This is a genomic window from Kitasatospora sp. NPDC127035 (genome assembly GCF_042726075.1).
In the GTDB taxonomy this organism is placed as follows: domain Bacteria; phylum Actinomycetota; class Actinomycetes; order Streptomycetales; family Streptomycetaceae; genus Kitasatospora.
This window is the reverse complement of the sequence record NZ_JBHXDN010000063.1, coordinates 1-56,456: the sequence shown is the minus strand read 5'-3', so window position 1 is coordinate 56,456 and position 56,456 is coordinate 1. Positions and strand designations below refer to the sequence as shown.

Below are 56,456 nucleotides of genomic sequence, written 5' to 3'. Positions count from 1 at the left end.
GCGTTGCCGGGTGGTGGGGCGATGGTGGCGTTGGAGGCGTCGGAGGAGGAGGTGCGGGCTGTTCTGGTCGCGGGTGTGGATGTTGCGGCGGTGAATGGTCCGTTGTCGGTGGTGGTGTCGGGTGACGAGGTGGGGGTGGAGGAGGTTCGGGGTCGTTTCGTGGGTCGTCGGTCGCGGCGGTTGCGGGTGAGTCATGCGTTTCATTCGGGGCATCTGGACGGGATGTTGGAGGAGTTCCGGGTGGTGGCGGAGGGGTTGGAGTTCCGTGCGCCGTTGATTCCGGTGGTGTCGAATGTGACGGGGCGGGTTGCTTCGGGTGGGGAGTTGGCGGATCCGGGGTATTGGGTGCGTCAGGTTCGTGAGGCGGTGCGTTTCGCGGATGTGGTGGGGTCGTTGTCGGCGGAGGGTGTGTCGACGTTCGTGGAGTTGGGTCCGGACGGGACTCTTGCGTCGTTGGTGGAGGGGGTTCTTGAGGGGCCGGTGACGGCTGCGGTGTTGCGGCGGGATCGTGGGGAGTCGCGGACGGCGGTGGCGGCGTTGGCGCGGATTCATGTGCAGGGTCATCGGGTGGATTGGGCGGCGTTGTTCGGTGGTGGGCGGCGTCCGCGGGTGGATCTGCCGACGTATCCGTTCCAGCGGCGTCGTTACTGGTTGGAGCCCGCGACCCGTACCGGTGACGCCGGCGGCCTCGGCCTGGCCCCGATAGGCCACCCGCTGCTCCGGGCGGCCGTCGGCCTGCCGGACGGCGAGGGCGCCGTGCTGACCGGCAGCCTGTCTCTGGCCACCCACCCGTGGCTCGCCGACCACGCGGTGCAGGGCACGGTGATCCTTCCCGGCACCGCACTGCTGGAGCTGGCGATCCGCGCGGGCGACGAGGTGGGGGCGAGTGCGCTCGACGAACTGGTCGTCGAGGCCCCGCTCCTCGTCCCGGACCGCGGCGCCGTCCACGTCCGGGTGAGCGTCGGTGACCCGGACGAGGCGGGCCTGCGGTCCGTCACCGTCCACTCGCGCCCCGCCCCGCCGGCCGGACCGGGCGACCCGGTGGAGCGGTTGACGGATTCGGCCGAGTGGACCCGGCACGCCGCCGGCACCCTGCTGAGCGGCCCGGCCGCGCCGGCCGAGGGTCTGCACGCCTGGCCGCCGCCGGGTGCGACGGCGCTGGACACCGAGGGGATCTACCAGGACCTGGCCGCCGCCGGGCTGGACTACGGGCCCGGGTTCCAGGGCCTGCGCGCCGCCTGGCGGGACGGCGACACCTTCTACGCCGAGGTCGCGCTGCCCGACGCGCTCGCCGGTGAGGCCGAACGGTACGGCCTCCACCCCGCCCTGCTGGACGCCGCCGTCCACATCACCGTCCACCACCGGCTGGTCGACAGCCCGCCCGGAGTGAGCCGGCTGCCGTTCGCCTACACCGGTGTCCGGCTGCACGCGACGGGGGCGAGCGCCCTGCGCGTCCGGCTCCGCTACACCGAGCCGGAGGTGCTCGCGATCGAGCTCGCGGACGGGACCGGCGCGCCGGTGGCCTCGGTGGAGGCACTCCGGGCCCGCCTGGTCTCCGCCGAGCAGCTCGCCCCGACGGGCGGCGCCGACCGCGACGCGCTGTTCCGGCTGGACTGGCCGGAGGTGACGGCGGGTGCCTCCGACGAGTCCGCTTGGGAGGTGCTGCGGGCGGAGGGGGACCTGGCCGTGACGCTGGCGGCCGTTCAGGGGTGGTTCGCGGACGAGTCCCGTGAGGGTGTCCGTCTGGTGGTCCTGACGCGTCAGGCGGTGGCCGTGGACGAGGGGGAGACGCCCGACCTGGCGACGGCCCCGGTCTGGGGTCTGCTCCGCTCGGCGCAGAACGAGTTTCCGGGCCGGATCGTGCTCGTGGACACCGACGGCGCCGCGGCCTCCGAGGCTGCCCTGGCCGCCGCGGTCGCCACCGGCGAGCCCCAACTCGCCCTGCGGGACGGGCGCCTGCACACGCCGCGGCTGGTGCGGGCGGCCGTTCCCGAGGTCGAGTCGGCCCGCCCGTGGGACGAGGACGGCACGGTTCTGATCACGGGTGGTACGGGGACGCTGGGGGCGATCCTGGCGCGGCACCTGGTGGCCGAGCGGGGGGTGCGGCATCTGGTGCTGCTCTCCCGGCGGGGTGAGCGGGCGCCGGGTGCGGCCGAGTTGCGGGAGGAGCTCGTCGCGGCGGGTGCCTCGGTGACGATCGCCGCCGCCGACGCGGCCGACCGTGAGGCGCTGGCCGCCGCGATCCGGGAGGTTCCGGCGGGGCATCCGCTGACTGCGGTGGTCCACACGGCGGGTGTCGTGGACGACGGGATCCTGACCGCGCTGACGCCCGAGCGGCTGGCCGCGGTGTGGGCGCCGAAGGCGGACGGGGCCCGGCACCTGCACGAGCTGACCCGGGGCCACGACCTGGCCGCGTTCGTCCTGTACTCCTCCGTCGCCGCCGTCCTGGGCGGTCCGGGGCAGAGCAGCTACGCCGCGGCGAACACCTATCTGGACGCGCTCGCCGCCCACCGCCGGTCGATCGGCCTGCCCGCCCAGTCCCTGGCCTGGGGCCAGTGGGAGGAGGCCAGCGGCATCACCGGCCACCTGACCGACGCGGACCTCCGCCGCTCCGCCCGCGCCGGGCTGCGCACGATCTCCGGCGAGCGCGGCGCCCGCCTGTTCGAGGCGGCCGCCCGTGTGGACGCCGGCTACCTGGTGGCCGCACCGCTGGACCTGGCCGCCGTCCGGGCGCAGCAGCCCGTCCCGGCGGTGCTGCGGACCCTCGCTCCGGCGCCGCGCCGGGCCGCCAGGGCGGCGACCGGCGACGGCGGGGCACCGGCGCTGCTGTCCCGGTTGGCGGTGCTGGCCGAGGCCGAGCGGCCGGCCGCCGTGCTGGAGCTGGTCCGCGCCGAGGTGGCGGGCGTGCTCGGGAGCGACCCCGGCGGCGTTCCGGCCGCCCGGCCCTTCAACGAACTGGGTCTGGACTCCCTGAGCGCGGTCGAGTTGCGCAACCGGATCACAGCGGTCACCGGTCTGCGGCTCGCCCCGACCATCACCTTCGACCACCCGGACCCGACGCAACTGGCCGACCACCTGGCCGTGTTGATCACGGAGCTGCTGGCCTCCGGCGGTGCGGCGCCGGCCGGCACCGCCCCGGCAGGGGCGGCGGCCGGAACGGCGGCCGGGAGCGTGGCGGCCGCGCACGGGAGCGGTGGCGGTGCGCCGGTGGACGACCCGCGCCACCCGCTCTCCACGCTCTACCGCCGGCTGGCCGCCCAGGGCAGCTTCCCCGAGGCGTCCGCGCTGATCGGTGTCGCCTCCCACCTGCGGTCCAGGTTCGGCGCCGAGGAGCGCGACCGGCACGTCCTCAAGCCGATCCGGCTGGCCTCCGGCAGCGGCGAACTCGCCGTCGTCGCGTTCCCCGCGCTGAGCGCGATCTCCGGGCCGCACGAGTACGCCCGGCTGGGCCACTCCTTCCAGGGCGAGCGGGACGTCTTCGTCGTGCCGTCCCCGGGCTGGGACCCGTCGGACCTCCTGCCCGACCACCTCGACACCTACCTCGACATGCACACCGAGACCGTGCTCGAACTGCTGGGCGACGAGCGGCCGTTCGTCATCGTCGGGCGCTCGATGGGCGGTTGCGTCGCGCAGGCCGTCGCCGAGCGGCTGGAGGCGCGCGGCCGGGCGGTCGCCGGGCTGGTCCTGGTCGACTCGTACCCGATGGACAGCGCCGCCCGCGAGGGCATGGGCGAGTGGTGGCTGCACGCGATGCTCGGCGGCATGATCGACCGGATCGAGCAGTACGACATGATCTGGAGCGACTCCAGCCTCACCTCGATGGGCGGGTACAACAACGTCTTCGCCGGCTGGGAGCCCAGCCCGGTCGCGGCGCCGATCCTCGCCCTGCGCGCCGACACGCCGCTGCGCGGCATGGTCGTCGACACGGCGGAGCGCGAGGACTGGCGGGCCTACTGGCCGGTGCCGCACGAGGTGCTGGACATCCCCGGCGACCACTTCACCGTGCTGGAGCAGCACACCCCGACCACGGCCGAGGCCGTCCGCGGGTGGATCGACCGCATCGAGCGCACCCGGCAGGGCTGACGACGGGCCTGCCGGCCCCGGGCGGGACCGTACGACCTGGCGGGACCGCCCACGAGGAACACGGCCGACCCCGCCGCCCGTGCCGGGTACGACAACCCGGGCGAGCGGCGCGGCAGCCGCAACGAGAGGAAGGAAACAGGAATGACGGATCCGGTAGTGCTGGTCACCGGAGCGGCGTCGGGCATCGGCGAGGCGACGGTCCGGCTGTTCGCGGAGCGCGGCCACCGCGTGGTCGCCGTGGACGTCGACAAGGCGGGACTGGAGGCGCTGGCCGAGCTGGACGGCGTGGCGACCCTGGTGGGCGACGTGTCGTCCGAGGAGACCAACGTCGCCGCGGTCGCCCTCGCGCAGGAGCGGTGGGGCCGGCTGGACGCCGCGGTGCTCAACGCCGGTACCGGCGGCGGCGGTCCGCTGGAGGCCCCGGGCGCGATCGAGCGGTTCGACCGCCTCTTCGCCGTCAACGTGCGCAGCGTGGTGCTGGGGATCCGGGCCGCGGTGCCGGCGCTCCGCGAGGCCGGGGGAGGGGCGATCGTCGCCACCTCCTCGGTCTCCGGGCTGCGCGGCGACCCGGGCACCTGGGCGTACAACGCGACCAAGGCGGCCGTGATCAACCTGGTCCGGGGCACGGCCATCGACTACGCCGCCGAGGGGATCCGGATCAACGCGATCGCGCCCGGCGGCACCGTCACCGGGCTGACCGCCGGACAGGTCGCCGACCCGGAGTTCTCGGCGTTCATCACCCGCCGGATCCCCGCCCAGCGCTGGGCCGAGGCGCGGGAACAGGCCGAGGTGGTCTGGTTCCTGACCTCCCCGGCGGCCTCCTACGTCACCGGGGTCACCGTCCCCGTCGACGGAGGCCTGAGCGCCAACGGCGGCATCCTGCTGCCGCCGCCGGCCCGGGGCCGCTGACCCCGGTACGGCGGCCCGCCGCCGTACCGCACCGACCGAAGTACCCCCGATTTATCCCAACTGACGAGGAGAGCAACACCGATGAGCATCGAGGCGAACAAGGCCCTGGTCGAGCGGTACTACCACGAGCTGGTCACCGGGCAGCGGGTCGAACTGCTGGAGGAGCTGGTCGCGGAGGACGCCGCCGACGAGACCAGGGTCGGCCCCGGTGGCAGCGGGACCCGGGAGGACTTCCGCGAGCACCTGCGCTGGCTCTGGGAGAACGTCCGCGACGTCAAGGCCACGGTCGAGGACCTGGTGGCCGAGGGCGACCGGGTGATCGCCTTCTGGCGGATCGAGGGCGTGCACGTCGGCCCGGTCTTCGGCGTCCCCGCCACCGGCCGTTCCTTCGTCGGGCACAGCATCAGCTGGCTGACCGTCCGTGACAACAAGGTGGTCCGCTACAACGTGCTGCCCGACCGCCTGGGCATCGTCCAGCAGCTGGCCCCGGCCACCGTCTGACCCTGCGTCACCGGGGCGCACCGCCGCCCCCTCCGGCCCCCGGGGCCCGGCCGGCGCCGCCGTCGGCCGGGCCCCGGGGCGCTCGGCCGAACCCGACCCCGGAACCGATCCGCCAGGAGGAATCCCCATGACCGCCGCCGACCTGAGCCCGGCCGACGCCGAACAGCTGCGCCAGCTGCTCGCCCGCTTCTCCCACGCCTTCGACAACGCGGACGCGGAGGCGCTGGCCGGGGTGTTCGCCGAGGACGGTGTGATCGAACTCGCCCGCACCGGAGCCGTGTTCAGCGGCCTGGAGAAGATCCGGGTGTTCGCCCGTGACCTGGGACAGGACCACCCGGACCACCAGACCCTCGACTCCGTCCTCACCGTGGACGAGGACGGTACCGTCCGGGGCCGCAGCCGCTACCTGGCGATCCTGCCCGACGGCTCGGTCCACAACGGCGACTACTTCGACGTCTACACCCGCACGGCGGACGGCTGGCGGATCGCCCACCGCCGCTCCGTGCCGCGCTACCCGCGCCGCCACCACCACGCCTGACCGGCGGGCCGCCGGGTGCGGCCGAGCGGCCTGTCCGACGGCCCGGGCGTCCTGCGCCCGGGCCGCGTCGTGCCGCGGCCCGTCCGGGGCCCCGGGCACCCCGAGGCCGGCCGCCGAACGGGCCGCCGAGCCGGTCGCGGTGCAGGTCAGGGCAGTGGCCGGGGTGCCGGGACGGGCTTCGGTCCGGGTGTCGCTCAGGGCCCGTCCTAAGGGTGGGTTAGGGGTCCGGTAGGGGTCCGCGGGGGTGCGCCCGCCGATAGCTTCTCGGCATTCCCCAGCTCGTCCCCTCCCACCAAGACGGAGTCATCAGCATGCCCATCACCGGGCCCCGGCCCTTCCCGCTGCTCGCCGCCCTCACCGCAGGGATGCTGCTCCTGGCCGGCTGCAGCTCAGGCTCCGGAGCCGGCTCCGGCGGACCGGGGGCGGCCCAGGACGGTTCGGCCGACAAGCCGGTCCAGGGCGGGGCACTCACCTACGCCACCGACGTCGAGCCGATCTCCTTCGACATCCACGTCAGCCAGCAGGACATCACCGGCGCGATCCAGCGCAACGTCTTCGACTCCCTCGTCCACCAGGACGCGAGCGGCGAGTTCCAGCCCTGGCTGGCGGCCTCGTGGGAGATCACGCCGGACCTCAAGACCTACACCTTCCACCTGCGCGACGGCGTCAAGTTCACCGACGGCACGCCCTTCGACGCGGAGGCGGTCAAGGCCAACTTCGACCGGATCGTGGCCAAGGAGACCAAGTCCCAGTACGCGGCGAGCCTGCTCGGCCCGTACACCGGGACCGAGGTGGTCGACACCCGCACCGTCAAGGTCTCCTTCAGCGAGCCGTTCGCGCCGTTCCTCCAGGCGGCCAGCACCGCCTACCTCGGCTTCTACTCGCCGAAGACGATCAAGGAGAACGGTCCCAAGCTGGGCGCCGGCGGCGCGGCCGACGTCGGCACCGGCCCGTTCGTGTTCAGCAGCTACACCAAGGGCCAGAGCGCCGTCTTCACCCGCAACCCCGACTACAACTGGGCGCCGTCGAGCGCCAACCACCAGGGGCCCGCGTACCTGGAGAAGCTCACCATCCGCTTCCTCACCGAGGACTCGGTCCGGGTCGGCGCGCTGAACAGCGGCCAGGTCCAGGTGGCCGAGCCGATCCCGCCGACCGACGTCAAGACCGTCCAGGGCGACCCGAAGCTGCGCACCGTCACCACCGACGCGCCCGGCGCCAACTACGCGCTCGTCCTCAACACCACCAAGGCCCCGCTGGACGATCCGCAGGTCCGCAAGGCCGTGCAGCGCGGCATCGACCTCGACACCGACATCCAGTCCGTCTACTTCGGCGTCTTCAAGCGCGCCTGGAGCCCGGTCTCGCCCACCACCCCGTACTACAACAAGGCGCTGGAGAAGTCCTGGCCGTACGACCAGGCGGCCTCCAACAAGGCCCTGGACGAGGCCGGCTGGACCGCCCGCGACAGCGAGGGCTACCGCACCAAGGACGGCAAGCGACTCACCCTGTCGTGGCCGCTGCCGCCCGCCGAGTTCGTCCGCGAGCAGCGTGAGACGCTCGGCCAGGCCATCCAGGCCGACCTCAAGAAGATCGGCGTCGAGATCACCCGGCCCCGCCTGGACATCGGCACCTACATCGGGAACGTCTACGGCGGCAAGGAGCACATCGCCGACTACAGCTGGGCCCGGTTCGACCCGGACGTCCTGCGGCTGTACTTCCACAGCGCCAGCAAGCCGTCCACCGGCGGCCAGAACGCGACCTTCTACCAGGACGCCCAGCTCGACGAGTGGACCACGACGGGCAAGGGGACGTTCGACAAGACCGTCCGCCAGGACGTCTACGGCAAGACCCAGCAGCGCGCCGTCGACCTCGGCCTGATCGTCCCGCTGTACGTGCGCACCGCCGTGGTCGGCACCTCGGCCAAGGTGCGCGGCCTCAAGGCCGACCCCAACACCTGGCTCGCCTTCCACGGCGCCTGGCTCGCCCAGTGAGCACCGGCACGGGCCGGTCGGACACCCGAAGCCGAAACCGAAGCCGAAGCCGGGCCCGGAGCCGACACACGGACTCCCGGACCCACCGCCCGAACTCCTGGAACTGAGGGATGACCACCACCCGACCGACGGCCGCCGCCACCCCGGCGGCCGTCCGCCAGCCCGCCGCCGTCCGCGTCCTGCGCGCCGTGCTGCGCCGCCTGCTCGGGGCGTTCGCCGTCCTGCTCGGCGCCGCCACCGTGGCCTTCGCCGCACTCCAGCTGATCCCCGGTGACCCGGTCACCGTCATGCTCGGGCCGGGCACCGCCGCCACCCCCGAGGTCAAGGCCGCGATCCGGGAGCAGTACGGACTCGACCGGTCCGTGCCGGTCCAGTACGTCACCTACCTCGGCCACCTGCTGACCGGCGACCTCGGCGAGTCCTTCCAGCTCCAGCGGCCGGTCGCCGAGCTGATCGGCGATCAGCTCGGTCCGACCGTCCGGCTCGGCCTGGCCGCCCTGGCGCTGGCCGTCCTGCTGGCGGTCGGTGCGGCCGTGGTCACGGCCGGCCGGCGGCCCGCCCTGCGGGCGCTCAGCTCGCTCGCCGAACTGCTCGCCGTCTCCAGCCCGTCCTACTGGATCGGCATCCTGCTGCTCACCGCCTTCTCGTTCCAGCTACGGATCTTCCCGGTCGCCGGCGACGACGGGTTCGCCGCCCTGGTGCTGCCCGCCGTCACGCTCGCGCTGCCGGTGGCCGGGATGCTCGCCCAGGTGCTGCGCGAGGGACTGGAGGCCGCCCTCGGGAGGCCGTTCGCGCTCACCGCCCGCTCACGGGGGCTCGGGTCGGCGGCCGTGGTGCTCCGGCACGCGCTGCGCCACGCCGCCGTCCCGGTGGTCACCCTGACCGGTTGGCTCACCGGGTCGCTGCTGGGCGGCGCGGTGCTCGTCGAGTCGGTCTTCGGGCGGCCGGGGATCGGGGCGCTCACCCTCCAGGCGACCACCAACAAGGACCTGCCACTGGTGATCGGGCTGGTCCTGCTCTCGGCGCTGGTCTTCGTGGTCATCTCGACCCTCGTCGACCTGCTCTACCTCGTCATCGACCCACGGTTGAGGAACGGCTGAACTCCCATGGCCCACAACACCGTTGCCACCGCCGATCCGGCCGAGCAGGGCGACCCGGCCGGACCGGGAGGTCCGGAAGGTCCCGGAGGTCCGGACGGCCGGCCCGGCCCGGGGAAGCCGGGCGGCCGGACCGCCCGCACCTCCCCGTCGGCCGGCTCCGCCGCGTCGCTCGTCCGCCGGACCGGGTTCGCCCTCGCCGTCGCCGTGCTCGCCCTGCTGGTCCTCGCCGCCCTCGCCCCCGGGCTGCTCACCTCCGTCTCGCCGGTGGAGACCCATCCGGTCGAGGCGCTCACCCCTCCGGGCGCCGAGCACTGGTTCGGCACGGACCAGCTCGGCCGCGACCTGTTCGCCCGGGTCCTGCACGGCGCCCGGCCGTCCCTGCTCCTGGGCCTCGGCGCCTCCGTCTTCGCCGTCATCGGGGGCACCGCGCTGGGCCTCGCCGCCGCGCTCGGCGGACGCTGGGCCGACCAGGTGCTGATGCGGCTGGCGGACGTCCTGCTCGCCCTCCCGCCGATCCTGCTCGCGCTGCTGGCCGTCACCGTCCTGGGCACCGGCTCGCTCAACGTGATGCTCGCCATCGCGATCGCCTTCGTCCCCGGGTACGCACGGATCGTCCGGGCCGAGACGCTGGTCGTCCGCCGCTCGGGGTACGTCGAGGCGGCGGTCGGACTCGGCCTGCCGCGCCCGCTGCTGATCGTCCGGCACGTCCTGCCGAACGCCGTCGGGCCGATGCTGGTCCTCGCCACCGTGGGCTTCGGCACGGCGCTCATCGCGGCGTCCGGGCTCAGCTTCCTCGGCCTCGGCCCGCAGCCGCCCAGCCCCGAGTGGGGCGCGATGCTCTCCCAGGGGCGGCGCTTCCTGGCCACCGCCTGGTGGATCGGCGTCTTCCCGGGAGCGGCGATCACCGCGGCCGCCCTCGTCGTCAACGTCCTCGGCCGTCGCGCCCAGGCCCGCTTCACCCGGAGGACCGAGGCATGACGTCCGCGCAGGCCCCGAAGCAGACCGCGGCACCGGCCACCGCACCGGCCACCGCCCCGGCCCCGGCCACCGCGAAGGTCGCCGCACCCACCTCGAAGCAGGCCACCGACCGGGCCCGGACCGACGCGCCGGCCCCGTCGGCCGCCGGGCCGGCGCCCCTGCTGACCGTCGACGGGCTCGACGTGCGGTTCGGCGCGGTGCACGCCGTCCGGGACGTCTCGTTCACCCTCGACCGGGGGGAGTGCCTGGCCGTGGTCGGCGAGTCCGGCTCCGGCAAGAGCGTCACCGCCCGCACCCTGGTCGGCCTCACCGACGCCGCCGCCGGTCCCGGTACCCGTGCGCCCGCCGGCGTCACCGCCCGCCGGCTCGTCTTCGACGACCGCGACCTCACGGCCCTCACCGAGGCCGAGTGGCGCGGCGTGCGCGGACGCCGGATCGGCCTCGTGCTCCAGGACGCCCTGGTCTCGCTCGACCCGCTGCGCACCGTCGGCGCCGAGGTCGCCGAGCCGCTGCGGGTCCACCGCCTGGCCGGCCGCGACGAGATCCCCGACCGGGTCCGCGGGCTCCTCGAACGCGCCGGTGTCCCCGAGCCCGGACGGCGCGCGGCCCAGTACGCCCACCAGCTCTCCGGCGGCCTGCGCCAGCGCGCCCTGATCGCCTCCGCCCTCGCCGCCGAACCCGACCTGCTGATCGCCGACGAACCCACCACCGCCCTCGACGTCACCGTCCAGGCCCAGGTGCTCGACCTGCTCGACGGCCTCCGCCGCCAGGGCACCGCCCTGCTGCTGATCAGCCACGACCTGTCGGTGGTGGCCCGGCTCGCCGACCGGGTCGCCGTCATGTTCGGCGGCCGGATCGTCGAGACCGGCCCCACCGAGCGCCTGCTCCGCGACCCCCGCCACCCCTACACCCGCGCCCTGCTCGACGCCGTCCCCGGCGCCCGCACCCGCGGCACCCGGCTCGCCCCCGAACCCCTCCGGCAGGCCGCCCCCGAACCCGGCGGCTGCCCGTACGCGGCCCGCTGCGCCGCCGCCGACCCGACCTGCCGGAGCACCCTCCCGCCGGTGGACTCGCTCGGCGCGCGCTGCTGGCACCCCGGGACGGCGGCGCTCACCGTCCGCGAACCGGTCCTCCTCGGTCTCACCGCGCGGTCCGCCGGCACGCCGGCCGGTCCCGACGCGTCCGGCCCGGCCACGCCCGGTCCCGCCACGTCCACCTCCGACGCGTCCGCCCTCGCCGAGTCCGCCCCCGCCACCTCGGCGTCCGACGCGTCCGCCTCCGGCGCCCCGCTCCTCGACGTCGACCGGATCACCAAGTCCTTCGCCGGCCGCCAGGTCGTCCGCGAGGTCTCCTTCCGGCTCCACGCCGGAGAGACGCTAGGTCTGGTCGGCGAGTCCGGGTCGGGCAAGACCACCGCGGCCCGGATCGTCCTCGGCCTGGAACGCCCCGACACCGGAACCGTCCACCTCGCCGGCCGCCCGTGGAGCGAGCTGCCCGAACGCCGCCGCCGTGCGGACCGCCTCCGCATCCAGGCCGTCCAGCAGGACCCGCTGGGCTCCTTCGACCCGCGGTTCACCGTGCAACGCCTCGTCGCGGAGGCCGTCGCCCGCACGGGCGTGCCGCGCGGGGCCGAACGACGGCGCCGGGTGACCGAACTGCTCGACCAGGTGGGGCTCTCCGCCACCCTCCTCGACCGCCGCCCGACCGCGCTCTCCGGCGGCCAGCGCCAGCGCGTCGCCATCGCCCGCGCACTGGCCCCGGCCCCGACGCTGCTGGTCTGCGACGAACCGGTCTCCGCCCTCGACCTCTCCGTCCAGGCGCAGATCCTCGACCTGCTCGCCGACCTGCGCCGCGACCTCGGCCTCGCACTGCTCTTCATCTCCCACGACCTCGGCGTCGTCCAGCACCTCGCCGACCGGGTCGCCGTGATGAAGGACGGCCGGCTCGTCGAGACCGCGACCGTCGACCAGCTCTTCGACCGCCCCGCCGACCCCTACACCCGTCAACTCCTGGACGCCACCAACCTCGTGGAGGCACGTCGATGACCGGATCGCTCCTCGCCACCAGCGACCTGCACGTCGGCTACGCCGAGAACCGGGCGGTCGTCGACCGCCTGTACCCCGGCTCCGCCGACGACTGGCTGATCGTCGCGGGCGACATCGCCGAGCGCTTCGAGGACATCGCCCGGGTGCTCCGCCTGCTGAGCGAGCGCTTCGCCAAGGTGGTCTGGGCGCCCGGCAACCACGAGCTCTGGACCCCGACCGACGACCCGGTCCAGCTGCGCGGCGACGCCCGCTACCGCGCCGTCGTCGAACTCTGCCGCAGCCTCGGCGTCTCGACCCCCGAGGACCCGTACCCCGTCTGGACCGGCCCCGGCGGCCCGGTGGCCGTCGCCCCGCTCTTCGTCCTGTACGACTACACGTTCCGCCCGCGCGGCACCACGACCAAGGCCGACGCGCTCGCCGCCGCCTACGCGGCCGGCGTCGTCTGCACCGACGAGTTCCTCCTCCACCCCGACCCGTACCCCGACCGCGACAGCTGGTGCCGCGCCCGCCTCGCCGTCACCGAGGCCCGCCTCACCGCCCTCGACCCCGCCGTGCCCACCGTCCTGGTCAACCACTTCCCGCTCCGGCGGGACCCGACCTACGTGCTCCGCCACCCCGAGTTCGCCCTCTGGTGCGGCACCGAGCACACCGCCGACTGGCACCGCCGCTTCAACGCGGCGGCCGTCGTCTACGGTCACCTCCACATCCCCCGCACCACCCGCACCGACGGCGTGCCGTTCCACGAGGTCTCCCTCGGCTACCCGCGCGAGTGGGCCCCGCGGGGCGCCCCCAGTCCGCTGCGCCGCATCCTCCCCGCCACCCCCGCGCCGCCCGTTGCGGTCCGCCCCGCCCCCCGCTTCGCCGTCCGCCTGTAGGGGCCGGGCGGTGCCGGCGAGGGTTGACTGCGGTTGACGGGGGTTGACGGCCGGGAAGTGTGAGTGGTTGAGTACTCACATGCAGAACGAACGACCCCGCCAGTTGTCCACCGCCGAGGAGCGTCGCGAGACGGTGCTGCGCACCGCCATCGGGGCCTTCGCCGCGCGGGGGTACTTCGGCACCACCACCACGGAGGTGGCGAAGGCCGCGGGCATCTCGCAGGCCTACGTCTACCGGCTCTTCCCGAGCAAGGAAGCCCTGTTCGTGGCGGTGGTGGACCACTGCTTCGTCCGCGTGCGGGGCAGTCTGGAGCGGGGTGCGGCCGAGGCGAAGGGGAGCTCGTCCGACCTGGTGCTCGCCGCCATGGGTGACGCCTACGCCAAGCTGATCAGCGACCACGACCTGATGCTGGTCCAGCTGCACGCCCAGGCGGCGGCGGTCTCCGAGCCCGCCGTCCGGGAGGCGGTCCGGCGCGGGTACGCCCGGCTGGTGGAGTACGTCCGCGGCGCGTCCGGCGGGGACGACCGGCAGGTCCAGGAGTTCTTCGCCACGGGGATGCTCTGCCACCTGCTGGTCTCGCTGGGCGTCGAGGCCGTCGACGCGCCGTGGACGCGGACCCTCGCGGCCGGCATCACCCACTACTGACCCACCGCCCCCGGGGCGACCCGGTGGCCGCTCGATCCCCCTGGTGAGGCACCGGCGGGGCCGGAGGTCCGCGCGCAGCGGCCCGGACGGCACCGCCGTTTCCTCGGCCGCGAATGTGAGTGGTCTATCACTCATAGAATGGAAGGAGGGTGTCATGAGTCCGCAGGGAAGCCGACCCGCTCCGGTCCGCGAGGGCCGCGGCCCGGGCACCGCGCTGGCGGCGCTGGCCGGGGCGCAGTTCGTCGTCATCCTCAGCACCTCGATCGTCAACGTCGCCCTCCCGAGCATCCGGGACGGCATCGGCCTCACCGACGACGGCGCGTCCTGGGTCGTCAACTCCTACGGGCTCGCCTTCGGGGCGCTCCTGCTGGCCGGCGGTCGCCTCGCGGACCTCCTGGGCCGACGGCGCGTCCTGCTCGGGGGACTGGCCCTGTTCGCCGCCTCCTCGGCAGCGGCCGGGCTGGCGCCGAGCGGGGCGGCGCTGATCACGGCCCGGACGGTGCAGGGCCTGGCCGCCGCTGCCGTCGCCCCCGCCGCACTGGCCCTGGTGACGGACGTGTTCCCGCCCGGTCCGGGGCGCGGCCGGGCCTTCGGGGTCTGGGGTGCGGTCTCCGGCGCGGGCGGCGCCGCCGGGGTCCTGCTCGGCGGCGCACTCACCCAGGGGCTCGGCTGGCCGTGGACCTTCCACGCGACGGCGATCGGCGCCGCGCTCGTCCTCGCCGCAACGGTCGCCCTGCTGCCGGCCGTCCCCGCGAAGGCCGTCCCCGCGAAGGCCGTCCCCGCGAAGGCCGTCCCCGCGCCGGGCGCTCCCGCGCCGGGTACGGAGCCGCCGGGGCGGGGGAGGGGCGGGTTCGACGTCCTCGGCGCCGGGACGGCCGCGCTCGGCCTGACCGCCCTGGTCTGGGCGCTGACCGCCGCCCGCCGTGCCGGCTGGACCGACCCCCTGGTGCTCGCCGCCCTCGCCGCGGCCGTCCTCCTGCTCGGGCTCTTCCTCCTGGCCGAGCGCCGCCACCCGAGCCCGCTGCTGCCGCCGCGCCTGTTCCGCACCGGGCAGGTCGCCGCCGCGAACCTGCTGATGGTCCTGCTCGGCTCGGTCTGGATCGCGCTGTTCTACCTCCTGCCGCTGTACCAGCAACAGGTCCTCGGGGACGGTCCGCTGGCCGCCGGGCTCGGCCAGCTCCCGCTCGCCGCCGCCAACATGCTCGGCGCTGCGCTGGTCCCCCGGGCGGCCCGCCGGTTCGGCGCCGCCCCGGTGCTGGCCGCCGCGCTGCTGACCGAGGCGGCCGGACTGCTCTGGCTCTCCCGGATCGACGCCGACGGCGGTTACCTCACGGACGTGTTCGGCCCGAGCATCGCCGTCGGCCTCGGCCTGGGAGCCGCCTTCGCCCAGTTGACCGGCATCGCCGTCGCCGGCGTCCCGCCGACCGACTCCGGGCTCGCCGGCGGCCTGGTGAACACCACCCGGCAGGTCGGCGGCGCGGTCGGCCTGGCCGTCCTCGGCACCCTCGCCGCCGCCGTCACCGCCGGGCAGGAGGGCCGGCTGCCCCGTCCGGAGGCCCTCACCGCCGGCTACCGGGTCGCGTTCCTGGGCGGCGCGCTCGTCCTCGCGGTCGCGGCGGGCCTCGCGCTCGTCCTGCTCCGCCGGCCGGCCCGGACCCCGGCCCCGCCCGCCCCGCCCGCCGCCGCGCCGCTGCCCGACCCCCGCTGACCACCCCGCAGCACGTCCCACCGCGTTCACCGTCGTTTCCACCGCACCGCAGTCCCGCCGAGGAGAGGAACTCCCGTGTCCACGCACACCATCGACACCACCGCCCCCGTCATCGTCCGCCTCGCCGTGACGGTCGACGCCCCGCCGGCCACCGTCTGGGCCGTCCACACCGACATCGACGCCTGGCCGCAGTGGAACCCGGACGTCGAGACGGCCCGGCAGGACGGCCCGCCGGTCGCCCCCGGCACCTCGTTCACGTGGCGGACCCACGGCCTGGAGATCCTCTCCACCGTCCGGGAACTCGTCCCCGGCGCCCGGATCGTCTGGGGCGGCCCGGCCAACGGCATCGAGGGCATCCACGTCTGGACGTTCGAGGAGACCGGGGACGGCCGGGTGACGGTCCGGACCGAGGAGTCCTGGAGCGGCGCGCCCGTCGACGCCATGCCCGAGGCGATGGAGCAGGCGCTGCGGGAGTCCCTGGAGCGCTGGCTCGGTCACCTCAAGGCCGAGGCCGAACGCCGCACCCGCTGAGGCGACCCGCCCCGCAGCCCGCCCGCCCTGCTCCCTCGCCCGCCCCGCACCCCGCCCGACCTGCTCACCCGCTCACCAGCCCGCGAAAGGTTCCTGCCGTGACCGCCACCGCCAAGCCCTACCTGACCGGCCACTACGCCCCCGTCGCCGACGAGATCACCGCGACCGGGCTGACCGTCGAGGGGCACCTGCCGCCCGAGCTGAGCGGCCGGCTGATCCGCAACAGCCACAACCCGAAGCCCGGCGTCACCCCCACCCACTGGTTCAAGGGCAGCGGCATGGTCCACGGCATCCGGCTGCACGAGGGCCGGGCCGAGTGGTACCGCAACCGCTGGGTCCGCACCCCCGCCCTGGACGGCGCGCCCTACCTGACCGAGCACGGGCCCGACCTCACCGTCTCCACCGCCGGCACCCACGTCATCGAGCACGGCGGCCGGCTGCTCGCCCTCTGCGAGTCGGCCCTCCCCTTCGAGCTGACCGCCGATCTGGAGACCGTCGGCGCCTACGACTGGAACGGCCGGCTGACCTCCGCCATGACCGCCCACCCCAGGGAGGATCCGGTCACCGGCGAACTGCACTTCTTCGCCTCCTCCCCGTTCCCGCCGTACCTGATCCACCACGTCTCCTCGCCCGACGGCACCGTGCTGGCCAGCCAGGAGGTGCCGGGCGCGAGCGCCGCCCTGAAGCACGACTTCGTGATCACCGAGCACTACGTGGTCTTCCTGGAGGGCTCGGTCACCTTCGACCCGACCGACCACTCGGGCATCCCGTACGGCTGGGACGACGCCCGGGCGGCGCGGGTCGGGGTCATGCCGCGCGGCGAGGGCCGGGCGTCGGAGATCCGCTGGTTCCCGATCGAGGCCGGCTACGCGATGCACTTCGCCAACGCCTACGAGGACGCCGCCGGGCGCGTCGTGATCGAGGGCCCGGCCGTGGGCCGCGAGGGCTGGCAGCGCTCCTGGAACTGGTGGATCGGTGCACCCGACCGCGGCGCCGAGCCCAACTCCGGCTCCCGCAGCCGCCGCTGGACCGTCGACCTGGCGGCCGGCCGGGTCCGCGAGGAGCAGACCGACGACCTGACCGTCGAGTTCCCGACCATCAACGAGGCGTACCTTGGCCGCGAGCACCGCTACCAGTACGCGCTGTCGTTCCCCGACGACCGCGGCGTCGGCAACCACACCCTGGTCAAGTACGACCGCCGCACCGGAGGGCGGCAGCTCCTGCCGGTCGGCACCGGGCAACTGCCCAGCGAGGCCCTGTTCGTCCCGGCCGCCGGGCGGGCGGACGCGGACGAGGACGCCGGCTACCTGCTCACCGTGGTCAGCGACCTCAACGCCGACGCCTCCCGGCTCCTCGTCCTGGACGCCTCCGACCTCGCGCTCCCGCCGGTCGCCACCGTCCACCTGCCGCGCCGGGTGCCGGCGATGATCCACGGCTCCTGGATCCCGGACGCCGACCTCGGCTGACCACCGGCCCGCCCGGGCCGCCCCGGACAGCGCCCGCCCCGACCGCGACCCCCGTGCGGTCGGGGCGGGCGCGCCCGTTCGTCCGCCGTACCGCCGCTACCGCAGCGCCCAGTCCGGCACCCACGTCCCGCCGCCGTGCTCGCCACCACCGCCCCCGACGCCCTCCGCGACCGCCGTCCCGTCCGCGCCGGTCGCCCCGTCCGCCCCGGTGAGGTGCTCGCGGAGCGCGGCGAGCCCGGGGTGCGGATTGTCCACGTGCCAGAGCAGCGCGTGCGGGTAGACCGGGGTCGGGTCGTGCACGGTGATGCGCCGCAGGTCGTGGCCGGCGGGCCAGAGCAGGTGGGTCTGCGCGCTGACGAAGGTCGCCAGCTCCGGCACCTCGGCGATGGTGTCGAGCAGCGGCTCGACACCGAAGTCCGGCCCGGTCACCTCGACGGTCAGCCCGAAGGCGGCCGCCAGGTCCTCGTAGTAGGCCGCCCACTCGGTGCCCGTGACGATGCCGGGCACCCAGATCCGGTGTCCGGCCAGCGCGGCGAGCGTGACCGAGCGGGCGTCGGCCAGCGCGTGGGACGGCCCGGTCAGGAGCTGGAGGGGCTCGTCCAGCACGGGCACCGCCCCGATGTCCTCGGGCAGGCGGCGGCCCGGCATGGTGACGGCGCGGAACGAGGCGTCGATCGTCCCGGCCCGGAGCTCGGCCACGGCCGCGTCCACGTCGAACCGCGTCACGACGTCGAGCGCGACCTCCGGGTGCGCGCGGTGGAAGCCCCGCAGCAGCGCCGCCGGGGCCAGCCGGCGTCCGATGACGTCCACCCGCAGGGCCCGCCGCCCGGCCTGCACCGAGGCGGTCGCGCGTTCCTCGGCCCGGAGCAGCGCGCGGGCGTGCGGCAGGAACGCCTGCCCGTCGACGGTCAGCCGGGCGCCGCGCGGCGTGCGGGTGAACAGCCGTACCCCGAGATCCCGCTCCAGCGCGGCGACCCGCTTCGACACCGCCTGCTGGCTGACCGAGAGTTCGGCCGCCGCGTGCTGGAAGCGTCCCGCGTCCACGACGGCGACGAAGGTGCGCACGGCATCGAGATCCATGGCCGCCATCCTAGGGATCCGCGGGACACAACCACCGGTTGTGGCGGGCCGGCCCGCGGTTGTTTGATCCCCGGTCCGCCGTCCCGCTTTGATGGCGGCTGTCGACCGCCGGTCGGAGGAGGAGCGCGGTGAGGGTGTCGCTGGGACGGCGGTTCGGCTGGCTGTGGGGGGCGTACGCGGTGAGCGCGCTCGGCACCCGGCTCGCGTTCAACGCGCTTCCGCTGATCGCGATCGACGTGTTGGCGGCGGGCCCCGCCGAGGTGTCGGTGCTGGCCGCCGCCGGTGCGGCCGTCGGTGCGGCGGTCGCGCTGCCGCTCGGCCCGTGGGCGGAGCGCCGCCGCAAGCGGCCGGTGATGATCACCATGGACCTGCTGCGGTGCGCGGCGCTGCTGAGCGTCCCGGCCGGGTACGCGCTCGGTCTGCTCACCTTCCCCCAGCTCCTGCTGGTGTCGGTGCTCGTCGCGGCGGCCGACATCACCTTCGGTGCCGCCGCCGGGGCCTGCCTGAAGGCGCTCGTCCGGCCCGAGGACCTGCTGACCGCCAACGCTCGGTTCGAGGCCACGAGCTGGACCGCCATCGTCCTCGGGCTGCCGCTCGGCGGCGTCGCGATCGGACTGTTCGGCCCCGTCGTGACCGTGCTCGCCGACGCCGGCAGCTACCTGCTCTCGGCCGCCGGCCTGCGCGCGATCGGCGGTGGGGAGCCGCGCCCCGCGCCCGCCCCCGTCGCCCCGCCGCGGGCCCGCGACCTCTTCGAGGGCTGGCGCCACCTGCTGGCCCACCCGGTGCTGAGGCCGCTGTTCCTCAACACCGTCCTCGTCAACGCCCTGATCATGGCGGTCGAGCCGCTGCTCGCCGTCCTCCTCCTGCGCCGGCTCGGCCTCGCCCCGTGGCAGTACGGTCTCGCCTTCGCCGTTCCCTGTCTCGGCGGGCTCATCGGCTCACGGATCGCCGGGCGCGCCGTCGCCCGCTTCGGACGGCACCGCGTCCTGCTCGTCGCCGGTAGCCTGCGGGCCTGCTGGCCGGTCGGCCTCGCCTTCGTCGGGCCGGGCACGGGCGGGCTCGTCCTGGTGACGGCGGTCGAGTTCGCGCTGATCACCTGTCTGGGCGTGTTCAACCCGGTGCTGGCCACCCACCGTCTGGAGGAGGTCGCCCCCGACCACATGACCCGCGTCCTCACCGCCTGGTCCGTCACGGCCAAGGCCGCCGTCGCCGCCCTGACCGCCCTCTGGGGCCTGCTCGCGGTCCTCGTCGGCCTCCGCCAGGCCATCGCCCTCGCCGGCCTCCTGCTCCTGGTCACCCCGGTGCTCCTTCCCCGCCGGCCCGCTGCGCCGCGGCTCCCGGACGCCGCACCGCAGGGCGCCGGCCGGGCGGGCTGAGCGCACCGGGCGGCGGCCCCGGACCGCCCGACGCTGCTCGGCAGAAGTTTGCACGACTGCCATGTGGCAGTTCTGCCACTTCCCTACCTTGGGTGGCCTCCGTCCGACCCACGACCCTTCCCACCGAGCGAGCGAGGGCCCATGAAGCAGCACACCGACCCGACCCCGGCAGCCCCGGGCACCGGAGCCGTCGGCATCGTCCAGATCTCCGACCTCCACTTCCAGGACGCCCCCGTCGCCCGGAGGTTCGTCGCGCACGAGCCCGACGAGGGGCTCGCGGCCGTTCTCGCGGAAGCGGCCGGGGCGATCGGGGAGGCCGCCCTGGTGGTCGCCACCGGCGACCTCGCGGACACCGGCGAGGCGGGCGCCTACGAGCGGATGGGCGAGGTCCTGGACGCGCTGCCCACCCCGGTCTACTGCCTCGCCGGCAACCACGACCGGCAGGACGCGCTGCAGGCCTGCCTGCCCCGCCCCAACGTGCACCTGGAACCGGCCGTCCGGGTCGGGAACTGGCTGATGCTGTTCCTCGACAGCAACGCGCACGGCCGCGAGGCCGCCGCCGACGGCACCTACCGCGACCGTGACGACCGGGTGCACGCAGCCGCCCAACCGGGCCTCACCCCGGTCGAGGAGGAACGCGCCCGTGCGATCCTGACGACCACCGGTGCCGACCACGTCTTCGTCTGGATGCACCAGCCGCCGCTTCCCCGGACCGCTCCGGATGCCCAGGGGGACAGCGAACTCGCCCTGCTGGTGCGCGACTTCCCCAAGATTCGGGCGATCGGCGCCGGCCACCTGCACGGCGACCTGTCCGGCGAGTTCGAAGGCCGCCCCGTGTACGTGTGCCCGTCGACCTTCTACAGCATCGATCACGCGAGCCACGGCCTCGACGGCCCCGGCTACCGCACGTACACCCTGCACCCCGACGGCCGCGTCGACAGCGAGGTCCGGACCGTGTCCGGAGGGATCACCGACGCCATGCGGGCCGCGTCCCTCCCCGGCTTCCTGGCGGACCTGTTGGCGGGCCGGACGACCGGCGAGGAGCTCCAGGCCCTGGGCGACGCCGAGTTCGAGGAACGCTACGGCGAACCCCGCCCGATGCGCTGACCGGGCCCCGGCCGCCCGGGCCCCGGCCGCCCGGGGTCCGGCCGCCGCCGGGCCGGACCGCCGGGCGGGCCCGCGTGGCTCACGCGCGCTGCGGCGACCCCTCCCGATCGACCTCGTCGAGCACCAGCCGCGCGGCCACCGCCGCGCCGTCGGTGCGGACCGTGCCCGCCACGGCGGCCGCCCGCTCGCGGGTCGCGGGGGCCAGCGCCGTCGCGAGCGCGGCCGACAGCGACGCCGCGGTCGGTGTCGGGCCGTCATGGGCCACACCGATGCCGAGCTCGGCGACCCGCCCGGCCCAGTACGGCTGGTCGGCCCCCTGGGGCACCACCACCTGCGGCACGCCGGCCAGGGCGGCGGTCGTGGTGGTGCCGGCACTGCCGTGGTGCACGACGGCGGCCGACCGCCGGAACAGGGCCTGCTGGTTGACCTCGTCGACGACGAAGCAGTCGTCCCGGTCGTCGACCGGGGCCAGGCCGGCCCAGCCGCGCGCGAGGACCATCCGGAGGCCCCGCGCGCGGGCCGCGTCCACGGCCGCCCGGGCGACGCCCGCCGGATCCGGCACGGGCGTGCTGCCGAAGCCCACGTACACCGGCGGAGTACCGGCGTCCAGGAAGGCCGTCAACCCGGCGGGGAGCGGGCGCTCGTCCGGCAGGATCCACGCGCCGGTCTGCACCACGTCGAGCTCCGTCGGCTGCCACGGGGCCAGGAACGGGTCCGCGGCCATCCACGGCCGGTCGGTGAAGGCGTAGTCGCGGACGCCGGTCACCGGCGGCAGCCCGGCGGACGCCCGGCGGGCGTTGAGCTCCCCGCCGAACATCTCGTCGGCGATCCGGGCGTCGAGGTCCCACAGCGCCCGGCGGTCGCTCTCGTCCTCGGGCAGCGGCCGGCCCCGCCGCGCGGGCGGCGCCCGGTGGGGCGACGGCAGGCTGACCGGCTGGTGGCTCGCGTGCACGTAGCGGATGCCCAGCTTCTCGGCGACGGACCGCGCGCCGGCCGCGGCCGGCAACGGGCCGGTCACCACCAGCACGTCGCACCCCTCGGCCGCCGCGGCGAGCGTGTCGAACTGCGCGTCCATCAGGTCGGCCACCCGCCGGGCCAGGCCCGCCGCCGACCCCGGGGTCACCGTGGTCACCAGCGGCCGCACCGGGTCGCCGGCCGGCACCACCTCGACGCCGACGCCGGCGAGCCGCTCCGCGAACTCCTCGTCCGGAGGCGCGCACACCCGCACCTCCGCGCCGAGCTCCCGCAGCCGCACCGCGAGCCCCACCATCGGCTCGACACTGCCGCGCGACCCGTACGCCGACAACACCACACGCATGCATGACTCCCGTGAATTCGCAGGTCGACCTGGTTACGGCCGGACATTCTGCGGCATCACGGGGGCCTTGCCGCAAGGCCCCTGATGCGCTATAGGTTCAGAGTGGCGAGGGGAGCGGGTTCCTCCCCCTTCGCCCCTCGACGCCCGCCGCGGACGGACGACCTGCCGGTGGCCCCCTCCCGCTCCGGGACGCCCCGCAGGCGCGCGGGGAGCCGGCGCCCTGCGGTACGCGGTGCACGAGGAGCCGAGCGGCCGGCCGGGTCGAGGAGTTCCGGCGGGGCGCGCTCGCCCGTGCGTCGGCGGCGTTCCGCGGCGTCCGGGAGCCCTTCCACCCCGGGGCTACGCCTTCCCCGCGTACTGGGGCGGGGCCGCCGGGGGCCGCCGAGGGTGCCGGCCGGAGGTCGTGCGGCGCTCGATAGGCTCGGGACGAATCATCAGGTCCGAACAGGAGGTCCGCGCACCATGGGCGGGACGGTCACGGCGGTCAGCAGCAGCGGCGAGTACACGTTCACCAAGCCCAACCGGGACGGCATCACGCTGCTCGCCGGCCTCGGGGTCGAGGGGGACGTGCACGCGGGCGTCACGGTGAAGCACCGGTCGAGGGTCGCGCAGGACCCGACGCTCCCGAACCTGCGACAGGTCCACCTGATCCACGAGGAACTCTTCGCCGAGGTGGGCGAGAAGGGCTTCGAGGTGGCACCCGGCCAGCTCGGGGAGAACATCACCACCGGCGGGATCGACCTGCTCGGCCTGCCGGTCGGGACGCTGCTGCGGATCGGGGACGCAGCGGTCGTGGAGGTCACCGGGCTGCGCAACCCCTGCCTGCAGATCGACGCCTTCAGCAGCGGGCTGCTGAAGCAGGTCGTGGGGCGGGACGCGGAGGGGAACGTCGTGCGGAAGGCCGGGATCATGGGCGTCGTCCGGGAGGGCGGCGTGGTGCGCCCCGGTGACGTGATCGAGGTCGAGCTTCCCGAGGGCCCGCACCGGCCGCTCGACCGGGTCTGAACGGTCCCGGACGCGGGGCGGGCGCCGGGGCGGACGCGCGGGCGGGGGCGGGTCCGTAGGCGGGCGCGGCCCGGAGGCGGGATGGGCAGGACGCGAACAGATAGGTTAGCCTAACCTAAGCTTCGACGGGACCGGCTGCCGTCCGCCGACGTGCCGCCGACCCGCCCGCTGAGAGGAGAGAGGGCCCTGACCAGCACCACCGCCCCCGCGCGCTTCGTGCTCTTCCCGCTCCACGTCGTCCGGAGCACCCGCATCACAGCCCACCTGGCCCGCATCACGCTCGGCGGCGAGAGCCTCGCCGGCTTCGTCAACGGCGGCCTCGACCAGCGGATCAAGCTCCTCCTGCCGCAGCCCGGCCAGACCGAACCGCTGACCCCGCCCGGTGCGGGCGAGTTCGGCTGGTACCAGAGCTGGCGGGCCATGGACCCGGCCGTCCGGCCATTGCTCCGCACCTACACCGTCCGGGCGCAGCGCCGGGACCCCGACGAGATCGACATCGACATCGCCGTCCAGGGCGACCACGGGCCCGGCTCCCGCTGGGCCGTCAAGACCGCCCCCGGGGACCGCGTGATCGTCTGCGGGCCGGCGGTGGAGGAGGCCGGCGGCGTCGAGTTCCGGCTGCCGCCGAGCGCGGACTGGGTCCTGCTGGCCGGGGACGAGTCGGCGCTGCCGGCCGTCGCGGCCATCCTCGACGAGCTGCCGGCCGGGCTGCCCGTGCGGGTGTTCGCCGAGGTCGAGGGCCCGGGGGAGGAGGGCTACCTGCCCACCGGCCGGCCCGGCGTCGAGGTGACCTGGCTGCACCGGGGCGAGGACGTCGACCCGGTCCTGCCCACCGCCGTCCGGGCCGCCGAACTCCCGCCCGGCGAGCCGTACGCGTGGATCGCCGGCGAGGCGGCGAGCGTCCGCGAGCTGCGCCGCCACCTGGTCCGCGAGCGCGGGATCGACCGGCGCGCCGTCTGCTTCATGGGCTACTGGCGGGCCGGGCGGACGGAGGACCAGCGAGCCGAGGACGGCCCGGCGGTCGACGACGACTGACGGAACCCGGCCACCCCCGGGCGACCCCCGGCCCGGGACGGGCCCCTCGCCGGTCGCTACGATCGCACTCCGATCACGGACGGGGGGCCGTGGGCACAGTGTGGACACGGCTGACCGGGTGGCTGCCGGCGATCGGCGCCGTCGTCACCGAGGTGTGGGCCCTGCTGCCCGCCCTGAGCCCGGACGCGGTGGCCCTCTCCACCCGGGCCCGGCTGCTGCCGCCGCCGGTGACGCCGGTCTGCGCCGCGGCCTGGTCGGCCGCCTCGGTGGCGGCCCGGCGGCGCCCTCCCGGATCTGACCTGCGGAAGAGGAAGCCGGGGCGGGCCTTCGCGTTCCTGACGGGTGATTTCCCGGTCATTCCGACCCCAAGGCCCTGCCGCACGGGCGCTGACACCCTACCGTGGAAGGGAGTCCGCCCCGGTCCGGGGCGGAACGGGGTGATCGAAGCGCACGAAGGAAGGAAAGCCATGGGGGTACGTGCACGGCTGCGCGGGGGCGCGGTCGCGGCGGGGGCCGCGGTGCTGGCGGTCGGGGCCCTGGGGGCCGGGGTGGCTCCAGGTCAGGCGGCGGCTGCCGACCAGTGGCGGCCGCAGCCGGGGACCCTGTACATCTCCGACTTGCCGAAGACCGAGTCGTGGCGCGCCAACCCGACCGCCCGGGGGTGGGGCGACGACTTCGACTGTCCGGTGGGCTGGCCCGCCGAGCCGGCCGAAGTCAACGTATGGCACCGGGACTTCACCACCGCGGAGACCGCGTTCGCCCAGCAGAAGGTGGCGGTCTTCGACACGGAGGCCGAGGCCGTCGCCTTCGCGGACAAGGCCCGGCAGGACTACGTCGCCTGCGCGCACGCCCCGCAGCGGCCCGGCGTGAGCGCAACCTACCTCGACCACGGGGTGATCAACGTCGAGGAGGGCGCCACCCTTCAGGGGATGCACACCTTCGACTCCAACGCCACCGAGCGCCCCGACTACAACTACCTGTGGGGCGTGGGCCGCGACGGCGACACGGTGACGCTGGTCCTGTGGCAGAGCTACTGGGGCGACCCGCCTGTGATCCCGTGGAAGAACACCCTGAACACCGCGGTGAAGAAGCTGTACTGAGCACCCGCCGCCGACTCCTCGCCGCGGGTCCCGGCCGGGGCGGCGCGGCGGCCTCCGCCCCGGTGCTACCGCCGGGGCGGTTCGATCCTGGTGCGGGCCGGGGCGAGCAGCCGGTTGAGCAGCTCGGCGCCGGCGGCCGTGTCGAGGGCCACGGGTTCGGTCCCGGCCGGCTTCACCAGCCCGGCGGCGCCCTCGCGCTCGTAGAGGACGCAGGCGGCGCTCGACAGGTCGCGCTTGGACGGCCACTTCAGCCCGCGTGCCCACGGCGCCTGGCCGCGGATCCAGGCGCCCCAGCGGCGGGTCCGGGCGTACGCCTCGGGAGTGGAGTGGATCAGCCACTCGTCCTGGTGGACGGCGGCGAGCTGGTCGAGCGTCATCAGGCCGACGAGGGGGATGTCGCAGGTGGTCTCGATCTGCGACAGCACCCTGCCCCGGACGGCGACCCTACGGATCCGCCGCCAGCCCTTCTCGTCGAACGGGATGCCGCGCACCAGCGTCTCCATCACGGCCGTCCGCTCCGAGAACCCGGCGTACAGGTACGGCAACTGCTCGCCGTCGCCCTGGAAGGAGCAGAACCGGCCGCCCTCGTAGAGCGCGTCGGCGGGGTTCGGGTTGAACGCGGTCGCCGGGTAGGCAGCCAGGTGGACGCGGTGGAGCACGGTGCCCGCGGGCAGCAGCTCGCGGTGCGGGACGGCGCGCACGGTGGGGGTGGGGACCTTCACGTCGGGCATCCGGTCACCACTCCGCGATCTCGGCACGGGCCGCCGCGAGCAGGGAGTGCTCGCCGGGGGTGCCCAGCAGGCGGGCGGGGACGGCGTCCAGCCAGGCGTTGGCGCCCAGCCACCAGTCGGCGACGCCCCACGGGTCGTCGTCGGCGTCGAGCAGGCGGTTGACCTCGACGACCAGCGGGAGCGGGAGGCCGGAGGCGCCGTCGAACTGGAAGGACGGCAGCCGGACGGTGCCCTGGCGGTCGGTCAGCCGGATGAGGTCGGGGTCGGCGGGGTCGTGTCCGCCGGCCCGGTACTCCGCGGCGGTGACGTTCCCGGCGTCGAGCAGCCAGTCGTCGGCGTCGGGGGGCGGCTGCGCCGCCGCGGGTCGGCGGCCGAAGAACGCCAGCGCGCTCAGGACCGCCTCCCGGTTGATCTGCTCGGCCCGGGCGCCGGGCGCGTAGCGGACCGAGTCCTCGAACACCGCCCGGACCGGGTGACCGTCGGGAACCGAGGCGAGCAGCAGCCGGACGATCCTGCGTGCGATCCGCTCGGGGTCCCTGGAGGGCGCGGTGAGCAGCTCCCGCAGCCGGGCCCGGGCCGACTCGTCGAGGAACTCCTGCACCTCGTCCCAGCGTTCCCGCAGGGCCTCCAGCACCTCGGCCAGCTCCATCGCCCGTCACCTCCGTCCGCCCGACCCGCGTTCGCGATCCACGATCCGCCGAGGGGCAATCTAGCGTGCCGGTGTCGACCGCGGGCGGTGATCACCGATTCCCGCAAGGCGGGAACAACCCTCCACGATCTGCGGCATGATGGGCCCTCAGCAGCACCTCGGGGGCGGTGTGCCGGTCCACGCGTGGTCGTCCGACGACTCGGCCCGCACCGGCCCTGACGGCGCGCGTAGGGTGTTCCCACCGGTGCCGAGCCCCCGGTCCGCACCGTACGTCACGACTCGCGCTCGGAAGGCGGCCGGTGAGCAGTTCCGCGGGATACGGATGGTCCTACGTCGACCAGGAGGCCGAGCGCCGTCGGCGGTTGCGCGCGCAGTTGGCCGCCGAGGCCCAGCGGGCCGAGAACCTGCGGCGCGCCGAGGAACGCCGGGCGGAGCTGCGCGCCCGGCTCCTTGCCGAGGAGCGGCGGGCGGACTTGCGCGCCCGGCTCGGCGAGCTGAACGAGGAGGCGCAGGGGCTGCGCGGCGAGGCCGGGCAGCTGCGCCGCGCGTACCGGGCCGGGAAGGTGCGGGTCGAGACGGTCACCGTCGGCGCCGGGGCGGACGAGGCCGAGCTGACCCGGGCGATCGAGCGGGCCCGGGCGGCCAACGGCCGCGCGGCGCGCGAGCTGGCGGAGGCCGTCCAGGACGTGTGGGCGGCGGTGCTGCCGGAGGCGGTGGTCGAACCGGAACGGCCGCGCCCGCCGAGGAAGCCCGTCCGGAACGCGGCGGGGGACGCCGCCACGGCGGCGGCAGCGGCGGAGGAGGCGGCGCGCGAGCTGGCGGAACGGACCGACGGTGTCCGGGCCGGTGCGCTCGCCGAGGCCCAGGCCGTGCTGGACCGGGACGTGCCCCGCTGCGACCCCGCCGACCTGGAGCGGGTGGCCGGGCTGGTGCGGTCCCTGAAGGCGGCCGGCACCGTCTCCGAGGTGCGGACGACGCTCACCGACCTGGCGGCGCTCGTCCAGCACTCGGTGCTGCGCCGCGGTCGCGACGAGGAGCGCGCCGAACTGCGGGCCGCACTGGTGGAACTGGCGCAGGAGGCGGAGCCGGGGGAACGCGACCGGCTGGTCGCCGACCTCACGGCCGCGGAGGACCCGGCCTACCTGCGCCCCGCCGTGGAGGCGGCGGTGGCCCGGGCGGACGCGCACCGCAACCGCGGGCCGGTGGCGGTGGCGCTCGCCGAGGTGCTGCGCGAGCGGGACTACCTGGTGGGCGAGGACTTCACCGACCTGCTGGCCGAGGAGGGGGAGGTGGTGGTGCCGTTCGGCGACCCCGAACCCGGTGGCGCGGCCGGCGGCGAGGCGCCGGTGGCCGGGTACGGGCTGCGGCTGGTGCTGTCGCCGGACCGGGCGACGCTCTCGACCTCGGTGGTCAAGCGGTCCGGCGGCCCGACGGCCGGGGACGGCGCGGCCGGGGACGGTACGGCCGACGGTGCGGCCGGCGACGGGGTGGACGAGGAGCTCGCCGAGGAGCAGGACGAGCTGGTCCAGCAGTGGTTCTGCGACGAGCAGTTGCCCTCCATCGAGGAGGCCGTCCGGGAGAAGGGCGTGCGCCTGGAGCGGACGTCCGCGATGGCGCCGGGCACGATGGCCGCCGGCGTGGTGCCGAACGGCTCGTGGCCGCCGCCGGCCGCCGCCGTCCAGCGCCGCGGGACGAGGAAGCCGGGCCGCAAGGGCTCGGCGAACGCCGCCCAGGCCTGGCAACAGCAGCAGCGACAGCGTGAGCGGTGAGAACGTGAGCAGGGACGACACGAGCGGTGGGAACGCGGACGGTGGGAGGGCGGACCTCCGGAAGGACGCGGCGGCCGGTGCGTCCGGTGCGGCCGGTGCGGCCGGTGCGGAGGGGCCCGACGGCGCCGGGGCGGGAGACGGTCCGCGTTCGGCGACGCCCAGTTGGATCCGTGAGCTGGACATGGCGCTCACCGTCTACCCGCAGGTGCTGCTGACGGGCAACGTCCGTGACCAGTACCTGTTGCCGGACGACCACGCCGCCGGCAGCAGCACCACGCTCGCCCCGTACACCCTGGGCGGGGTGATCGAATCGCTCTGCCTGGCCCGCGGTTACGGCGCGCTCGCCTTCGTCGACCAGGTCAACGACCGGATCGCCCTGCTCAGGCTGAGCGCCACGGTCGAGGAGGTCCCGGAGGTGATCCGGCAGTTCGCCGAACGCGACGAGCGGTGGCGCCGCAGCGGCGGCGCGGGCAACGGCGCGCCGGACGCGGACGACGAGGACGAGCCCGAGCTGCTGGACCGGCTGCGCGACGCGATGGTCGGCGTGGTCCGCCACCCCGGCCCGCCGATCGGACTCGTCGTCCCCTACGCGGCCCGGCTCGGCTCGGCCCGGGCACCCGTCGCGGGCGAGGCCGCCCGGCTGTTCGCCGCCGCCGAGGAGCTGGGCCACACCGCCCGACCCGTGCAGGGCAGCACGGTCGTGACGCCGTACAACACGGTGTTCTGGGTGGTGGAACGGCAGGAGGACCTGCCGATGGAGTTCGCGGTCGGCAGCCGCGCGGTGCGGGTGATCAACGTGCCGCAGCCGCCGCACGACCAGCGGCTGGCCGCCGCCCGGCACGTGGTCGGCGGGCTGGCCCGCTACCAGGCGGCGACCGGCGGCCGGCTGCTCGACGCGGCCGAGACCGTGTCCGCCGCCAAGGCACTCGCCGACTCCTCCCACGGCATGGGCAGTTCGGAGGTGATGGCGATCGGGCGAATGGCGCTGGACCGCAGCCTCCCGGTGCAGCGCCTGGACGAGGCGGCCCGCCTCTACCGGATCGGCGTGCTCGACAACCCGTGGGCCACCGCGGCGCTGCGCGAGCGGATCGCGGACGGTGAGCGGTTCCTCAACGGCAAGGTGATCGGCCAGCCGTACGCCGTCCGCCGCACGCTGGAGATCTTCATGCGTTCGGCGGCGGGGCTGAACGGCGCGCAGTCGTCCAGCTCGCCGAGCCGGCCGCGCGGCACCCTCTTCCTCTCGGGCCCGACCGGTGTCGGCAAGACCGAACTCGCCAAGGGCGTCGCCGAGATGATCCTCGGCAAGGATGCCCGGCCGATCCGCTTCGACATGAGCGAGTTCGCCGAGGAGCACGCCCGGGACCGGCTGATCGGCGCCCCGCCGGGCTTCGTCGGCCACGACGCGGGCGGCGAGCTGACCAACGCCGTTCGCGCCAACCCGATGAGCGTGCTGCTCTTCGACGAGATCGACAAGGCCAACCCGCGGCTGTTCGACCTCTTCCTGCAGATCCTGGAGGACGGCCGGCTCACCGACGGACGCGGCGCCACCGTCTACTTCACCGAATGCGTGCTGATCTTCACGTCCAACCTCGGGATCACGGCGACCGTGGTGGCGGAGCAGTCCGGGGGCGGCGGACGGGCGGCGGCGGAGAACAGCGGCCCGGGCGGCGAACCGGTACCGCAGGCCGGCGAGCCGGCGCAGGCGGCGCCCGCCCGCAGCGGCCGGCGTCAGCTCACCCGGCACGACGACCCGGTGATCGTCCGCCAGGCGCTGCGGGAGGCCTTCGACACCTTCTTCAACGACCAGATCCGGCGTCCCGAGCTGCGCAACCGCTTCGGCGACAACTTCATCCCGATGGACTTCATGCAGGAGAAGTGGGTGCCGCAGATCCTCGACAAGGCGATCGCCTCGGTGGCGGGCCGGATCCGGGACGTGCACGGCGCCGAACTGACCGTCGCGGACGACGCGTGGGAGGTGCTGCGGGTCGAGGCGACCCGGCGGCTGGACCACGGCGGTCGCGGGGTCCTGACCGCCGTCGAGTCGGCGCTGGTCAACCCGCTGGCCAAGGAGGTCTTCCGGACCCTGCCGAAGCGCGGCGAGCGGATCGAGGTGGCCTCGGTCGAGGGCGACGGGGACGGCGAGGGCTACCGCGTCGAGGTGAACCGTTGGCCCGGGTGAGCGAGGAGTCGACGGACGGCGGGCCGGGCGGCGGGCGCGTCGCCGACCCGGCCGTCGGGCACGGTGCAGGACCGGCCGTCGCCCCGGAGAGCCCGCCGGCGGCCCGGGTGAGCCAGGTCTACCGGCCGGTCACCTCGCTCGGCCCCGGCCGGCGGATGGGCGTCTGGTTCCAGGGGTGCACCCTGGCCTGCCCCGGCTGCATGTCCCGGCACACCTGGGAACCCTCCGGCGGGCGGGAGCTGACGACGGAGCGGTTCGCCGCACTGTGGCGCGCGGCCCTGGCCGACGGGATCGACGGCCTGACCGTCAGCGGCGGCGAACCACTGGAACAGGCGCCGGCCCTCGCCGCCCTCCTCGGCGCCGCCGACGAGGAGCGCCGCCGCGCCGGCCGGGCCGCCGACCTGCTGGTGTACACCGGCTGGGAGCCGGAGGAACTGGCCGCCGACCCGGCGACCGCCTCCGCACTGGCCGGCGCCGACGCGGTCGTCACCGGCCGCTACCGGGCCGGGCAGCCGACCCGGCTGGTCTGGCGGGGATCGGCCAACCAGCGGCTGGTGATCCGCACCGCCCTCGGCCGCGAGCGCTACACGCCCCACCTGGACCACCGCCCCGAGCGGCCGGAACTCCAGGTGCACGTCACCGAGGGCGAGGTCCGGGTGATCGGGGTGCCGCGCCCCGGTGACCTGGGCCGGATCGAACGAGACCTGGTCCGGCGCGGCGTGACTCTCCGGGAGACCTCGTGGCGACCGTGATCTACCGCTGCCCGGTGGGAGCGCCGGGGGAGTGCCCGACCTCCGGTACCCGGGGGTACTGCCAGGTGCACTTCTTCGTGGAGCTCGAACGGTATGACCCGGAGCAGGACGCGCCCCCGCCCCCCGGGCCCGCGCCGTCCGCGCCCGGTACCGCGTCGGCCGCCGGGTCGCCCGCGACCGTACCGGCCGCCGCACCCGAGGCGGCGACGCGGCCGGCCCGCGCCGCACCCGCACAGCAGGGGCGGCGGCCGGAGCCGGCCGCCCGTCCGGTGGTCCGGCTGGCGCTGGTGATCGCCGGGGCGCTGCTGCCGATCCGGGGTGAACGCCGGCGCGGGGGCTGCGGGTTGGCCATCGGCCGCGACGACCGCGACTGCGCCGCGATCCCCGGCCTGGCGGACCTCAACCAGCTCTCCCGGCACCATGCGGAGCTGAGCTGGATCGACGGGGTGCTGCACGTCAGGGACGTGGGGTCGACCAACGGCACCTTCGTCGACGACCGCCCGGTCACCGGGCCGACCGTGGTCTGGCCGGGGCACCGGCTGCGGTTCGCGCAGGACATCGACGTCCAGGTGATCGAGATCGACGAGTTCGGCGCTCCCCGGTGACCCGGGGGCGCGAGGAGGAGAACGGCGCGATGGCCGACACACCACCGGAACCGAGTCCGCCCACCCGCAAGCAGGGCCGGGGGCAGGGGACGGGGCAGGGCACGGGACAGGGCACGGGACAGGGGAGGCGCCAGGACCAGGTCCCGGGCCAGGGGGCGAACCAGGCCCGGGGCGGAGGCCAGGCGCAGGGCGGCGGCCGAAACCAGAGCCAGGGCCAGAATCAGGGCCGGAATCAGGGCCAGGGCCAGGGCCGGACGCCCGCGCAGGGCCGGTCGGGCGACGGCCCGACCGCTGCGAGCCCGCCCACCCGGGTCCAGCGCTCCGGTGGGCCCGCGAACGACGGCCGGACCGGCACCGAGGGCGGCGGGGCACCGGCCGGCCACCGGTCCGACACCCCGACGGGCACCCCGACGGGCACCCCGACCAACCCCCGGTCCGGCACCCCGCAGGGAGCCCCGGCCGCGAGCCCGCCCACCCGGGTCCAGGGCGGCAGCCGTCCCCGGCGGACCGGGAACGGCACCGGAGGCACCACCGGCGCGACCACCGGTTCGACCGACGGCGCGCCCACCGGCGCCGGCACCCCGGCCGCCGGGAGCGCCGTCCCCTCGCCGGCCACCCGGCTCCAGCGCGGCAAGCCCCCCGCTCCCGCCCCGGCGCGGACCCCCGCGCCCGGTGCGCCCACCCGCGTCCAGCGCCCCGGCGCGACCCAGCCCCCGCCGGCCCCCGGCGGGTCGGCGAGCCCGACGGCCGCCCCCTCCGCAGGTCCCTCCGCCGACCAGGCGGGAGCCTTCCCCACCGCCCTGACCGACCGCTACCACCCCGTCGGCCCGGCCGGTTCCGGCAGCGAGGGCACCGTGTGGCACGTCCGCCGCGCCGACGGCGGCGGCGACGCGGCCGTCAAGGTCGGCAACCCCGGCGTCCAGGCCGACACCGAACTCCTCACCCACCTCGGCGATGCCGCCTTCCGCCGCCACGTCCCCGAGATCCTCGGCCACGGGCGGATCGAGCACGCGGGCGCGCTCTGCGACTGGATGGCGATGGAGTACCTGCCGGTCACCCTGGCCGACCACGTCGCCGAGCTGCGCCGCCGGGGCAGGCTCGACCGGCCCGGCGAGACCGAGCGGATCATCCGCGAACTGGTCGCGCTGCTGGACTTCTGGCAGACCACGGTGGACCGCAACCCGGTGGACTTCAAGCCGGCCAACATCCTGGTCCGCGAGGGCGGCCGGTCCGGCCGCGGCGGTCCGGCCGCGCCCCAGTTCGTGGTGGCGGACTTCGGCGGCGTCGCCAAACTCACCGCCAGCCGCCGGTTCTCCGCCGACATGCAGGTCACCGTCGCCTTCATGGCGCCCGAGCAGCTCGCCGGCCACAACCACCGGGCCGGCCCGTGGTGGGCCCTGGGCACCATCCTGTACGAGGTGTTCACCGGCGGGACCCGCTACCGGCGGGCGGACGGCGGGCTGGTCAGCGACGAGGCCCTCCAGTACCGGCTGGTGATGGAGGACGTGGTGGACCTCGCCGCCGTCACCGACGAGCGCCGGAGGCTGCTGCTCCAGGGGCTGTTCACCAAGGAGCCGGCCGACCGCTGGACCGCGCCGCAGGTCCGCGACTGGTTGGCCGGCGGCAGCCCGGAGGTGGTACGCACCCGGGTCGCCCCGGAGGCCCCCCAGGTCGAGACCGGGCCCGCGTACCGCCCGATCGCCTACCGGGGCGCCGACTTCCACGACCCGACGGCGCTGGCGGTGCGGATGCTCGCGGAATCGGGCGACGCGGCGGCCTGGCTGATGAGCGGAGGCGCGCGCCGGCTGCGCGACTGGCTGCGCGACGAGGTCAAGGACACGGCCCTCGACCTCCACTACCTGAAGGACGTCGACCGCGGCACCCCGGCGGACAGGTCGCGCGCGGCCTCGCGCGCGGTGCTGGCGCTGGGCGCGGTGTTCGCGCCGGAGGCGGTCCCGCACGTCCGGGACCGCCGGGTGGACGCGACGGGGCTGGCCCGGACGGCCGGCGAGGACGGCACGGCCGCCTTCGTCGACGAGCTGATCGCCGCCGGGCTGCCGGCGCTGGCCGCCCGCTTCCGCTGCGGGCACGAAGCCTGCCCGGACGGGGCCTGCCGCCGGCTGCTGGCGCTGACCGAACTGCCCGCCGTGCTGGAGGCCGTCGGGCGGGAGGCCCGGGACCTCGGCGGTCGCGGCGGTGGCCGCGGCGGCGGAGGCCGCGACGGACGCCTCACCGCCGACGAGCTGGCGACGGCCCACCGCTGGGCCCTGCTGCTCACCGTCCAGCCCGATGCGCAGCGTCTCGCGGTGGTGCGGCGGGTCTCCGCACTGCCGGGCCCGCTGCGCAGGCTGCCGGTGCCCGCGCACACGGCCGCCACCGTCGTCGCCGACACGGCCGGCACCGCCCGTGCGGCCGTGCTGAGGGGCGAGCGGGACCGGTTCCGGCGCGCCTGGTCGGAGCTGCGCCGCCGCGCGCTGGTCGCCTCCCCGACCACGGCCGAGGGCCGGGCGCTGCTGGCCGCCGCCGCCGTGCTGCACGTGCGGAGGGTCCGCGCCGAGGGGGCGCGGCGCGGAGCCGACCGGGGCGCCTGGAAGACGACGGCGCGCGCCTGGGGACGGGGCGCCCGGAGCGCAGTTCCCCGGCGCGCGGCCGCGGCCGTGCTGCTGCTCCTCGGCCTCGCCGTGACGCTCTGGGCGGGCGCGGTCTGGCGGATCGCCGTCGACGCCGGAGCGGGCGGAGCCTTCCTGCCCGACGGCGCGTTCGGCGGCCCGCTGCGGACCGCGGGGGACACGGCGGCCCGGGAGACCGTCGGACAGCTGGGCGCCGCCCTGGTCGCCGCCGTCGCGGTGGCCGCGTTCCCGGCCCGGATCGGCCGGCGGGTGCTCCTCCTGGTCGTCGCCGCGGCCTTCGCCGTCGGCTACCTGCGGCTCGGGCCGCCCATGACGGTGCTCAGGCCGCCGGCCGCGGTGGTCGAGCGGGTGGTGATGTTCGAAGGCGGCCTCGGCAGCTGGGCGGGTGTCGGGGCGGCGGCCGGGGTCGTCCTCGCCCTGGTCCTCAACGGCCGCTCCAACCGCTGGCTGCTCAACCCCGCCAACGAGGCCGAGGAACGGGCCGCGGGCGACCGCCGTCGGCTCGCCGCCCGCCGCCGGGCCCGCGGCGGCAGCCCGAACCGCTGGCGGACCGGCCGCGCCGGCCTCCGCGACCGGCTGCTCTTCGCCCTCGGCGGCACCCTCGTGCTGACACTGCTGCTCTGGGCGGCCGTCGAGGTCCGGCTCGTCGTCGGGCAGCCCCACCACCCCACCCCGGAGTCCTGGGGCACCGGCCAGGCCGGCGCCGCCTACCAGGCGGACTACCTGCTGCTGCTGGCCTTCCTCGCCCTCCTCGGCGCCGTGGCCGTCCCCCGGACCGCGCCCCGGATACTGGCCGGCTCGGCCCTGGGGGTGGTGGTCCTGGGAGCCTGGCCGCCCCCGCTCGGCCCGCTGGAGGCCCTGCGCATCCCGGTGCTCGGCAGCTGGTTCTCCTCGATCGCCGAGGTGTGGGGCCACGCCGCCTTCTGGGCCGCCCTGTTGGTCGCCCTGCCGCTCGCCTGCTACGTCGGGTTCTGGACGGTCCGCCGGGTGGCGGAGTGAACCACCGGATCACGCACGACGTGAGGTGAGGTCCCGAAGCGCCGGCGGACCCCCGGCCTGACGTCCGCCGTCCCCTCGGTCGTCGAGCAGCCGCCAGGCGGTGAGGGCGAGGGTGGCCCGCAACAGGCCCGCCGGTTCGGTGAGTTGGAACCCCAGGTTCTTGGGCCTGCTCCAGCCGCCGGGCGACGCGGCTGCGGTGCAGGCCGGGGCGGCGCTCCGCTCCGGCCCGCCGCCCGCGTACGCCGCCGGCGCGGAGTTCGACCCGCTCCGCGACGAGACTGTCTGATCACGGCTTGCCGGTCGGGCTCGGTGCTGGCCCACATGGTTGGTCCTGGAGGTGAGGTTGCCCCCGGCCCGTCTGCGGCAGAGGACCGGTCCTAAGGCTCGATGAGACGGACGTACACGCCCTCGCCGAGCGGCCCGAACCCGTGGCGTTCCCAGGCGCGCCGGAGCCTGGCCACGGCTTCCTCGTCGGGCCTGCGGACCTCGGGGTCCTCGGACTCGAAGCTGCACGGTTCGTCCGGCCCGTGGTCGTGGATCGGAGCCGGGTAGCAGAGTGCGAGCGTCCCCGGGACAGCCAGGCGGCGGAGGGCCTCGACCGCCAAGCGCATCCCGACACCCTTCCCCCGCCACTCGGCCGAGACCTCGACCGACTCCAGCAGGAGCAGCAGCGACGGCCGCAGCTCGGCCAGCGACGGGGAGAGCCCGCCGTCCTCGGTGAAGATCACCCGCGGGATGCGGTCGAGAAGTCCCGGGTCCACCCCCAGCGCCTCGCGGGGATTCGGCGTGACACCAGGGATGACACGGGTGATGTCGGCGGTACCGAAGATCTTGGCTCCGTTCTCGTAGAAGCTGGCCCGCCACCGGTCCGCGTTCCTCGACCAGTCCGCGTCGGCGAAGTGGCGCGACTCGTACGAGATGACCAGACGGTCGGCCATCGGTGCTCTCCCTTGCAGTGGGGGGCAGGCCCCTCGCCAACACGCAGGAGGGGCCTGCCAGTGTGCCGGCAGTCGCTACTTCGACGGCTGCGCGGGCTTCTCCTCGGCGGGCTTGCCCGCGTGCTTCGGCGGGGGCTTCTCGTTGCCCTTGTGCTTGGACACGATGATCTCGACGGGCATGGGCGGGCTCCTCCTACTCGGCGGGGACGGTGTTGGCGCTGTCCGGCGTCGTGGGACCGGGCGGACGCTCGGGCGGGGGCGTGCTCATACTGGTACCTCCTCACACTGCGGGGTTCCCGGTCACCGGCAGGTGCCCGGGCCGTCCGGTGTTGCGGATCCCGCTCCGGCCGGCTGCCTGCCAGGGACGGCGGCCGGAGCGGGAATCTGAGAGGCCCACAAGGGCCGGTTCTGCGCCCACCGGGGAAACGGGCGGCGGCAGGCCGTCCCGCGCGCGGCGTTGGCCCGCCCACAGGCCGCCGATGCCGAACACCGGGGCGGCGTAGGGGTCTATCAGCGCAGCCGGGGGTCTCCTTCGCCGTGGCGGTGGGGGGTGCGTGATAGACCGTAGGGAGTCGGCTACAGGCGGTGCCAGGAAATTGCGCCCAATTGCGCCGGGATCAGCGCAGGGCGTCTATCGCGCTGGTGAGCAGTGCGCGCGCTTCGCCGCCGTAGACCGCCATCTGCGACAGGGCCAGGAACGCGGCTGCGTAGTCTCTGACCTCCCTTGGCTCCGTATGCCTGAGATAGCCCACCGTCAGCTCGACGGAGACCAAGGCGTCATCAAACATGTAGAAGTCTTCGGCTGGAGACCGCGCACGGTCCGGCCGTGTCGGAATGATTCCCAGGCTGATGCTCGGAGAAGTGCTGACGGCTATCAGATGCCCGAGCTGGCCAGCCAACGTATCCCCGTCGCACACCGCCCCGCGTAGGACTGATTCCTCCAGCACCAAGGCAAACCGACGCGGGCCGGAGAACAGCATCCGCTGACGCTCCATTCGAGCCTCAACAGCGGCCTCCACATCGTCAATGGCGACTCGTGAACGCTGGATCGCCCGCAGGACGGCCGCCGTGTACTCCCGGGTCTGCACCATGCCGGGGACGACCTTGCTGGCGTACACCCGGAAGTGCCGCGTGCGCTCGTACAGGTCGAACACCGACTCCTGGGCCGCTCGCAACCCGGTGCGCTCCATACGCCGCCACTCGGTGTACAGCGAGTCCACGGCCCGCGCGGCTGCGATCAGGTCCGGGATCCGGCCCTCCGCGCCGCAAGCGCGGCACCATGCCCGGAGATCGTCCTCGGACGGCGCAGCCTTGCCGCTCTGGAGCCGGGAGGTCTTGGCGGGGTGCCAACCGCACCGGGCAGACAACTCCTCGCCCTTGAGCCCCGCATCCTTTCGGAGCTCCGTGAGGCGGTTGGCCAGGGCCTTTCGAGCAGCGACAACGCTGGACGATGGCGACGACGACATGTGCTGACTGCCCGGTGTCCGCTGGAATCAAGTGATCTTGTACTGGTCGTGCGGCGTGGCCCGTTCCCACACGGCCTCGAAGGCGAGGGAGCAGAGTTCGACGGCCGCCGGGTCCTCGGTGGCCTCGTTCTCCAGCCAGTCGCCGTTACCGGCGAAGTGACCCCATACGACAAGCTGGCCGTCGATCAACCAGAAGTCGTTGCCAGGAAGGGCGAGCGTGGATGCCAGGCGGCGCGGAAGCCACCGGACCTGCTCGCCCGCAGCGACGTTGGGGAACGTCACGTCGTACTCGTACCGGATGTACTCGCTGACCGGCTCGGACACGATCCGGGCCCGACGGATCTCCACACCGCGCGAGACTGCCTCGACGACGACGTCGAGCCAGGGCCGCCACCATGCCGGCCGGTCTGCCGGATCATGCCGAACACCCTGTCGCCATGCGTGGAGCGCCGGATCGCCAAGCATGTACCCGTCGCGCATCTCCAGGTGAACTGCCGAGTGATGAGCTGCCTTCAGCAACTCATCGGGCCTGGTCACCGCCGTCCGAGACATCGCACGCCTTCCTGATTGCATCCACCACGTGCGCAGGCATCCGGACGACGTTCTCGTAGTCCGGGACGTTGCCCGCAGCATGGACCTCCTCCTCGGTCCTGGTATCGAGGCGGTAGCCCTGGATCACCAGATCCCTGGTCTCTTCGTCGACGAAGATGGTCGGGGAGTTTCCATCCGGGGACTTGTCGTCCTTCCAGATCAACCGTAGTGCCACCGCGCCCTCCTGCGTCCAGGTAGTTGCGTCTTCTTGCAATACAGTCACTCCTGCTGAAGGCCAGGGCGTCAAGAGGGCGCGCGAGCAAGCCGGGAGCCGAGGAGCGACGAAGGCCCCGACCGCCCAATTCGTCGGGCGGCCGGGGCTGGTGTGCTGGGGTGGTCGGATGCGGTTGCCCCAGCGGTGGGCGGCGAAGCTGCGGGCGGCTCCGCCGGGGAGGGTGTGGCCGTCGAGGAAGTCTTCCGGTGGTCAAGAGCTACGATCGGCTCCAGATCCGTGACTCGAAGGACCCCGACGGGCCCGCTCTCCGCTTCCCCGCCGATGCCTGGCGATCCTTCGTCGCCGCCGTCCGGGCGGGCGAGTTCGGCGGTATCTGAGCAGTGCCCCGGCCCGGCCGTCCGGTGTGCCGGGCGGCCGGGCCTCTCCGTGCCGCTTGTTGTTGACCGGGGGCGGGTGGTGCGGTTGTCTGCCGTGGACGGGTGGGCGACGGGGGAGGTCATGTTCCGGTGACGGTGCTCGACGAGGCCGCGGCGTCGGTCGCACGCGGGCGGAGACTGCTGGACGAGTACGACGCCGAGGCGGATCCGAGGCGCGAGTCCGTCCTTCTCTCCGGTGCGCTGACCGCCTTCGCCTCCGCGCGCGGGCTGTTGGAGCGGGCCGGGGCGGCGGCGCCGGCACAGGCGTCGGCCGAGGTGCGGTTCCTGCTCGGGCTCACCCTCTCCGTCCGGTACTGGCGGGCCGCGGCGCAGCCGGACTTCGCGGAGGACCAGGAGATCAGGTCCGCCGTGCTGGCCGAACGGACTTCTGCCGTCGAGCTGTTGACGCTCGCCGTGGCGCTCCTCGATCCCGGTGCGCCGGAGCGTGCGGAGGCCGCCGGTCGGCTGGGGCTGCTGCTGCACGTACGCCACGAGGACGTGCTGGCCGACGCCTCGGCCGACGGGGACGCCCGCGCGGACGACCTCGACCGGGCCGTCGAGGCGCTGCGGCTCGCCTGCCCCGTCCCGGTCCCGCCCGGTCCCTGGCGGGCACTCGCCGGACGGGATCCGTCCGACGAGGCCGACTACGACGACCAGGACCCGGGCTTCCTGGCCAACCTCGGCTGTGCGCTCGCCGACCGGCACGACCGCGACCTCGACCCCGCCGACCTCGCTGCCGCGAGCGCCGTCCTGGAGGGCGTCCTCGACGGGTTGCGCCCGCCGCCGTGGACGGACGCCGACGGCCCGCCGTTCCGTCCGGCCCCGGACGCCGAGCCCGGCCCGGTCGACCTGGCCGAGCCCCTCGAACTCGCCGTCCGGGAACGCCTCGCCCTCCTGCTGGTCGGGGACGAGCGTCGCGTCGCCACGCCCGAGCAGGAACTGCGCGTCGAACGGGCGGTCATGCACCTGGAGTTGATCGCGGCGACCAGCGCGCCGGACGACCCCTACCGGTTGCGGGCCTCGCTCAGCCTGATCGACCGGTACTGGGAGCGCTGCGACGGCACGATCCGGCCGGAGGACGTGGACCACCGGCTGGCCCGACTGCGCGATCTGCGCCGACTGCTCCCGCCCGAACACGAACTGGGCGGCACGGTGCGCTGGTTGCTCGGTGGCGCGCTGGCCGGACTGGCCCGGCTCGACCGCTACGTGGCGACCGAGGAGGCGCGGGAGTCGGTGGAGGTGCTCCGCGAGGGCCTGGCCGGCATGGCCGGGGACGACCCGGTGCGGCCGGCCTCGCACGCGATGCTCGGCACCATGGTGAACGCGATGCGCGAGCACGACCCGGAGACGTACCGCACCGAGGAGGCCGCCCACCACCTCACCGTGGCCGTCGACTCGATGCAGGAGGAGGATCACGGGATCCGCCGCAGTGACATCCTCCAGCAGCTGGCCCACGCCTCCATCGTGCAGGGCGAGTTCTCGACCGACCTGGGCGCGGTGGACCGGGTGATCGGGCTGCTGGACGAGTCGCGGGCGAAGCCCTCCGATACCCAGTGGTCGGAGGACCACCTGCACGGTTCGCTGGCGGCGGCGATGAGCAAGCGCTTCGCGCTGACCAACGAGATGGCCGACCTGGACGCCGCGATCCGGCACGAGCGCGCCGCGTTCCGCCGGGCCGCACCGGACGACGTCAACCGGGCCGTCTACCTGGAGAACCTCTCGGTCAGCCTCTACCAGCGCTTCCTGCTCGGCGGGGACTACCAGGACCTGGAGGCCTCCCGCCGCTACCACGCCGAGGTGCTGGCCTTCCTGTCCCGTTCGCAGCACGCCGGGGTGGACCGGCTGGTGGCGCGTGAGCTGCCGACCCTCCAGCGCACCCGGCTGATGCTGGAGTTCCAGGACGCGATGACCGGCCGGGACACCGGGCGGATGGGCCGGGTGGTGGCCGAGCTGGAGCCGCTGGTGGCGGCGGTCCCGGTGGACGACCCGCTGTACCTGCTCGCACGAGGCGACCTCGGCGCGGTCACCTTCATGCACGCCCTCTTCACGGCCCCGGACCGGATCGTCGAGGCCGTCGGCCTGATGGTGGAGGCGGCGGAGGAGACGCCCGCCGGGCATCTGCACAAGGCGGTGCTGACCATGCGGGCGGCGTCGGCGCTCGGTCTGCTGGCCCTCTATCCGGTCTACTCGGAACACCGCGTCGGCGGCGCCCTGACCTACCTCGACGAGCTCGACAGGGCCGTCGACCCGGCGAGCCTGGAGGGCACGCGCGGACAACTGCTGCGGGCGATGCTGCTGATGATGCGGTACCGCCACGCGCGGCTCCCGGCCGACGCCGTCGCGGCGCTGGCCGCCGCGGGGGCCGTCCGTGACCGGCTCCGGCGCGGGAGTCCCACCCAGTTGCTCGCCGCGGCGACGATGCTGGTGGCCCGCGTCCACCGGCAGCGCCTCGGCCCGGACGACCGCCGGCTGGGCCGCGAGTTCGGCCTCGCCGCGCTGCGTGAGACGGCCGCCGCCACGCTGCTCCAGGCCGCCGCCGCCCCGGCCCTCGTGGTGGCCAGGGACGCCGCCGCCCAAGCCCTGTCGATCGCCCACTGGTGCCTGGCCGACCTCGATGCGGTGGGGACGGGAGAGGAGCCCGGGGAGCCGTCCGCCCCGGACGCCGCGACGCCCCACCTGCGGGCCGCCGTGGAGGTGCTGGAGCTCGGCCGGGGCCTGGTGCTGCACGCCTCCACCACCACGACCGACGTCCCCGACCTGTTGCGGGCCGCCGGCCACGAGGATCTCGCCGCCGCCTGGGCGGTGGGCGGTGAAGCCGGTGACATCGCCTCCGTCGGTTCGCTCGATGCCCTGCTCGGCCTTCCCGGCACGCTGCTCGACTCGCTGCCCGGCGGCGCTGCCGTCCCGATGCCGGACGACCTGCGCCGCCGCGCGGTCGCCGCGCTGGCCGACTCCCCGGCCGGCACCCTGCTCATGGCACCACCGTCGGTCGAGGAGATCGCCCGGAGCCTGCGTGCGGCCGGAGCCGACGGCCTGGTCTACCTGCTGCCGCCCGGCGAGGGCCGGAGCGGTCAGGCGCTGCTGGTCACGGCGGCGGGCACGGGCGGTGTCGAGCTGGTGCCGCTCAGCCTGGTGAGCTCGGACGCGCTCGGCCCGCGCGGTCCGCTGACCGCCTACCGGCGGGCACACGTGGAGCGGCAGGCCACCCTGGGCGACCACCCGGCAGGCCACCCGGACCGGATCGCCGCCCGGCGCCGCTGGCAGGCCACCCTGGCGGAGCTGTGCGACTGGTCGGGCACCGCCGTCCTCCGGCCGCTGCTCCGGCACCCGGCGCTGCGATCGGCCGGCAGCGGTGGGGTGGCGGGCGGGCTGCCCCGGCTGGTCCTGGTGCCGTTCGGCGAGTTCGGCGGCGTTCCCTGGCACGCGGCGCTGCTGAGCAGCGGACTGCGCGACGGCAGCCGGCCGGTCCGCGCCCTGGAGCGGGCGGTGCTGTCGTACGCCGCCTCGGCGCGCCAGTTCTGCGAGGTGGTCGGGCGGCCCCGGCTGCCCCTGGGCGAGCGGCCGGTGATCGTCGGCGACCCGACCCGCGAGCTGATGTTCGCCGAGGTCGAGGCCGAGTACCTGCACGCCGACTACTACCCGCACGGGACCCTGCTCGGCTACGTCGAGGGCGCCGAGGGCGCGGGGACGGCGCGCGAGGTGCTGGCCGCGCTGCCCGCCCCGGGGCGGGCCGGGGCGTCGGTCCTGCACCTCGCCTGCCACGCACTGCCGTCGGGCGGCTCCCCGCTGGACGCCTACCTCGGCCTGGCGCCCGAACCGGGGCCCGTCCGGTCCGGCGCGGAGGACGCGGGGCGGGCGGCGGGCCAGGACGGGCAGGACCCCGCGCGGAGCGGCCGGCTGCCGGTCGGCGACATCCTGCGGCAGGCCCAGGGCCGCCCGCCGGGCTCGCCGGGCGGGCTGGTGGTGCTGGACGCCTGCGTCAGCGACCACACCGGCGGCGACCTCGACGAGGCGCTCACCCTCTCCACCGCGTTCGTCGCCGCCGGGGCCACCGGGGTGATCGGCTCCCGCTGGGAGGTGGTGGACGAGATGGTGTGCGTGCTGATGTACGTGTTCCACGGCCGGCTGGCGGAGGGCGATCCGCCGGCCGAGGCGCTGCGCCGCACCCAGCTGTGGGCGCTCCGACCGGACCGCCGGCTTCCGCCGGGAGCCCCGGCGGAGCTCGTCGCGCTCGCCCGCCGCGACACGGCTGCCCTCGACGTGTGGGCGGCCTTCGCGTACCAGGGCGCGTGACGGGCGGTCACGGCCCGTCGGTGACTGCCCGTCAGGCCCGGCGGGCCCGGCCCTGACCCGTTCCGAGGGCCGGGGGTGCGGCGGCGGGGCGCGGCTGTGGACGGCGTGAAGGGCCGGGCGGAGGGGCGCGCGGCACCGGGGCGGCGTCCGCGGCGGGGCCGTCCAGACCTGTGTTTCGGGCGGCTTTCCGCCGTTCACGCCCGGATCGGACCCCTTCGCCCTGGCTGTCCCACCCGTCCCACTGGTCCCACCGGTCAAGCTGGTCCAGACCATTGACGCCCCCTTGGGGGCTCCCTAGCATGATCCGCACTGCGGCGGCCATACGGGGGCCCGCCGCCTTCGCCGAGCGCGCAGCTCCCTCCCACCCACACAGGGCACGCGGCCGAGCCATGTCCCAGACCCGCCGTCCCCTCTGCGGGGCGGGTACCGAGGAGCACCATGTCCAGGACCGTCCAGGAGCCCGAGCACCGGCCTGCCCAGCCGTCCGCGCCCGGCAGCCCGACCACCACCGACGCCGTCAACGCCACCGCCACGTCCACCGCCACCGCCACCGCCACCGCCACGTCCGCCGTCCTCACCGTCGGGCAGGAACGCCTCTGGTTCCTCGACCAGATGGACCCGGGCGACCCCGCGTACAACATCCCGCTGGTGCTGCGCCTCACCGGGGAGCTGGCCCCGGAGTCGCTGCGCGCCGCCCTCGACGGGGTGGTCGCCCGCCACGAGGCGCTGCGCACCCGGTTCCCCGCCGAGGACGGGCGGCCGGTCGCCCTGGTCGACGCGGCGGCGCCCGTCCCGCTCGACGAGATCGACCTGCGCGGACGCCCCACCGAGGAGACGGCCGCCGCGCTCGCCGGACGCACCAACCGCGGCTTCGACCTGGCCGCCGGACCGCTGCTGCGCGCCGCCCTGCTGCGCACCGCCGACCGCGAGCACGTGCTCTGCCTCGTCCTGCACCACATCGCCGCCGACGGCTGGTCACTCGGCCTGCTCCGCACCGAACTCGCCGACCGCTACGCCGCGCACCGCGCCGGACGGCCGCTCGACCTGCCCGCCCCGCCCTCCTACGCCGCCCACGCCGCCGCCGAACGCGCCTGGCTCGCCGGCCCGGAGGCCGCCGGAGCGGTGGCGTACTGGCGCGAGCGGCTGGCCGGCGCGCCCGCCCTGGAGCTGCCGCTGGACCGGCCCCGGCCCACCGGGCCGGGCAGCACGGGTGCCTTCCACACCCGGATCCTGCGCGGCGCCGGCCCCGAACTGGAGGCCTTCGCCCGCGCTCGCCGGATGACCCCGTTCATGGTGCTGGCCGCCGCCTACCAGGCGCTGCTGCACCGCTGCACCGGCCAGGACGACTTCTGCGTCGGCGTGCCCACCGCCGCCCGCACCACCGTCGAGAGCGAGTCGACGGTCGGCTACTTCTCCTCGGCCCTGGTGCTGCGCGCGGACCTCGCCGACGCGCCGACCTTCGACGCGCTGCTGCGCCGGGTCCGCAGCGACTGGCTGGGCGCGCTCGGCCACGGCCGGGTGCCGTTCGAGCAGCTCGCCGAGGAGCTCCGGCCGGACCGCGACCCCGGCCGGACCCCGCTCTTCCAGACCCTGCTGACCGTGCACACCCAGCGCGGCGGAGCGCTGGACGAGCACGCCTTCGCGGACCTGGTCTGCGCCGAGACGGACGGCGGCCACACCGCCGCCAAGTTCGAACTGGCCCTGGACGTCCGGCCGGACGGCGCCGACCTGCAGGCCGTGTTCGGCTACCGGACCGACCTGCTGGGCGAGGACTGGGTCGTCAGGCTCGGCCGCCGCTTCGAGACCCTGCTGCGGGCCGCGCTCGCCGACCCGGACACCCCGGTCCACCGGCTGCCGCTCCTGGACGCGGACGAACGCGCCGCCCGGGCGGGGGAGTCCACCGGACCGGCGCTGCCCGACCACCCGGCCACCGTGCTCGACGCGATCGACCTCGCCGCGGCGGCGGAACCGGCGGCCGTCGCGCTGGTCGGACGCGACGAGACCCTCGACCGGGCGCAGCTCGCGGACGCCTCCCGCGCCCTGGCCGCCCGGCTGGCCGCCCACGGTGTGCGGCGCGGCGACCTGGTCGCGTTCTGCCTGCCGCGCGGGCCGCGCGCGGTGGTCGCGATGCTGGCGGCCTGGCGGGCCGGCGCCGGCTACCTGCCGCTCGACCCGGAGTACCCGGCCGCCCGGCTCGCCTTCATGCTCGCCGACAGCGGCGCCGCGGTGCTGGTCACCACGGACGGCGCGCCCGTCGACGGCCTGACCACCGCGGTCCCGGTGATCCCCGTCCTCCCCGCCCGCCCGGTCCTCCCCGCCGACGCGGACGGCCGCGGCGGACCGGCCCCGGACGTCGCGCCCGCGCCGCCCGCGCCCGCGCCGCTCGCGGCCGGGGCCGCCGCCGGCCCGGACGACACCGCCTACCTCGTCTACACCTCCGGTTCGACCGGAACCCCCAAGGGCGTCCTCGTCCCGCACCGCGCGCTCGCCGCCCGGGTCGCCTGGATGCGCGAGGGCTACGGCATCACCGCCGCCGACCGGGTGCTCCAGTACGCCTCGCTCTCCTTCGACACCTGCGCCGAGGAGGTGTTCCCGGCCCTCGCCGCGGGCGCCGCCCTGGTGGTCGCCGATGCCGGAGCCGCACTGCCCGACCAGCTCGCCGAGCCGTCCGCCGCCGGCCTCACCGTCCTCGACCTGCCCACGCCGTACTGGCACCGGCTGGCCGCCGACCTCGACGCCACCCCCTGGCCGCCCGGCTTGCGGCTGCTGATCCTCGGGGCCGACCAGGTCGCCCCGGAGGCCGTCGCCGCCTGGCGGGCCCGCTTCGGCGACAGCGTCCGGCTGGTCAACTCCTACGGCCCCACCGAGACCACCGTCATCGCCACCACCGCCGAACTCACCGCCGCGGACGCCGGACACCGCCCGCCGATCGGCCGGCCGATCGGCGCCACCACCGTCGCCGTGCTCGATCGCCACGGCGCGCCCGTACCGCCCGGCACTCCCGGCGAGCTGGTCGTCGGCGGGGCCGGTGTCACCGACGGCTACCTCGGCCGGCCGGGGGCCACCGCCCGCGCCTTCGTCCCCGACCCGGACGGCCCGCCCGGCGCCCGCCGCTACCGCACCGGTGACCTGGTGCGCCACCGCGCCGACGGCGCCCTGGAGTTCCTCGGGCGGATCGACGCGCAGGTCAAGGTGCGCGGCTACCGGATCGAGCCCGGCGAGGTCGAGTCGGCGCTGCTCGCCCGGCCCGGCATCGGCGAGGCCGCGGTGGTCGCCCGCGGCGACAGCCTGGTCGGCTACGTCGTGCCCGCGCCCGGCGCGGGGGCTCCCGACCCGGCCGCGCTGCGGGCCGCCCTGGCCGCCACCCTGCCCGCCCACCTGGTGCCCAACGCCCTGGTCGCGCTCGACGCGTTGCCGCTGACCCCCAACGGCAAGCTCGACCGCCGGGCCCTGCCAGCCCCCGACACCCGCCCCGACCTGCGCGCCGCCTACCTCGCCCCGCGCACCGAGGCGGAGGAGCTGGTCGCCGAGGTCTGGCAGGAGGTGCTCGGCCTCGACCGGGTCGGCGTCCACGACGACTTCTTCGATCTCGGCGGCCACTCCCTGCTCGCCACCCGGGTCATCGCCCGGATCCGCGGGACGGCCGACCTCGCCGTCCCGCTGCGCACCCTCTTCACCCACCGCACGGTGGCCGCCTTCGCCGACGCCGTCGAAGCCGCCCTGGTCGCCGAGCTCGCCGCGCTGTCCGACGACGCCGTCGAGGAACTGCTCGCCGCGCAGGACGCCCTGGAAGGGACCGCAACGCCGCAATGAGCACCGACATCACCATCTCCGCCGCCGGGGCGGACGCGCCCGCTGCGGGCGCGCCCCCGGCGGACCCGTCGCCCATCGCCCCGTCGCCCATCGCCCCGTCGCCCACCGCCCCGTCGCCCACCGGCGAGGCCCCTGCGGTCACCGTCCCGGCCCGGGCGGCCGAGCCGCCGGCCGCCGGTCTCACCGCCGCGAAGCGGGAGCTGCTCAGCCGGCGGCTGCGCGCCCGCACCGCCCCGCGCGGGGCGATCCCGCGCCGCGCCGCCGACGCGCCCGTACCGCTCTCCTTCGCCCAGGAACGCCTCTGGTTCATGGAGCAGTTCGCACCGGGCACCGCGGCCTACAACATCCCGGTGGTCCGGCGGCTGCGGGGGCCGCTGGACGCCGGAGCCCTGCGCCGCGCCCTGGACGCCTCCGTCGCCCGGCACGAGACCCTCCGCTCCCGGTACCCGGCCACCGAGGACGGCCGCCCGCTGCTGGCCGTCGACCCGGCCGGCCCGGCCGCCTTCACGGTGACCGACGCCGACGGCGAGGCGCACGCCGAACGGCTGGTCGACGAGACCTCCGCCGTCCCGTTCGACCTGGAGAACGGCCCGCTGCTGCGTGCCCTGCTGATCCGGCTCGCCGACGACGACCACGTCCTCCTGCTGGTCGTCCACCACAGTGTGGGCGACGGCTGGTCCAGCGAGGTACTGCTCGGCGAGATCCTCCGCGGCTACGCCGCGTACGCGGCCGGCCGGCCCGACCCGCTGCCGGAACTCGCCGTCCAGTACGGTGATTTCGCCATCTGGCAGCGCGAGCGGCTGAGCGGCGGTCGGCTCGCCGCCGAGGTCGCGCACTGGGGCCGGGAGCTGGCCGGCGTCGAACCGCTGGAGCTCGCCTTCTCCCGCCCCCGGCCGCCGCGCCAGACCTTCGACGGCGCCGGCTACGGCTTCGCGGTCGACCGGGACCTGCTCGACCGGCTCACCGCGCTCGGCAAGCAGCACGACGCCACCGTCCACATGGTGCTGCTGGCCGCCTTCCAGGCCCTGCTCGCCCGGTACAGCGGGCAGCGGGAGTTCGCGGTCGGCTCGCCCGTCGCGGGCCGCACCGAGCCCGAACTCGAAGCCCTGGTCGGCATGTTCGTCAACGTGCTGGCCCTGCCCGCCCGCCTCGACGGCGACCCGGCCTTCACCGAGCTGCTCCGCCGCACCCGGGAGACCTGCCTGGAGGCCTACGCCCACCAGGAGTTGCCCTTCGCCCAGCTGGTCACCGAGCTCAAGGTGCCCCGCGACGTCACCCGGCCGCCGGTCTTCCAGGCCGTCCTCGCGGTGCAGAACTACGCCACCCAGCGCGACGGGATCGACGGACTGCCGGTGGAGGTCGAGCCGTTCGGGGTGCGGGCCAGCGGCACCCGGTTCGACCTGGAACTCTTCCTCCAGGAGTGGCCGCAGGGCCTGCTCGGTTCGTTCAACTACAACACCGACCTGTTCGCCGAGGGCGACATCGCCCGCCTCGCCGGACACCTCGGCCGGCTGCTCACCGCCGTCGCCGCCGATCCGGACACCCGGCTGTCCGCCCTCGGCGAGCTCCCGGAGGCCGAACGCGGCTTCGAGATCGACGAGTTCAACGACACCGCCGTGGACCGCCCGGCCACCACGCTGACCGCCCTGGTCGCCGAACAGGTCGCCCGCACCCCGGACGCGGTCGCCGTCGCCTTCGAGGGCAAGCCCGTCCTGACGTACCGTCAGCTAGACGCGGCCGCCGACCGGATCGCCGCCCGCCTCGCCGCCGAGGGGATCGGCCCCGGCAGCCTGGTCGCGGTCAGCGCCGAACGCTCGCCCGAGCTGGTCGCCGGCCTGCTCGGCGTGCTCCGCGCCGGCGCCGGCTACACCCCGCTCGAACCGGAGTACCCGGCCGAGCGGCTCGCCTTCCTGCTCGCGGACAGCGCCGCACCCGTCCTGCTCACCCAGCGCGGGCTCCCCGTCCCGGACGGCTGCACCGCGCGCGTCCTGCTGCTCGACGACCCGGCCGAGTGGCCCCGGGCGAGAACCCGGACCGGCGGCCCCGCCGGTCCCGTCGGGCCGGCCCCCGACGACACCGCGTACCTGATCTACACCTCCGGCTCCACCGGCCGCCCCAAGGGCGTCCCCAACACCCACCGGGCCATCGCCAACCGCATCCGGTGGATGCAGGACGCCTACCGGATCGGCCCCGGGGACGCCGTCCTGCAGAAGACCCCGGCCGGATTCGACGTCTCCGTCTGGGAGTTCTTCTGGCCGCTCACCACCGGCGCCCGGATCGTCCTCGCCAAGCCCGGCGGCCAGAAGGACAGCGGCTACCTGCGGGACCTGATCGTGCGGGCCGGCGTCACCGTCGCCCACTTCGTCCCCGCCATGCTCACCGTCTTCCTCGCCGAGGACGGCATCGAGGAGTGCACCGCACTGCGCCGCGTCGTGTGCAGCGGTGAGGCCCTCCCGCCCGACACCGCACGGGAGTTCACCGGCCGCCTGCCCGGCTGCGCGCTCGCCAACCTGTACGGCCCCACCGAGGCCGCTGTCGACGTCTCCGCCTGGGAGTGCGAAGGCCCGCTGGAGACCGTCCCGATCGGCCTGCCGATCGACAACACCCGCCTCTACGTCCTGGACGAGGCACTCCGGCCGGTGCCGCCCGGCGCCCCGGGCGAACTGCACATCGGCGGCCCCGCCGTCGCCCTCGGCTACCACCGGCGACCCGGCCTCACCGCCGCCCGGTTCGTCCCCGACCCCTACGGCCCGCCGGGTGCCCGCCTGTACCGCACCGGCGACCTCGCCCGCCGCCGGCCCGACGGAGCCCTCGAACACCTCGGCCGGATCGACCAGCAGGTCAAGATCCGGGGCCTGCGGATCGAACCCGGTGAGACCGAGGCCGCCCTGCGCGCCCGGCCCGGCATCGCCGACGCCGCCGTGGTCGTGCGCGAGGACCGGCCCGGCGACAAGCGGCTCGTCGGCTACCTCGTCCCCGAGCCCGGCGCCGACGAGCCCGACCCCGCCGCCCTGCGCGCCGCGCTCAAGCGGACCCTCCCCGACCACCAGGTGCCCACCGCCTTCGCCGTCCTCCCGGCGCTGCCGCTGACCCCCAACGGCAAGCTCGACCGCCGGGCCCTGCCCGCGCCGCGCCTGCGCCGCGACGCCGGCGCCACCGCGCCCCGGACACCCGCCGAGCGGGTGCTCGCCGAGATCTGGGCCGAGGTGCTGGGCCTGCCCGAGGTCGGCACCGACGAGGACTTCTTCGACCTCGGCGGCCACTCGCTGCTCGCCACCCAGGTGGTCGCCAAGGCCCGCCGGCGGCTCCCCGAGGCCGGGGCCCGCCCGGTCAGCGTGATGGACCTCTTCACCTGCCGCACCGTCCGCGACCTCGCCGCGCTCGCCGCCCTCGACGAGCAGGACCGCGGCCCGCGCCGCCTGCTGCACCGGCTCACCCGGCCCGTCCCCGCCGACCGCCGCCGGCTCACCCTGGTCTGCGTCCCGTACGGCGGCGGCAGCGCCGTCGTCTACCAGCCCGTCGCCGACCTGCTGCCCGCCGACACCGAACTGTGGGCGGTGGCCATCCCCGGCCACGACATCGGCGTCACCGAGGAACACCTGCCCTTCGACGAACTGGCCGAGCAACTGGCCGCGGAGGTCCGCGAACGGGTCGACGGGCCCGTCGTGGTCTACGGGCACTGCGGCGTCGGCACCGCGCTGGCCGTCGCGACCGCCCGTCTGCTGGAGGCTTCCGGGCGGGAGCTGGAAGCGGTCTACGCCGGCGCCCAGTTCCCGTTCGCCAAGCCGCGCAGCCGCGTGCTCACCGCGCTCAGCGGACTCGCCTCGCTGGAGCCGCTGCTCGGCGACCGGGTCTACGTCAACTGGCTCACCGGCATGGGCGTCGACACCTCCGAGCTCGACCAGGACCAGATCCGGTTCATCGTCGGCAACATGCGCCGGGACTCCAAGGCCGCCGAGGCGTACTTCACCCGCGCCATCGCGGAGGTGGCCGCGGGCGCGCCCCGGCTGCGGGCGCCGCTGGTCTCGCTGGTCGGCGACCACGACCCGGCCGCGGACTTCTACCAGGAGCGCTACCGCGAGTGGCTGCTGCTCGCCGAGCGCTCCGCCGTGGCCGTGCTCGACCAGGGCGGTCACTTCTTCGTCAAGTACCGGGCCGCCGAGGTCGCGGAGGCGGTCACCACCGTGCACCGCGCGGTGCTGGCGGGGGAGACCGGTGACCTGCCCGCCCGGGCGCCGGAGAACTCCTGGTGGTTCCACGGCGAGACCGGCCCGCTCACGCCGGTCGCCCCCGACGCCGCGGTCGACCCGGACACGCCGCTCGCCCCCGAGGCCGCGCCGGCCCCGGCGGAGCCCGACGGCCCGCAGCCCGGCCTCGGCCGCTTCCTCGCCGTCGCCACCGGCCAGCTGGCCTCCATCACCGGCTCCGCGCTCACCGAGTTCGCCCTGCCGATCTGGATCCTGCTGGAGACCGGCTCGATGGCGCGGTACGCGCTCTACGCCGTCGTCGCCATGCTCCCCGGCATCCTGGTCGGCCCGCTGGCCGGCGCCCTGGTCGACCGCCTCGACCGGCGGAAGGTGATGCTCGCGGGGGACGTCGCGGCCGGGGCCACCCAGGCCGCGATGCTCGCCCTGCTGCTCGCCGGGCAGCTGCACTCGTGGGAGGTGTACGTCCTGCTCGGCGTGCTCTCCGTCGCACTCACCTTCCAACGCCTCGCCTACGCCTCCGCGGTGCCGCAGATCGTCCCCAAGCAGTACCTCGGCCATGCCAACGGGATCGTCCAGCTCGCCTTCGGAACGGCGCAGTTCGTCGTGCCGCTGGTGGCCGTGGCGCTGATGGCGGCGATCGGCCTGCGCGGCATCCTGATCATCGACGTGGCCAGCTACGTCCTGGCGATCGGCATCCTGCTCGCGGTGCGGTTCCCCCGCACGCTGCCCTGGACCCGGCGCGAGTCCCTCACCGCGGAGATCAAGCAGGGCTTCGGCTGGTCCTGGCGCAACCGGGGCTTCCGGGCCATGCTGCTCTGGTTCGCCGGGCTGAACGTCTTCCTCTCCCCGCTGTTCCTGCTCATCACGCCCATGGTGCTCGCCTTCGACGACCTGGACGGCGCCGCCCGGGTGGCGGTGGCCGGCGGCGCGGGCGCGCTGCTCGGCGGCGTCACCATGGGCTTCTGGGGCGGACCGCGCCGGCACCGGCTGCGCGGGATGCTGGGCCTGGCCGCCCTGCTCGCCCTGGCCGGGGCCGTCACCGGCCTGAACGCCGGCCTCTGGGTGATCGCCGCGGGGGCGTTCGGGATGTCCTTCGCGCTCTCCCTGGTCAACGGCGTCTACTCGACGATCGTCCAGGTCAAGGTCCCGCAGCGGTTCCACGGCCGCGTCTTCGCGCTCAACACCCTGGTCGCGTGGTCGACCCTGCCGCTCGGTCACGGCGTCATCGCCCCGCTGGGTTCGGCCGTGTTCGGCCCGCTGATGGAGCCGGGCGGCGGGCTCGCCCCGGTCTTCGGCCCGCTGATCGGCACCGGCCCCGGGCGCGGCATCGCCCTGATGTACGTGCTGTTCGGCCTCGCCATGCTCGTCCTGGTCGCCGTCGGACTGCGGCTTCCCGCGCTCGCCCGCTTCGACCGGGACGTGCCCGACGCCGAACCGGACGACCTGGTCGGGCTGCGCGAGCGGGCCCGCCTCGCGGCCGACCGCCGGGCCGCGACGGAAGCCGCGGACCGGGCGAAGGCGGGCGCCGCGTGAACCGCGCCCCCGCCACCCTGCCCGAGCTGCTCGCCCACCGGGCCGCCGCCCACCCCGGGCGGACCGCGATCGTCAACGGCCCCGACCGGCTCGACTTCGGCGCCTGGCAAGCCCGTTCGGGAGCGCTCGCCGGCGCGCTGCGCGCCGCCGGACTCCGCTCCGGCGACCGGGTCGGCCTGCGCCACGGCACCGCCGACTGGGCGGCCTACGCCGTCGCCCACCTGGCCGTGCTCCGGGCCGGCGGCGTCGCCGTCCCGCTCTCCGACCGGCTCGCCCCGGCCGTCACCGCGCACGCCCTCGCCGACTCCGGGGCCCGGTTCCTCGTGCACGCGGCGGCGGACGCCCCCGCCGCCGCGGACGGGGTGACGGCCCTCACCGAGGCGGACGCCGCCGACCACCCCGCCGATCCCGGCCTCCCGCCCGCCGATCCGGCGGCCCCCGCCCAGATCCTCTACACCTCCGGCACCACCGGCACGCCCAAGGGCGTCACCGCCACCCACGCCAACCTGGCGTACGGCTGCACCCTGGACGAGCGCCGCCGCCCGCTGCGGCACTCCACGGCGTTCCTGCACTCCTTCCCCGTCGGCACCAACGCGGGCCAGACCATGCTGGTCAACGCGCTCAACGCGCACGCCGCCTGCATCGCCGCCCCCCAGTTCACCCCGCTGCGGTTCCTCCGGCTGATCGCCGAACACGACGTCGGCAGCGTCTTCCTCGTCCCCGCGACGGCGATCGAACTGCTCGGCTCGGCCGCCCTCGCCAAGGCAGGGGCGGACGCCCCCGGTGCGCTGGACGGCGTCAAGCTGGTCGGCTCCACCGCCGCGGCCCTCCCGCAAGCGGTCGCGCTGGCCCTCGGCCGGGCCTTCCCGCACGCCCAGATCGCCAACTACTACACCTCCACCGAGGCCGCGCCCGCCCAGGTCACCCTGCTCTTCGACCCGGAGCACCCGGAGTCGCCGGGGCAGCCGGCCTCGCTCGCCGACCTGCGGATCACCGACGCCGACGGCCGGCCGCTGCCGCCCGGCGAACCGGGCGAGCTCTGGCTCCGTTCGCCGACCGCCCCGCGCGGCTACCTCGGCGAGCGGGACACGACGGTGTTCCAGGGCCGCTGGGTCCGGATGGGCGACCTCGGCCGGATCGACGCCGACGGCTTCCTCCACCTGCTCGACCGGGAGAAGGACGTGATCAAGTCCGGCGCCCACAAGGTGTCCACCCTCCAGGTCGAGAACGCCCTGCACCGCCACCCGCTGGTCGCCGACGCGGCCGCGTTCGGCATCCCGCACCCGGTGCTGGGCAGCGTGGTCGCCGCCGTCGTCGTGCTCGCCCCCGGCGCCGGGGCCCCCGGCGCCGGGCCCGAGCACGCGGCACCGACCCCCGCCGAGCTGCGCGCCTTCCTGCTCGACCGGCTCGCCGCGCACGAACTTCCGGCCACCGTCCTGTTCCGCGACGCACTGCCCCGCAACGAGGGCGGGAAGGTCCTCAAACGCGAACTGCGCCGGCTCCTGACGACCCACGAGTCCCCCGAGGCACCCCGATGAGCACCCCCCTCAGCCCCGCCCAGCACGGCATCTGGCTCACCGAGCAGACCCTCGACGCCGGCGCCGCCTACCACCTCGCCGTCACCGTCGGGTTCGACGGCCCGCTCGACGTCCCGGCGCTGGCCGGCGCCTGCGCCGCGGTCGCCCGCCGGCACCCCGCGCTCGGCAGCCGGATCGCCCCCGACGGCACCGCCGTCCTGGCCGGTCCCGCGCCCGAGCTGCGGGTGGCCGACTGCGGCGAGGACGAGCTCGACAAGCTGCTCGCCGACGAGACGGCCGCCCGCTTCGACCTGGTCGCCGGGCCGCTCGCCCGGTTCGGCCTGTACCGGACCGGGCCGGGCCGGCACGTCCTGCTGGTGACCGTCCACCACCTCGCCTTCGACGGCGAGTCCAAGGACCGGCTGGTCGCCGACCTCGCCGCCGCCTACCGCGGTGACCTCCGGGAATCGGCGCCGCCCGCCCCCGCCGCGGCCGAACCGGCGCCGCAGGACGTCGCGGACGCCACCGCGTACTGGGCCGACCGCTGGCGCGAGCCCGGTGTGCCGGTCCTGCCCGGGCTGCGGCAGCCGGCGGACGGCGGAACCGCCCCCGGGCCCGGCGCCGCCGTCCCCTTCCGACTGACCGGCGCCCGGTACACCGCGCTGGCCGGCACGGCCGACCGGCTGGGCGTCACCCGCTTCGAGCTGCTCACCGCCGCCTGGCACGCCCTGCTGCTGCGCTACGGCAACCGGGCGCCCGCCACCGCCCTCGAACTCTCCGTCCGACGCCCCGGCGAGGAGACCGCCGTCGGCCTGGCGGTCAACGAACTGCCGCTGTTCACCGAGCCGTCGGCCGGGCAGCCGTTCGCCGCCTTCGCCCGGGCCGTGCGCGGGGAACTGCGCACGCTGTACCGGCACCGCACCGTGCCGCTCGGCCGGGCCGTCCGCGGCCTCACCCCGCGCACCGCGCTCACCCCGCTCTCCCTCAGCTACCGCCGCCGGCCCGCCGGCACCGCGGGCCCCGGCTTCGCCGCCGCGGGCACCACGGCCGGGGACCTCGCCGCGACGGTCCGCTGGACCGGCTTCGCGGGCACCGCCCGCAACCTCCTCCACCTCCAGTTCGTCGACTCCGAGGGCGAGTTGACCGGAAGCCTGCAGTACCGGACGGAGGCCCTCGCACCGGGTGTCGCCGAACGGATCGCGGGCCACCTCACCACCCTGCTGGACGGCGTGGTCGCCGACCCCGCCACCCCCGTCGGCGACCTGCCGCTGCTGGGCCCCGACGAACGGGCCGTCCGGCCGGCCGCACCGGCGCCCCGTCCCGAGCTCGCCGAGGACACCGTCCCCGCCCTGTTCGCTGCCCGCGCGGCGGCCACCCCGGACGCCGTCGCCCTGGTCGCCGACGGCGTCGCGCACTCCTACCGCGAACTCGCCGCCCTGGTCGCGCACGCCGCCGCCGTGCTCACCCGGCACGGCGCCGGCCCCGGCACGCTGGTCGGCATCGCGCTGCCGCGCGGCCGGGACCAGCTGGTCGCCGTCCTCGCCACGCTGGCCGCCGGCGCCGCCTACCTGCCGCTCGACCCCGAGTACCCGGCCGAGCGGCTCGCCTTCCTGCGCGCCGACGCCGGGCTCGCCCTCCGGGTCACCGTCGAACCCTCCGGGCCGGGCGACCTCGCGCCCGGCGACCTGGCCCCCGCACCGGCGGGCGCCCCCGGACCGGGGGGGGGGGGGGGGGGCGGGCCGCCGCCCCCCCCCCCCCCCCCCCCCCCCCCCCCCCCGACACCACCCGCCGCCCCCGCCCCCC

General features: G+C 75.7%; 39 protein-coding genes and 1 pseudogene. 31 read left to right on the top strand and 9 right to left on the bottom strand.

Annotated features, from left to right (window positions below):
- Positions 1 to 21: 21 nt before the first annotated feature.
- From ACFWIC_RS32075 to ACFWIC_RS32010, 14 genes and pseudogenes are all read left to right on the top strand, one after another.
- A pseudogene (locus tag ACFWIC_RS32075) lies at positions 22 to 555 on the top strand (acyltransferase domain-containing protein); the annotation flags it as partial.
- Between the two features lie 54 nt (positions 556 to 609).
- Entirely contained in the window at positions 610 to 4,083 is a 3,474-nt protein-coding gene (locus ACFWIC_RS32070; RefSeq protein WP_380520632.1) for a type I polyketide synthase, read from the top strand.
- Between the two features lie 141 nt (positions 4,084 to 4,224).
- Positions 4,225 to 4,992: an SDR family oxidoreductase gene (locus tag ACFWIC_RS32065; RefSeq protein WP_329951282.1), complete on the top strand. Its 768-nt coding sequence runs from the start codon at positions 4,225 to 4,227 to the stop codon at positions 4,990 to 4,992.
- An 81-nt stretch (positions 4,993 to 5,073) separates the two neighbouring features.
- On the top strand, positions 5,074 to 5,493 hold the full coding sequence (locus ACFWIC_RS32060; RefSeq protein WP_329876870.1) for an ester cyclase: 420 nt from the start codon (positions 5,074 to 5,076) through the stop codon (positions 5,491 to 5,493).
- Between the two features lie 127 nt (positions 5,494 to 5,620).
- Positions 5,621 to 6,031: a nuclear transport factor 2 family protein gene (locus ACFWIC_RS32055; protein ID WP_380362344.1), complete on the top strand. Its 411-nt coding sequence runs from the start codon at positions 5,621 to 5,623 to the stop codon at positions 6,029 to 6,031.
- Between the two features lie 311 nt (positions 6,032 to 6,342).
- Complete coding sequence (locus ACFWIC_RS32050) at positions 6,343 to 8,019, top strand: ABC transporter substrate-binding protein (protein ID WP_329951284.1); 1,677 nt, start codon at positions 6,343 to 6,345, stop codon at positions 8,017 to 8,019.
- 110 nt (positions 8,020 to 8,129) lie between these two features.
- Positions 8,130 to 9,119: an ABC transporter permease gene (locus ACFWIC_RS32045; RefSeq protein ID WP_329951285.1), complete on the top strand. Its 990-nt coding sequence runs from the start codon at positions 8,130 to 8,132 to the stop codon at positions 9,117 to 9,119.
- A 6-nt stretch (positions 9,120 to 9,125) separates the two neighbouring features.
- Positions 9,126 to 10,097: an ABC transporter permease gene (locus ACFWIC_RS32040; protein WP_329951286.1), complete on the top strand. Its 972-nt coding sequence runs from the start codon at positions 9,126 to 9,128 to the stop codon at positions 10,095 to 10,097.
- Positions 10,094 to 12,142 carry a dipeptide ABC transporter ATP-binding protein gene (locus ACFWIC_RS32035; RefSeq protein ID WP_380520631.1) on the top strand — a complete coding sequence of 683 codons (2,049 nt, stop codon included), beginning with the start codon at positions 10,094 to 10,096 and terminating at the stop codon, positions 12,140 to 12,142. Before ACFWIC_RS32040 ends, ACFWIC_RS32035 begins: the two co-directional genes overlap by 4 nt.
- The gene (locus ACFWIC_RS32030; RefSeq protein WP_329951288.1) at positions 12,139 to 13,017 is read left to right on the top strand and encodes a metallophosphoesterase; all 879 of its coding nucleotides are present in this window, start codon (positions 12,139 to 12,141) and stop codon (positions 13,015 to 13,017) included. The genes ACFWIC_RS32035 and ACFWIC_RS32030 overlap by 4 nt, the downstream gene beginning before the upstream one ends.
- Positions 13,018 to 13,096: 79 nt before the next feature.
- A complete protein-coding gene (locus tag ACFWIC_RS32025; protein WP_329876885.1) occupies positions 13,097 to 13,663 on the top strand; it encodes a TetR/AcrR family transcriptional regulator in 567 nt (188 codons plus the stop codon).
- 154 nt (positions 13,664 to 13,817) lie between these two features.
- Positions 13,818 to 15,371: an MFS transporter gene (locus ACFWIC_RS32020; protein ID WP_380520630.1), complete on the top strand. Its 1,554-nt coding sequence runs from the start codon at positions 13,818 to 13,820 to the stop codon at positions 15,369 to 15,371.
- Positions 15,372 to 15,446: 75 nt separating this feature from the next.
- A complete protein-coding gene (locus ACFWIC_RS32015; RefSeq protein ID WP_329876889.1) occupies positions 15,447 to 15,902 on the top strand; it encodes an SRPBCC family protein in 456 nt (151 codons plus the stop codon).
- Positions 15,903 to 16,000: 98 nt separating this feature from the next.
- Positions 16,001 to 17,368, top strand: coding sequence for a carotenoid oxygenase family protein (locus tag ACFWIC_RS32010; protein ID WP_380362355.1), 1,368 nt, complete (start codon positions 16,001 to 16,003; stop codon positions 17,366 to 17,368).
- Between the two features lie 96 nt (positions 17,369 to 17,464).
- Here the strand turns inward: ACFWIC_RS32010 and ACFWIC_RS32005 are convergent, their stop codons facing one another.
- Positions 17,465 to 18,448 carry a LysR family transcriptional regulator gene (locus ACFWIC_RS32005; protein ID WP_380520629.1) on the bottom strand — a complete coding sequence of 328 codons (984 nt, stop codon included), beginning with the start codon at positions 18,446 to 18,448 and terminating at the stop codon, positions 17,465 to 17,467.
- Positions 18,449 to 18,576: 128 nt separating this feature from the next.
- On the opposite strand from ACFWIC_RS32005, the gene ACFWIC_RS32000 reads away from it, so the two are divergent.
- Both ACFWIC_RS32000 and ACFWIC_RS31995 read left to right on the top strand, forming a co-directional pair.
- Positions 18,577 to 19,824: an MFS transporter gene (locus tag ACFWIC_RS32000; RefSeq protein WP_380520628.1), complete on the top strand. Its 1,248-nt coding sequence runs from the start codon at positions 18,577 to 18,579 to the stop codon at positions 19,822 to 19,824.
- 141 nt (positions 19,825 to 19,965) lie between these two features.
- Positions 19,966 to 20,931: a metallophosphoesterase gene (locus tag ACFWIC_RS31995; protein ID WP_355403674.1), complete on the top strand. Its 966-nt coding sequence runs from the start codon at positions 19,966 to 19,968 to the stop codon at positions 20,929 to 20,931.
- A gap of 79 nt (positions 20,932 to 21,010) precedes the next feature.
- On the opposite strand, the gene ACFWIC_RS31990 is transcribed toward ACFWIC_RS31995, so the two are convergent.
- Positions 21,011 to 22,249, bottom strand: a complete 1,239-nt coding sequence (locus ACFWIC_RS31990; RefSeq protein WP_380520627.1) for a glycosyltransferase — start codon at positions 22,247 to 22,249, stop codon at positions 21,011 to 21,013.
- Between the two features lie 462 nt (positions 22,250 to 22,711).
- On the opposite strand from ACFWIC_RS31990, the gene ACFWIC_RS31985 reads away from it, so the two are divergent.
- Both ACFWIC_RS31985 and ACFWIC_RS31980 read left to right on the top strand, forming a co-directional pair.
- Complete coding sequence (locus tag ACFWIC_RS31985; RefSeq protein WP_380520626.1) at positions 22,712 to 23,254, top strand: MOSC domain-containing protein; 543 nt, start codon at positions 22,712 to 22,714, stop codon at positions 23,252 to 23,254.
- 150 nt (positions 23,255 to 23,404) lie between these two features.
- Positions 23,405 to 24,289 (top strand): siderophore-interacting protein, encoded by an 885-nt coding sequence (locus ACFWIC_RS31980; protein WP_380520625.1) that lies wholly within the window; start codon positions 23,405 to 23,407, stop codon positions 24,287 to 24,289.
- Positions 24,290 to 24,362: 73 nt separating this feature from the next.
- Here ACFWIC_RS31980 and ACFWIC_RS31975 read toward each other — a convergent pair whose 3' ends face one another.
- On the bottom strand, positions 24,363 to 24,647 hold the full coding sequence (locus ACFWIC_RS31975) for a hypothetical protein (protein ID WP_380520624.1): 285 nt from the start codon (positions 24,645 to 24,647) through the stop codon (positions 24,363 to 24,365).
- 109 nt (positions 24,648 to 24,756) lie between these two features.
- Here ACFWIC_RS31975 and ACFWIC_RS31970 point away from each other — a divergent pair, with 109 nt between their 5' ends.
- On the top strand, positions 24,757 to 25,389 hold the full coding sequence (locus ACFWIC_RS31970; RefSeq protein WP_355403680.1) for a hypothetical protein: 633 nt from the start codon (positions 24,757 to 24,759) through the stop codon (positions 25,387 to 25,389).
- 65 nt (positions 25,390 to 25,454) lie between these two features.
- Here the strand turns inward: ACFWIC_RS31970 and ACFWIC_RS31965 are convergent, their stop codons facing one another.
- Positions 25,455 to 26,120, bottom strand: a complete 666-nt coding sequence (locus tag ACFWIC_RS31965; RefSeq protein ID WP_380520623.1) for an RES family NAD+ phosphorylase — start codon at positions 26,118 to 26,120, stop codon at positions 25,455 to 25,457.
- 4 nt (positions 26,121 to 26,124) lie between these two features.
- Positions 26,125 to 26,769 carry a hypothetical protein gene (locus ACFWIC_RS31960; protein WP_380358556.1) on the bottom strand — a complete coding sequence of 215 codons (645 nt, stop codon included), beginning with the start codon at positions 26,767 to 26,769 and terminating at the stop codon, positions 26,125 to 26,127.
- A gap of 299 nt (positions 26,770 to 27,068) precedes the next feature.
- Between ACFWIC_RS31960 and ACFWIC_RS31955 the strand changes: the two genes are divergently transcribed.
- The 6 genes from ACFWIC_RS31955 (at position 27,069) to ACFWIC_RS31930 (ending at position 35,989) form a co-directional block, all read left to right on the top strand.
- Complete coding sequence (locus ACFWIC_RS31955; protein ID WP_380358559.1) at positions 27,069 to 28,538, top strand: hypothetical protein; 1,470 nt, start codon at positions 27,069 to 27,071, stop codon at positions 28,536 to 28,538.
- 4 nt (positions 28,539 to 28,542) lie between these two features.
- On the top strand, positions 28,543 to 30,717 hold the full coding sequence (locus ACFWIC_RS31950) for an AAA family ATPase (RefSeq protein ID WP_380520622.1): 2,175 nt from the start codon (positions 28,543 to 28,545) through the stop codon (positions 30,715 to 30,717).
- Positions 30,714 to 31,469 (top strand): 4Fe-4S single cluster domain-containing protein, encoded by a 756-nt coding sequence (locus ACFWIC_RS31945; protein ID WP_355403690.1) that lies wholly within the window; start codon positions 30,714 to 30,716, stop codon positions 31,467 to 31,469. The genes ACFWIC_RS31950 and ACFWIC_RS31945 overlap by 4 nt, the downstream gene beginning before the upstream one ends.
- Complete coding sequence (locus tag ACFWIC_RS31940; protein WP_329876917.1) at positions 31,457 to 32,074, top strand: FHA domain-containing protein; 618 nt, start codon at positions 31,457 to 31,459, stop codon at positions 32,072 to 32,074. The genes ACFWIC_RS31945 and ACFWIC_RS31940 overlap by 13 nt, the downstream gene beginning before the upstream one ends.
- A 29-nt stretch (positions 32,075 to 32,103) precedes the next feature.
- Positions 32,104 to 35,703 (top strand): hypothetical protein, encoded by a 3,600-nt coding sequence (locus ACFWIC_RS31935; protein ID WP_380358566.1) that lies wholly within the window; start codon positions 32,104 to 32,106, stop codon positions 35,701 to 35,703.
- A 160-nt stretch (positions 35,704 to 35,863) separates the two neighbouring features.
- A complete protein-coding gene (locus ACFWIC_RS31930) occupies positions 35,864 to 35,989 on the top strand; it encodes a hypothetical protein (protein ID WP_329951307.1) in 126 nt (41 codons plus the stop codon).
- Between the two features lie 91 nt (positions 35,990 to 36,080).
- Here ACFWIC_RS31930 and ACFWIC_RS31925 read toward each other — a convergent pair whose 3' ends face one another.
- The 4 genes from ACFWIC_RS31925 to ACFWIC_RS31910 form a co-directional block, all read right to left on the bottom strand.
- Positions 36,081 to 36,641: a hypothetical protein gene (locus ACFWIC_RS31925; protein WP_329951308.1), complete on the bottom strand. Its 561-nt coding sequence runs from the start codon at positions 36,639 to 36,641 to the stop codon at positions 36,081 to 36,083.
- A 617-nt stretch (positions 36,642 to 37,258) separates the two neighbouring features.
- Positions 37,259 to 38,107: a helix-turn-helix transcriptional regulator gene (locus ACFWIC_RS31920; protein ID WP_329951309.1), complete on the bottom strand. Its 849-nt coding sequence runs from the start codon at positions 38,105 to 38,107 to the stop codon at positions 37,259 to 37,261.
- A gap of 27 nt (positions 38,108 to 38,134) precedes the next feature.
- Positions 38,135 to 38,659, bottom strand: coding sequence for a DUF6879 family protein (locus ACFWIC_RS31915; RefSeq protein ID WP_329951310.1), 525 nt, complete (start codon positions 38,657 to 38,659; stop codon positions 38,135 to 38,137).
- Positions 38,628 to 38,873: a hypothetical protein gene (locus ACFWIC_RS31910; RefSeq protein ID WP_380520621.1), complete on the bottom strand. Its 246-nt coding sequence runs from the start codon at positions 38,871 to 38,873 to the stop codon at positions 38,628 to 38,630. The genes ACFWIC_RS31915 and ACFWIC_RS31910 overlap by 32 nt, the downstream gene beginning before the upstream one ends.
- A gap of 158 nt (positions 38,874 to 39,031) precedes the next feature.
- Between ACFWIC_RS31910 and ACFWIC_RS31905 the strand changes: the two genes are divergently transcribed.
- The 6 genes from ACFWIC_RS31905 to ACFWIC_RS31880 all read left to right on the top strand — a co-directional run.
- Positions 39,032 to 39,250: a DUF397 domain-containing protein gene (locus ACFWIC_RS31905; protein ID WP_380358576.1), complete on the top strand. Its 219-nt coding sequence runs from the start codon at positions 39,032 to 39,034 to the stop codon at positions 39,248 to 39,250.
- 129 nt (positions 39,251 to 39,379) lie between these two features.
- A complete protein-coding gene (locus ACFWIC_RS31900; RefSeq protein WP_380520620.1) occupies positions 39,380 to 43,582 on the top strand; it encodes a CHAT domain-containing protein in 4,203 nt (1,400 codons plus the stop codon).
- Between the two features lie 438 nt (positions 43,583 to 44,020).
- Positions 44,021 to 47,395 (top strand): amino acid adenylation domain-containing protein, encoded by a 3,375-nt coding sequence (locus ACFWIC_RS31895; protein WP_380520619.1) that lies wholly within the window; start codon positions 44,021 to 44,023, stop codon positions 47,393 to 47,395.
- The gene (locus tag ACFWIC_RS31890) at positions 47,392 to 53,136 is read left to right on the top strand and encodes an amino acid adenylation domain-containing protein (RefSeq protein ID WP_380520618.1); all 5,745 of its coding nucleotides are present in this window, start codon (positions 47,392 to 47,394) and stop codon (positions 53,134 to 53,136) included. Before ACFWIC_RS31895 ends, ACFWIC_RS31890 begins: the two co-directional genes overlap by 4 nt.
- On the top strand, positions 53,133 to 54,674 hold the full coding sequence (locus tag ACFWIC_RS31885; RefSeq protein WP_380358588.1) for a class I adenylate-forming enzyme family protein: 1,542 nt from the start codon (positions 53,133 to 53,135) through the stop codon (positions 54,672 to 54,674). The genes ACFWIC_RS31890 and ACFWIC_RS31885 overlap by 4 nt, the downstream gene beginning before the upstream one ends.
- A partial coding sequence (locus ACFWIC_RS31880; protein WP_380520617.1) for a condensation domain-containing protein occupies positions 54,671 to 56,456 on the top strand: 1,786 nt, incomplete at its 3' end. The genes ACFWIC_RS31885 and ACFWIC_RS31880, both read left to right, overlap by 4 nt.

What these genes read in the sequence shown, in the direction of transcription:
- ACFWIC_RS32045 (WP_329951285.1), top strand. Translation starts at nt 8,130, where the DNA reads ATGACCACCACCCGACCGACGGCCGCCGCCACCCCGGCGGCCGTCCGC.
- ACFWIC_RS32055 (WP_380362344.1), top strand. Translation starts at nt 5,621, where the DNA reads ATGACCGCCGCCGACCTGAGCCCGGCCGACGCCGAACAGCTGCGCCAG.
- ACFWIC_RS32060 (WP_329876870.1), top strand. Translation starts at nt 5,074, where the DNA reads ATGAGCATCGAGGCGAACAAGGCCCTGGTCGAGCGGTACTACCACGAG.
- ACFWIC_RS31995 (WP_355403674.1), top strand. Translation starts at nt 19,966, where the DNA reads ATGAAGCAGCACACCGACCCGACCCCGGCAGCCCCGGGCACCGGAGCC.
- ACFWIC_RS31985 (WP_380520626.1), top strand. Translation starts at nt 22,712, where the DNA reads ATGGGCGGGACGGTCACGGCGGTCAGCAGCAGCGGCGAGTACACGTTC.
- ACFWIC_RS31895 (WP_380520619.1), top strand. Translation starts at nt 44,021, where the DNA reads ATGTCCAGGACCGTCCAGGAGCCCGAGCACCGGCCTGCCCAGCCGTCC.
- ACFWIC_RS31890 (WP_380520618.1), top strand. Translation starts at nt 47,392, where the DNA reads ATGAGCACCGACATCACCATCTCCGCCGCCGGGGCGGACGCGCCCGCT.
- ACFWIC_RS31975 (WP_380520624.1), bottom strand. Translation starts at nt 24,647, where the DNA reads ATGACCGGGAAATCACCCGTCAGGAACGCGAAGGCCCGCCCCGGCTTC.
- ACFWIC_RS31990 (WP_380520627.1), bottom strand. Translation starts at nt 22,249, where the DNA reads ATGCGTGTGGTGTTGTCGGCGTACGGGTCGCGCGGCAGTGTCGAGCCG.
- ACFWIC_RS32030 (WP_329951288.1), top strand. Translation starts at nt 12,139, where the DNA reads ATGACCGGATCGCTCCTCGCCACCAGCGACCTGCACGTCGGCTACGCC.
- ACFWIC_RS32050 (WP_329951284.1), top strand. Translation starts at nt 6,343, where the DNA reads ATGCCCATCACCGGGCCCCGGCCCTTCCCGCTGCTCGCCGCCCTCACC.
- ACFWIC_RS32035 (WP_380520631.1), top strand. Translation starts at nt 10,094, where the DNA reads ATGACGTCCGCGCAGGCCCCGAAGCAGACCGCGGCACCGGCCACCGCA.
- ACFWIC_RS31965 (WP_380520623.1), bottom strand. Translation starts at nt 26,120, where the DNA reads ATGCCCGACGTGAAGGTCCCCACCCCCACCGTGCGCGCCGTCCCGCAC.
- ACFWIC_RS32040 (WP_329951286.1), top strand. Translation starts at nt 9,126, where the DNA reads ATGGCCCACAACACCGTTGCCACCGCCGATCCGGCCGAGCAGGGCGAC.
- ACFWIC_RS32020 (WP_380520630.1), top strand. Translation starts at nt 13,818, where the DNA reads ATGAGTCCGCAGGGAAGCCGACCCGCTCCGGTCCGCGAGGGCCGCGGC.
- ACFWIC_RS32065 (WP_329951282.1), top strand. Translation starts at nt 4,225, where the DNA reads ATGACGGATCCGGTAGTGCTGGTCACCGGAGCGGCGTCGGGCATCGGC.
- ACFWIC_RS31970 (WP_355403680.1), top strand. Translation starts at nt 24,757, where the DNA reads ATGGGGGTACGTGCACGGCTGCGCGGGGGCGCGGTCGCGGCGGGGGCC.
- ACFWIC_RS32025 (WP_329876885.1), top strand. Translation starts at nt 13,097, where the DNA reads ATGCAGAACGAACGACCCCGCCAGTTGTCCACCGCCGAGGAGCGTCGC.
- ACFWIC_RS32005 (WP_380520629.1), bottom strand. Translation starts at nt 18,448, where the DNA reads ATGGATCTCGATGCCGTGCGCACCTTCGTCGCCGTCGTGGACGCGGGA.
- ACFWIC_RS31915 (WP_329951310.1), bottom strand. Translation starts at nt 38,659, where the DNA reads ATGTCTCGGACGGCGGTGACCAGGCCCGATGAGTTGCTGAAGGCAGCT.
- ACFWIC_RS31935 (WP_380358566.1), top strand. Translation starts at nt 32,104, where the DNA reads ATGGCCGACACACCACCGGAACCGAGTCCGCCCACCCGCAAGCAGGGC.
- ACFWIC_RS31920 (WP_329951309.1), bottom strand. Translation starts at nt 38,107, where the DNA reads ATGTCGTCGTCGCCATCGTCCAGCGTTGTCGCTGCTCGAAAGGCCCTG.
- ACFWIC_RS31960 (WP_380358556.1), bottom strand. Translation starts at nt 26,769, where the DNA reads ATGGAGCTGGCCGAGGTGCTGGAGGCCCTGCGGGAACGCTGGGACGAG.
- ACFWIC_RS31925 (WP_329951308.1), bottom strand. Translation starts at nt 36,641, where the DNA reads ATGGCCGACCGTCTGGTCATCTCGTACGAGTCGCGCCACTTCGCCGAC.